Here is a 57,671-nt window from a genome sequence, read left to right as displayed (position 1 = left end):
CAATTACACGCATATCTTTCAATCCTTCCTCGCCTGGTGTACGAGTGGGCTTATTGGTAAGAATACACTGCGCAAAATCATCCATCTGAGCTGCCTGATGATTGAGTTGTGGCAGATTCATATCTCCTTTACTGGTTCGTCCTTTAATAGCTCCATATCCATAACATGGCCCCATTTCAAACCAACCATCTTCACAGGTAGCAAACAAGCGTTCCAGGCCTGCAGCATAACTACATGACGAGTTGGCAACAGCACCACCTGGAAACTTCAACTGCCATAAGATTGTCTCATCTACTTCTTTAAACTTCACTGAATCTGTTTTGAATTCCTGCGCCCATACAGAGACAGGCTCTTCTCCAACTGTATAGCGACTTCCTTGTAAGGCATAAATACCAATATCCATCATGGCACCTCCACCTGCCAGTGCTTTTTTCAAACGCCACTGATTGGGATCGCCAATCTTAAATCCATCACTGGTTTCTACAATCTTAACTTTTCCAAATGTTTTTTCACGTCCATATTTCATCACCTCCTGGTGATGAGGAGTATAATGTAATCTATATCCTATAGAAAGCTGGCGATTGGCTTTTTTAGCAGCATCTATCATCTGCTGGCATTCTTTCACAGATACTGCCATCGGTTTTTCACAAATCACATGCTTGCCTGCCTGCAAAGCCCGAATTGTATATTCGGCATGCATGGAATTAGGTAATACGATGTATACTATATCTATATCCTTATTATCGGCAATACGGTCTATTGTCTTGTAGTCATAGATATTCTTTTTAGGAATTGTATATTTTTTCTCCCATTCTGTTGCTTTGGAAGGAGTGCCAGTTACAATTCCTGTAAGTTTGCAAAATTTGGTTTGTTGCAAGGCAGGAGCCAGTTGGTGGGCACTATAGTATCCTAATCCCACTAAAGCTATACCTAGTGGTTTATTATCTTGCAGCAGATTTTCTGCCTGAGAAGATTCCGCCAGCCATGGTAAAAAAGAAGCACCCAAAGCCATAGTACCAGCACTTTGAAGAAAGGAACGGCGGGAAGCTTTGTGGGTAATAGAGAATATATCTGTATTTTTCATAAGTTATAAGGTATTTGTGATTTTAGTATATTGTATATCTGTAATCAGGTGAGAAAGCGCTTCTGTCTCACAAGGTATAACAAGCTGATATACAATTAAAAAATTATTATAAGGTAGAAAGATTATCACAAATGTATCTGTCTGCAAATGGAATTTCTTGTACAAATTCACTATTTTTTAGTATTTTGATTTTTATGCAACGTTTTAATCAATATGAACCATTCAATGTATTCCGTTTCGAAGTAACAGAATGGCCATACCCATTGCACAATCACAGTTATTTTGAGATTATTTTTATTGAAAAGGGTCAAGGTATTCATTGCCTGAATGAGCACCAGTTTACCTATCAGGAAGGGGATGTTTTTTTACTACGCCCTCAGGATTATCATATCTTTGCAATAGCCTCTTCAACACAGTTCTGTTACCTGCGATTTACAGAGTCTTTCTTCCAAAACAATCAGGAGCCTCACTGGCAACAGACCATTGATTATCTGTTTAATACTCCTTATCACATACATGGCAGCTTGGTCAAAATGGAAGAAGAGAAAAAGCGTTTGCACGGACTACTGGCAGTATTAATTCATGAGTATGAACATCGGCAGAAACCATTTGCAGAGAATATCCTTACTTACATCATGCGATCTGTACTAAGTTTATTGGCAAGAAATATATTTGAGCAATCTTTTTTGACAGAAAAAGAGACACCCAAACGATCACATTTACTAGACTCAATATTAGTATATGTCAGACAACATATTTATTCACCCGAAAAACTCCGGATGGAACAGTTAGCAGATCATCTGCATTATTCTGCCAATTATCTGAGTATCTTTTTCAAGCGACAAATGGGAGAATCTCTCCAACAGTATATTCTTCGTTACAAACTCAAGCTGGTAGAGAGTCGTTTGGTATACAGTGACTGGAGTATATCTCAGATTGCTTTTGAATTGGGATTCTCAGATGAGAGCCATCTCAACAAATTATTCAAAAAATATTACCAATATACCCCAGGAGATTTCCGAAAACGGATGATTGAGTCAAAAACAACAGCGGCACTAAAAGATTTTGCATAAATACCTTTCATTTGTGTATCTTTTTTCAAGTACTTACGTATCTTTGCATACAAATCACTTACTATACTTCTTTGGCTAAGCATTGTCAGAGTTTTCCTTCCTAAATTTGATCGAAACTGTTTGTAGTTACCATATAGATTAGTCCCTGACAAGACTGAATACGATAACTTTATGCAATTTCTCGAAAAAACCACATACTATTTTCCGAATCATATTGCTGAAACAAAATAGATAATCTAACTGCCTGAAGTTCCTATGTTTTTTCTTGATACCCTAACCAAAAGACTTCTTGTGTTACCCACCTGGGCAATGACTAATGTAGTAAATCAAATCCTCGACTGGGCAGATATTGATCATCCCACACGAGGAAAATACCAATCTTTACGCCAATGGGCTCAAACCAGCAGCAAACTTATTGAAGAAGTCTCATTTATATTCTGGATTGCCTGGATTTATGTTGCAATCATTATCCAATTTATGTAGAAGATTTTCGATACTGAAATAAGTAAAATTTCTAGTATACTACCCTAAGACACTGCCTTTTAGAAGATGGCACCTTATCTTCTAAAAGGTAGTGTCTTATACGCTTCTATTGGTAGCAACTCGTTGTTCTTCTCAATTTACTTAGTGTAAACTATTACTTTACCATAACTGTCAGAGTATTTTTCCTAAAAAATCCACGTTTCTTTATATTTGTACTTGATCAGGCTATTTTCCTGACATCTACAAATCATGAAGAACCACTTAGTTGTTTGCTTTCTTATATTGATTCCTCTATATGGCACTTTTGCCCAAAAACCATATGACAAGACATTGGTAGAACTGGACAGTATCATACAGAAACGCTCTACCTTTACTGTAGAAAAGCAACAACATATCCAGTACCTCAAAAATCTGCTTACAGAAGAAGACATAGAAGGAAAAACCAGGGTCTACCAAAAATTATACAGTGAATACAAATCATTTATCTATGATTCTGCTTTCGTATATGCCCAGCTACTGTTACAAACAGCTTGTTTACAACAGCATCCTGCTCAAATCAATGAGTCAAAACTAAAATTGAGCTTTCTTTTACTATCATCAGGTTTGCTACATGAATGTCTGGATACCTTGCAATCCATTCGTATAGAAGAACTTCCTGATAGCCTTCAGAAAGAATACTATAGTCAAATTGCCCGTGCCTATTATGATTTGTCTGATTATAGCCAGGATAAATATTTTTCACCTGCTTATCATAATCTGGGTAATCAATATTTAAAAAAAGCGGTTTTGCTATGTAAACCCAATACCTGGGAATATTATTACTTCCAGGGATGGTATGCCATGCGCGTACATAATATCCAAGCCGCAATAGACTATTATGAGTATTTGCTCAAAAGCTATAAATTATCATTGAACCAGTATGCTATTGCAGCATCCAGCCTTAGTACGGCTTATAAGAATCTTCACCAATCAGACAACGCTATTAAATGGATGGCACAGGCCACAATAGCAGACATCAAGGCATCTAACCATGAAACGGTAGCAGCACGTGTGCTGGCAGAATTGATATATCAGCAGGGAGAGAGTCTGAGAGCATATCAATATGTAAAGATAGCTCTCGAAGATGCTGGAGTATATGGAGCCCGACACCGGAAATTACAGATCTCTGATATATTACCTATCATTGAAGGCAATCAACTTGTCCAAACAGAAACCCAGAACAAAGCGTTGCAACAATATTCCATTGTGCTTACCGTTCTTGCAGTACTGGTAGTTTTATTTGCATTCATCATTTTTAAACAGAATAGAAGCCTTCGTCAGGCCAAATCCAGTCTGGCAGCATCTAATGAATACTTAACCGAAGCTAATTACAGAATGCAGGAGGCCAACAAAATAAAAGAAGAATACATCGGACATTTTTTTACAACCTTCTCTGAGTATATTGATAAGATTGATGCTTTTAAAAAAGCAATCACACGAAAGATAACCTCACGACGTATAGAAGAAATAGGAGATATAGTTCAAAAGATTAATCTTAAAACTGAACGGGAGAATTTGTTTTATAGCTTTGATACTACCTTCCTGCGAATATTCCCAAACTTCATAGTTGATTTTAATACCCTCTTCAAAGAAGAAGATCACTATAGCCTACATGAGAAACAAGAACTCCCTGTTGAATTACGAATATTTGCACTGATTCGGCTAGGTATTAAAGACAATGAAAAGATTGCCAAAATACTGGATTACTCTATCAATACAATCTATACATATAAGACCAAAGTCAAGAATAAATCTATAATACCTAATGAACATTTTGAAGATGAGCTACTGAAAATAAAAACAGGATAAAGAGCTTCTCATAATTTTGCAGTAAAGATTAAGCTCAAAGCAATGTATTTACGGCTCATATTCCATTAATATTTCCTAATAGCCTTTGCACACCCACCCACCTGTTTATCAGCACATTACCCATCAAACACCCCTCTATTTATCTATATTTTCATAGTATAAATTGTACATCCGCATTCTTTATAGTTGTTTTGATAGCAACACGCTTCTGTATACTGGATGATAAGCCGGAATCACTCTTGCCTGGTTGTATTCAGATAGAAGCACATTTCTTTTTTACTAATGTCAATATAGTACTTACTTCAATTTTTTATACTCAACAAAAAGGCTATCGCTCTTGGGATAGCTTTTTTATTACAGAAATTGTTATATAAATGTGTAAGACTACAAAGCTAAACTTTATTAAAGTTTTGTACGAATTGTATTGACTGCGCATGCACCTCTCTTTCGCCCCATAGCAGCTGACTATACTCCTCAAAAAAGGATCAACTCCAAAATATAGCCTTCTCTTTTAGAATGTCAGAGGCACTATAAATTGAAATTTTACCCACAAAGCATTATCTTTTTTGCTACGATTTCCCCACTGTGATATATTATCCAGATAATCTGTTTGTGTGTTAAGCCATCCTCCCTGTATTCCAGCACCATATCCATTAGGCAATAGATATATTACTCCAGCCTGTGTAGGTAAAATAGCAGAGATACTTCCATATGTTTCATTGGCAGCACGTGTATTCAGTTGGTTCTGAAAATCATTTCCATACTCATCTTTAGGATTATAACGCATAAATCCGATACCCTGACTCACATATACAATCCAGCGCGGTGTTTTTACAAGATTAATCTGTAGATCATAATTCAATGAGAAAAATGTTGTCTTAAAATACAGATTCGGCGTAGGGGTTGTTTCTGACTCACCAGTAAATACATAACTTGGATTTTGTCCTGTTATAGAGCCTATCGCCAGATTTAAATGGCCATTGACCCGATGTTTACGATTAAATTTGACTCCTACATAAAAAGCTGATGACCATTTCCGATACTGGCTTGCCAGATCTCCTTTATAGGCAGTTGGTCCTACACCAATTTCCAATAAACGTGTCGGAGAATGTTTATTGGAGGGTGATTTATCAGGTTCTTTGGTTTGAGCACCTTGTACAGATGACTGAGCTTGTATTCTCTCAAAAACTCCAAAAGTACCAGTAAATAACACCAAAAAATAAAGTAGTATTTTTTGCATATAAATAGGACGAATATATCTTTTAATTACTGGCTCTATTAGTCAAATACCAGTTCTGCTTATTTGCAACAAGCTTATATACTATATAATCCGCGATTTTACAGATTCTTTACCTAATTTCTTGTTTATTCATCTACAGGTCGTTACAAAAGTAACTTTTTCTTATAAAGCACAAAAAAAGCTGGAGTAAGTAACTCCAGCTTTAGGTCTATCAAAAATCAACTTACATCCATTTAATCAGGAATGTATTGAATTCATTTTTAAACCCATCGTAAATCTCAACAAACCGTTTCATACGCTCTCTTTCTTTTGAATGATCTTCAAATAAGCGATGTTCATAAGCAATTGGATTGGCATTAATAATTTTCTTTAATTCTTTCTCTGCTAATTTAAAATCATGTAGATGAATATCGGATTGTTCATTCTGAATAATAATCTGGTTTTGCAGATGACTAAGTGATTTTCTAAATTCCTCTAAATTGTTACGATTAGCCACTTCTATCAAACGCTTCTGAAAAATTGCAAGCTCCTGTTTATAAAAACCTAACTCATTGAGCCAAAGTGTATGCTCAAAATGCAGATCTTCGGCATGTACTTTCTGAGATTTGGCAAGTATTGTCATAACCTTTTTTATTAATTAGTTTTGACATAAAAGTAAAATACGATATAACCTGAGTAGATGATTCAACTCAGTAAAGACTGTCATACACTTACCTATATCTTTAATGATAACCAGGCAGATATCTACTTTAGAAACACATATATAAATAACAGAATATCTGGCAATTGATCAAGGAACAAATCTTATTTTCTTATAAATCAGCTTACTACAAATTGTATTTATTTCTGTATAGCTTTAAACCTGAATTGGGTTAAAAAGATGGCATTCCAGTTATTTTGTATGTGCATCAGTACTAACTTCAATAGAATATCTCCTATCCATCTTAATTTTCATTCTATCAATACCTCACTAAGACTTTTGTATAACAAAAGTTCAAATAAACTTTTTGAGTTTTTCCAGGATTTCATGCTAACATCCTGATAGCTATATTGGCTTATACAGATAAAAACATCTGATTTTATAAGGTTTTTTACAATCTTACATGTAACTTCCCCTTTCCCATCTACAACTATTTCATTTTTACTCTATTATGAAACACACAACACCCATCTCTCTGGCAATTGCCGGGGTACTGCTTGCTATCAATAGCTTTGCACAGGCTCCCAGCAAGACAACATCCAAAACCACAACCAAACCAACATCAGGTACAACGGCTAAGGTTTCAGCTCCTGTTAAGGTCACTTCTGTCGAAGGAATTACAGAATATGCATTGTCCAATGGCATGAAGGTTCTATTGTTTCCAGATCAGTCCAAACAAACTATTACTGTTAACATTACATATCTGGTAGGCTCACGAAACGAAAATTATGGAGAAACAGGTATGGCTCACTTATTGGAACATCTTGTGTTTAAAGGCTCAACTAAGCATCCCAACGTAGCTCAGGAGCTCACCGCACACGGATGTAATCCCAATGGTACGACCTGGCTTGATAGAACAAATTATTTTGAAGTATTCCAGGCAACAGATGAGAATCTCAACTGGGCTCTCGATATGGAATCAGATAGGATGGTCAATAGCTTTATTGCTAAAAAAGATCTGGAAAGCGAAATGACCGTAGTTCGAAATGAATTTGAGATGGGAGAAAACTACCCATCCAACATACTGATGCAAAGAACTGTTTCATCAGCCTATTTATGGCATAACTATGGTAACTCAACCATTGGTGCACGGGCTGACATTGAAAAAGTACCTATTGACAGATTAAAAGCTTTTTATCGCAATTATTACCAGCCAGATAATGCGATCTTACTTGTTGCCGGTAAATTTGATGAAGCAAAAACACTAAAGCTTGTAAACGAAAAATTTGGTGTAATCCCTAAACCAACCCGTAAATTACAAACTACTTATACAGACGAACCCACTCAGGATGGAGAACGGCTTGTTTCTCTTCAACGTACAGGAGACGTTCAGGCACTGTGCGCAGTTTATCACATCCCAGCAGGTGCACATGCTGATTTTCCAGCATGTGAAGTAATGACAGAATTACTCACAGATGAACCATCAGGAAAGCTCTATAAGTCATTGGTTGAAACGAAGAAGGCCAGCTATGTATATGGATACAATTTTGCCTTGCGTGAACCTGGAGTAGCTGTATACAATGCAGGTATACGTCTGGAATCTTCCCTGGATAGTGCTAAAAATATTTTTGTAAAAACCCTTAATGATTTTGCAAAGTATACTCCTTCTCAGGAAGAGGTTGATCGTATTAAAAATAAAATGTCAAAGAATGCTGAACTCACTCTCAACTCTCCCGAGGATTTTGGTATAAATTTAAGTGAATATATTGCGCAGGGAGACTGGCGGTTATTTTTCTATACACGGGACCAGATTCAGAAAGTGACTCCGGAAGATGTGCACAGAGTAGCCCAGAATTATCTGAAACCATCCAATCGGACACTTGGTGAATTTATACCTACTAAAAATCCGGATCGTGCAGAGATACCAGTTGCTCCAGATATTGCTTCTTTATTGAAAGACTATAAAGGAGGTGAAGCAATTGCTCAAGGAGAAGTATTTGATCCATCGCCTTCCAATATTGAAAGTCGGACCAAACGGGAAACAGTTGGTGGAGTAAAAATGGCATTGCTTTCAAAGAAAACAAGAGGCAACTCTGTAAATGCTCAGTTAGTACTTAAATTTGGAGATATAAATAGTCTGCAAAACAAAGGTATTGTAGGATCTCAGGTAGTTTCTATGTTAATGAGAGGAACAGAGAAGCACACACGCCAACAGATCCAGGATGAACTAGACAAATTGAAAGCACGAGTATATGTCTATGGAGGGGCAGATAAATGTGTAGTAAATATTGAAACACTACGGGAAAACCTGCCTGCTGTGCTGAAATTAGTTTCTGAGTTTATCCAAACACCTAACTTCCCTGTCGAAGAGTGGGAAAAACTGAAGCAGGAAAAGCTGGCTCAGATTGAAGAACAAAAGTCTGATCCACAGAGTATAGCCTATACAGAGCTTAACAGATATATAAACCCCTTTCCTAAAAGTGATCCACGATATAATTTCACCTTTGATGAACAAATAGCTGAACTTAACGCACTCACTATAGACCAGATTAAACAATTCCATAAAGATTTTTATGGAGCATCTAATGCAAATCTGGCTATTTCAGGAGATTTTGACGAGAAAGAGATAAAAGATCTTGTAACACAATCTCTGGCAAACTGGAAGAGTCCCAAACCTTATAGTCGTTTAACCAGAACCTACCAGGATATTGCAGCCATCAATAAATCCTTTGAAACACCTGATAAAGCGAATGCTATGTTTTTTGCTCAGGTAAAACTTCCTATCAATGATAATGATCCTGATTATCCAGCACTTTTATTAGGCAACGAAATTCTTGGAGGTGGCTTTCTTAACTCACGTCTGGCAACCAGAATCCGTCAAAAAGATGGAATCAGTTATGGTGTAGGTTCTTATGCTTTTGCAGATCAATCCGAAGATAAAATTGGAGGCTGGGGAGCATATGCAATCTATGCGCCAGAAAATGCAGGTAAGCTGGAAGTAGCCTTTCAGGAAGAAATAAAGAAAGTACTGACAGAAGGATTTACCAAACAGGAAATAGAAGAAGCAAAAAAAGGCTGGTTACAAAATAATCAGGTATCCAGAGCTCAGGATGGTTACATAGCAGGCAAACTGGAAGATAACCTCACCTACAACAGAACCTTTAAATGGGACGAAGAATTTGAGAATAAAGTCAAAGCACTTACTCCAGAACAAATCAATGCGATAATGAAGAAGTATATAGATCCTTCCAAGATCAGTATTGTAAAAGCTGGAGACTTTGAGAAAGCAAAGAAAAAGATGGGAATGCCACAGGAAGAAAAACCAGCACAGGCAGCAGGGAATAAGAAGCCGTAGCACTTCTATCGTAATTTGCTCTTATAATCTAAACTAAAAGAGGCTACTTAAAGTAGCCTCTTTTTTATAAGATCTAGTCTTTTGTTAAACTGTAGTACCAATCACCTCCATCAAAATGCAACTTTATAATTATCTCTCCTGTACAGCTTTTATAAACACCAGATGAAGCTGTTATATCTTCTCCACCAGTAGTCTGATTAGGAAATTTAACAGTGCCTGTTGTTGGATCAAAATCTATATATGCAGTTAGTTCACTATCATAAAAATTATCCAAAACAAATCGATTAGGAACGCTAGGATCTGCCGTAAGAGTTACAGGATATGCATTTCCACCATCTTCTGAAGCAGAGTAAGTACCTGCCCAATCTGAAGCACTATAAGGACAAGCATCTGAAACCTTTAGAAGTACACTATTGTTTTTACCTGCAACAAACTCAGCAACACCGCTATCACCAGTACCTACAGGTTTAGGATCAGACCCAGACCAATCAAAGGTATAATGATCATCAGTGGTAAGATCTGCACCAGCAGAAAACCAATCAGACCCGGAATTATGCACTTTTACCTGGTACTTTTGTCCTGGTTTAATAAGAGGGTAGTCAACAAAAGTCTGCCCACCATCAACCGAAAACAATAAATTCATATTGTATTTATCAAACTGTAGCGAGCTATTCGTTACCTCAACCAATGAAGAATATGTCTTTATTTTATCATCATCATCATCCTTGCAGGAAGATAATGCTAATAGAGCACCAATGACAAGTGGAACGTAATTATATATTCGTTTAAACATAATTGCTATTTATTAAAATTAAAGTCACCTTAAATTCTATACTACCTGTTATCATTTCTTCACAAGCGTTTCACTAAATCTTCTGTAATTACCTGCTGTATTTAAATATTCATAGTAAAGATGAAATGTTTTTGTAGCAGGATCATATGTTGAAGTTTTACTACTTGGAGTTATTTGTACAGCAGCTTCTGGATCACTTTCAATAGTAACAGTATTATCTTCGTTTACATAGAATAGGAATGTAATACCAGTATTATTACTAAACGGCTGCTTACCAGCTTGTTGCTTCAATACTTCCTTATCTTGTGCAACCAAAACCTTAGGATCTTCAACATAGTTAGCAGAAGCAGACTCTGCTCTTTCTAGGGTATAAGTAGATTTGTAAGCACCAGCATATGGATTACCAACAACATGGAAGTATACAAATCCATGATTTGAACTAGTAGGAAGCCCTGCATCATTTACAGCAGTAACAGGAAGCATATAATCTTTAGTAAAATCAATTTTGTCCAGATGGAATTTTACTTGAAACTCCGCATAAGTCTCACCTGATTTAATAGTAGCAGTAGTATTAACAAACTCATAAGCAGAATCAGGCATCATCTGATAATTGATCTTATCTGTAGCAATATAATCATCTAAAGCCTCTTCTGGGGTATCAATAGTAAATGCTACATCTTTGTTAACCTTACCCTGAATAGTCACTGCATATGTCGCGGTAAAAGTAGGATGCGCAGGATCATTAAGCAAAGCAGAGTTAGCAAAGTATTGAAGACCAGAGTTAACAGTAGTACCGCCATCAGGATTATAAGTCATCATCACAATTGGTGATGTTCCATCTGGAGGCATATTCATAGGGTCACCATCAAGACAAGAGGTTGCTACTACAGGAAATGCCAACAAGCACAGATATTTTAATATATTGAATCTCATATAGTCTGTTTAATAAGTTATTTAGCCCAAAAGATTAGAGAGTTAAAGGAATCAGCAGTTTCAACATTGCTTGGATTATATTGTATCTCTGATGCTGGATATAGAATTCGGGAAGGTAATCTATCAGGACGGGTACTTTGAGATACAGTTGAGGCAAATGTTGTTGTGGCAGCAGTTCCAGATACAACAGGATAACCTGTTCTTCTGTACTCATTCCATCCTTCATGGCTGTTTACCATATTAAGTGCAATATATTTTTGGGTAACGATAGCCTCCCTCTTTTGCTCTGTGGTAGTTGCCAGATTAAAATTCACAAGTCTGGAAGTAGAATTACTAGCAATATAACTTGCAGCATCAGCATCTGGAGTACCAGAGTATGATCCATTAGGGAGCATATATACATATTCAAATGAAGCAGTAATGCCAGATTCAAACAAAGCTTTTGCATCACCGGTAAGAATATTGTCAAGAGCCCCTTCTGCTTGCAGAAAATAACTTTCAGCAGCTGTAAAAAGAGGGTATCCGGCATCTGGCCCTTTCAATGCACCTGTAGATCCACCGGCTACGGTTCCTGTTCTTTCTGTACCTGGATACCAGAAGCTGCCATCAGGACTTTTAGGGATACCAGTACTTTCAAAACCAAGTTGGTTTGTTCCAGTAGACGGAAATTGATAATACATTTTAGCTCCTCTACCTGGATCTTTTAGCTTTGTACCATCATAGAATGCCAGGATGAAAGTGGAAGGAATCCATGCTTTATTACCAGCAGAACCATTATAGGCAAATCCCCAAGTATTCCATAAAGGATTTTGCTTGTTATTATCACGAGTATAACCTGGATTTATCAGGGCATCTGTAGTCAGAAAACCCGCTGGATCAAAACTAGTATTACTAAAAGTAACCTTGCCATTAGCTCGGACCATAAGCCGTAACTTGATTGTATTAGCAAGTTGAATCCAGCTAGTCATATCTCCGCCAAATAAAACATCATAATTGTCAATAGCAGCTGGAGCCACAGATGCAGCCTGTCCGGTTTTAATAGCAGCGATAGCATCATCCAGTTCTTTAGCAAGGCCTACATAAATATCTTCGCCCTTATCATAAGTTGGAGTTAACATATCAGCACCTTTCAATGCATCTGTATAAGGTACATTATTATATGTATCTACTAACAATTGAAAATCGTATACACGCATTATTCTTGCAGCAGCATTGAAATAGATATCTGCATCAACATCGGCAGTTTGGTTGATTATATATTGATAATCTTCAAGATTATCATATGTAACAGCCCATAATCCACTGTAGTTGTTGGGAGTAAATGCATACGATACGTTTTCATTAAAACCACCATATCCGCCAGCGTTGGCAGCATAACCACCCAATTGACTCCCATATGTATTATAGTTATTCAACACAAGGGCAGTAGCAGTAAGAGCCTGTGGTAATACCAGTTCTGGTGTTACTGCAGTTGGTGCGTTAGGGTTCTTATTTACATCGAGATAGTTGTTGCAGGATGACAATACTGCAGCAAACAAACAAATTACTATCGATAATTTTCTCATTTTTAATTCTTTCAAATTAATGTCTAAAATCAATTTCTTCCTGAAACATTGACAAGCTTCTTCTCAACCAATTACAGTCTCAAAGTCAATGTTGCCCCATAATAACGGGTAGGAGGTGTTTGTCCCAAGTCGTTCAAACCAGACCCATTGCCTGTCACACCTGCTGAACTATATTCAGGATCAGTATAGTAATTGTCTTTTGCCATCCACAGGAACAAGTTTCTTCCTTGTACACTAATGTTAGCGCCTTTCAGCACTTTACCAGTAAACTTGCCAGGCAGATCATAAGACAATGAAATTTCTCTTAGTTTCAGGAAGTTACCAGATGAAATATAATTTGAGGTAACGTTTCTGTTGATACCATCAGACCAGAAACCATTATTTCCATTTCCGTTTGCAATGGTCACATTTGTATTTTCAACATAGATAGGAGAACCATCTGTGTTTGTTCCGTCCTGATAAACTGAATTAGGGAATACAAAACTTTCACGTCCATATAAAGCGGTTCTGTAACCAGTTCCAGACCAGTCTAACTCAGTACCAATCCCATTGAATACTTTGTATCCACTACGGTATTCAAATAAGATAGAGAAACGGAAGTTTTTATAATTTACAACTGCATCCATGCCTAAACGATTTTTAGGAGTAGCATTTCCTAAAATCACATTGGAAGTTGTGGCAGAAGGAAGTCCTGTTGTTTTGTTCACAATGACACGTCCTTGTGGATCACGTTGATAATCCAGACCCATAATTACAGGGAACGACTGACCTGCAACAGCAGAAGAATTAGCATTTCCAGAAGTAGCTAAAGATAAAGAAGGTAATAACGCAGAAATTGAATTTACCTGGTTATTTAGGTATGAATAGTTACCACCAACCGTTACAGTCCAGTTTGGAGTTTTAATTGGAGTTACATGTAATTGAAATTCAACCCCTTCTGATGTTGTTTCACCTACGTTTGTAGTTAAAGCATTATATCCTGTACTATTTGAAACACTTGTAGTAACAGTTTGATTATCTGTACGGCTATGGAAGTAAGTTACAGCAGATGTAATTTTATCATTCCACAGATTGAAATCTAAACCAACTTCATACGTATGGGTAAACTCAGGTTTCAGATCAGTACTTACTAAAGAGTTATTTACAGAATATCCAGCTAGGCTACCATAAGGAAAACCATTGTTGGTGCCATAACTCACATTACTACTAAAAGTAGGCAGAGTATAATAAGCTCCAAAATTGGAGAAGTTTCCTGGAAATCCAGTCAAACCACCTAAGTTAACCTGACCTGTTTTTGCAATACCTCCTCTCAATTTAACATAGTTAATCAATCCACTTGCTTTCATTTCAGGGAAGATATCACTCAGAATAGCAGAAGCTTCTAAAGAGGGATAGAAGAATGAACGATTTTCCTTATTCAATCTTGAATCCCAGTCATTACGGCCACTAGCAGTTAAGAACAAATAATCTTTATAACCTAAAGTCAGTTTTCCATATACACCAACTAAACGAGTTTTGTATTCAGCTTCTGCATAGGCTGGAGTACCAGTACCATTGCTCAAGTTATATAGATCATCTACAATCAATCCACCAATTCCTGTTGTCAGATATCTACCTGTATTTTCAATCAACTGAGTACCAGCAACTAAATTAGCATTAATTACACCAAAGTGCTTATCATATTGCCCAAGTAAGTCAGTAACCAACTGAGTAGAATTGTTAGCAGTTTCTGTTACACTCGCTGGAATATCTGTTTTTGAACTTTGATCGGTATTTTTTGCGTAATCGCTATACTTGTAAGCCCCATTGAATTGCTTTTGTGTAAAAAAACGAGAAGAAATACCTTGACGGGCAATCAGATCAAGACCTCTTATAGGAGTAAATTTTATTTCCAGATTTCCAGTCAGATACTTATTTCTCTCATCTCTTCTATAATTATCTGCCATAAAATATGGGTTCTGATACCATGGGTTATAAAAACCATTTGGAGATGAGAACTTGTTATTTCTCCAATCTTTAAATTGAGTAATATCCACATTTGAAGGCATATTTAACATGTTAGAATAAATGTTAGATGTTGCCGACGAAACGTCATAATGGTCAGGAGCATAAGAAGTGGAATAAGTTACCATTACAGTATTTCCTACTTTTCTGGTACCATTCACCCGAATATTACCACGAGTATATTTATCACCAGGTGTTGTACCTTTTGAACTCACATATTGACCAGAAATGTAAAAGCTTGATTTCTCATCACCAGACGAAAGAGAAAAATCTGTCTGATTAATTAAACCAGTCTGCCAGAAATCATCATGACCAGGTTTAAAGTCATATGTAGAATATAACTGAGAACCATCTTCTAGTTTTGGCCCAAGTGGTCTCAAAGTCCCATCAAAGTGTGGACCATAGGATTGATTTTCCAGGTAATTGAAAACAGGTTTTCCATCAGGACCTATTCCATAAGCAGAACCGCCTGGCCCATAACCTTCCTGAATTTTTGGAAGGAAAGCAACTTGAGACCACTGCACATTTTGAGAAACAGTAATATCAACCTTTCCATCTTTTCCTTTTTTTGTTGTAATGATCACAGCACCATTGGAAGCCTGAGATCCATAAATAGCAGCAGCACCCGCACCTTGAAGAATGTTAACAGACTCTACATCGTTCATATTAAGTGTACCCAATACAGAACTAGGAACGATAACATTATCAATAACAACTAATGCCTGGTTATTACCGGTAAGAGAACGTTGTCCACGAAGTACAATACGAAAATCAGGATTAACACCACTACTTGTTGCATTAATTTGAGCACCAGCCACTTTACCCTGAAGACCACCAGCAAGGTTCACAGCTCTACCACCTGTAATATCTTGTGACTTTAAAATAGTTTGAGAAGTTCCCAGTTCTCTAACTCTTGCCTGAAGACCACCCGCAGTTGTTACAACTACTTCACTTAGTTCAGTAGCATCCTGTGCTAGCTTAATATCTACAGAAGAACGATTTCCAATCTCTACCTCCTGCGCTTTAAATCCAATGAAGGAAAAAACCAATACTTTATCTCCATCTCCAACAGTTAGAGAATAAGTACCTGTTGAACTTGAAGTAGTCCCTTTGGTAGTTCCTTTTACACTAACACTTACTCCAGGCAGAGGTGTCCCGTCTGTTGCATCTGTCACCTTTCCGGTTATCGTTCTGTCTTGAGCCAAGGCAAGCCCAACACATAGCAGGTATGTAAAACCTACTAGTAAAAGTTTTCTCATAAATTAAGGTTTAAAGTTTGATTAGTTTGAAGTATATGATTTAATCAATAGCTGGTCATCACTTTTCTGTTCATTGGTAGAAGATCTTAAAATATTACAATTTATACTTCGAGGCTTTAGTAACAATCATTAACTTTTATGCTGCTTTTCATATGTCTGTAGATATTATTCTGTTATAAGGTATTTACTGGGGTACACAAATGTGTAAACCACACCTTATGAGCATTAGAAAAAAAAACTACAGATAACGAATAATCAATAAATTAATACAGCAATATTGATCATTAACTAAAATTATTTCGCTAAATAAATAAAAAACCAAATTATCAACAAACAATACATAGAAATAAATTTCACTATCTTGGTAATTCTCACTTTAATTGATCGACTAACTATTACTCATGTTTGCCATCATATAGATTCTCAACTAATATTATGTACTAAATAAAATAGATAAAATACAAATACATCTATTTGTGTTTCTGCTTCAAAAGACCTGAAAACTACCCTACTAACTCCTATCCCCTATGTATATATAAGCCTCTATAAACCACATTACCCACTCACTATTTACTAAAATTTCGACCTTATCTTCTAAGATTTCCGGTCATAGCCTTACACTATTTTGATATACTTTTTATCAGCATTTTATTTTGCAAACATCTACTAGCTTTTATAAAACTTCTAGCCAAAGGCATAAACACAAAATGAAATCGTTTTAAATTGTAAAATGCGGATTATAGTAAAAACTAAAAGTTCTCAGATAACAGAGGTCATCATTTAGAGTAAATTAGTAGACAATACATTAGATGATAATACTAAATCAGAAGGGTATGATTAATTCTAAAGAGAGGAAGTCAGGTGATGGGTTACAGGAAGTAGAGATGAGTTAAACTCAAAACCAATAGATATGACAGTATATATATCCAGAAAAAATACTAAAAAGAATGACAAGAAAAGTATTAAACTGTAATCCTTCAGGATTAAATAAAACACTATAGAGTGAATAATAGAAAATAGTACAGAAAGCAAAAAAGCGGGACAAATATAAATTTGTCCCGCTTTTTAAATAAAACACTTGTAAGATTATTCCTTCTATAATTCACATACTTTTATTTTACCAAATTTTAAAAGCAAAGAAGAAGGATTCGAAATCATACAGCTCTATTTCTTTACTATAGTTTCATTTATAATCCGATCGCCATTACCTCCTACATATCTATAATTCAATGTAAATGTTTTGGTTTCCGGATCATATTTGTTAGTACCAGTTTGTTGAAAACTACTTACAGTAGCTGCAGTTTCTTTAGGGGTAATAGTGACAGTATTATCTGCATTTACTTTCAACCACATCTTATAATTTCCTGCTAAATCAGCAAACTCGGTTTCACTTGTAAATTTGTCAATAGAACTCAAATGCTTGTCCCTATTTATATCTCTGGGTAATGTTGGATGCTGAAAAAATCCAGTAGAATGGTAATCACCTTCATATGCATTAGGCAAACCAGTAATAGCAATAACTGTATATCCTACATTACTCGCGATTGTTGCACCAGAAGCATCAGTAATTGCCAATGCTAACGCATAATCTTTGCTGAAATCCAAGGTAGATGGTACAGTAACAACTACGTTAAAAGAGGCATCCTTTTCGCCTTTCTTTACAACAATCGGCCCTTCAATTGTGTATGCCTCAACAGGTAACAATGTATATGCTTCATCTCCATTAGGTATACGATAAATGCTATTATACTTATCCAAAGCAGCTTGATTCCCGCTAACGGTTACAGCATATTCTTTGTCAGGAGCAAATTGACCAGCTACAGTTACTGTTAATTCTACTTCCTTAGCAGAATCAACTACAAATTTTTCGACTAAAAGATTACCTCCTTGAGAGCCATAAAAGCTTGCAATCATTTGTGCATTCTTCGACTCTACAATATCTGTATATCCAATATCTTCAAGACACGAACTAAGACCAAAGACAAGGAAACAAAAAGCTATAATAACGTGAATATGTCTTTTCATAATTATTCATCAATACATTTGAATAGTTAATTTATTTAATCCAGAATATCTTACTTGTAAATTGGCTGATTGTCCCTTGTCCTTTTACATTAGCCGCATTGGTACTATATTCAGAAGCAGGATACAAAATTCTTACTGGCTGTTGAATACCTATAGCACGTGTAGAAAGAGGAACATCTGGTACACCTGTTCTCCTGTATTCACACCAAGCTTCAAAACCATTATAACTTGTCAAAGCCACCCACTTTTGATAAACAATTGCCTCGATCTTATCACTAGAAGAATTCCAACTAACATTAGAAATACTTTGATTGTAATAATCTGAGGCAGCAGTAGAAGCATCAGCAACACCTAAAAGCTTAAAAGATTCTGTTATACCTGATTCAAACAAAGTTTTAGCATCGCCAGATAAATATCCTCTCTGTACAGCTTCAGCTTGCAGAAAAAAGCTTTCTGCAGCAGTCATTACTACCATAGCTCTTGCATATCCATTATCATTTGTACCATCAAGTGCCTTGGGAGGATCAGCAATAGCAGGTCCAAATAAAGAAACTTTTGTAGCCAGATAGTCATCATTTCCTTCTCCAAATTCAGGTCCTCTGTATTGTCCAGTATAAGGAGCAGCTGTAGCTGTAGTTGCTAAACGAGCCAAACGAGCCATATCATTTGTACTCTTCATATTATCAACAAAGAACTTAGAATAGCAATAGAAATCTCTGTTTCCTGCTTTTTTATCTGCGGCAGTAAATCCATAAGATTCGTAGAACTGATTCATCTTGCCAGAAGATTTGGTATAGCCAGGATTAGATAATACATTCTCATCTGCACCTAAAAAACCAGAACCTTCTGCAGCAATTTTGGCAATCTGTTCCTTAATGTAATTTTCTTTTCCAGCAACATTAATCTGACGGAGAAGTATTCGCAGCTTTAAAGTGTTAGCAAATTTGCGCCATTTTGTTATGTTGCCACCAAAATAAATATCAGCAGAACCAGCAGAAGGATTATCTCCAGAAACAGGAACTGTCAAATCTACGATTGCATCATCCAACACCGTGATTAAGTTATCATAAATCACTTGTCCTTCATCATATTGTGGCCGTATAGATGCGGTTCCCTTCAAAGCATCTGAATAAGGAACATTATTATACATATCAACTAATAACTGATAGTTGTATGCTTTCATAACTTTGGCTATACCACTTAAACTTTTTCTATTGGCAGCATTTTGCTCTACATATAGATAATCTTGCAGGTTGTCATATATACCTATCCAAGTTCCATTCAGAAAGTTAGTTGTGATATCATAGGTTTTCTGTTCATTAAAACCAGAAACACTACCGGTAGGAGACCATTGTCCAACCCAGAAAGCACCTATTTCATGGTGAGCAAGGCGAGCAGCTGTATTATTTAAAGCTGCAGCAATTACTAAGTCTGGTGTTGATGAAACAGCTTGATTAGGATTATCATTTACATCAAGAAAACCTTCACAGCTACTCAATCCAATCAGCGAAATAGCCAATGCAATTGTATAAATATATTTCTTCATTGAGTTTCTTACGTTAAGGGTTGTTATTATAATACTACTTATTAAAGACCAACAGACACAGAAAAACCATAGGTACGTGTTGGAGGAGTAATGTATGTGGCATTAACTCCAACAGCATTAGTAGTAGTATTATTAAACTCGGGATCGGTATACACATTAGCCTTAGGAAGTAAAGTCAACAAGTTTCTACCTACAAGGCTAATTTTAGCAGTTTTTAATACTTTTGTCTTAGACAATAAAGCTGTAGGCAGGTCATAGCTTAATGAAACCTCTCTTAATTTCCAGAAGGCTCCACTAGTCACAAAATTCTCTCCTATATTTCTTAAATTACTGTCCCATGCACCTAAACCACCATCTTTCAATGCAACATCTTTGTTCTCAACATAGACAGGTGTTCCATCTGCATTTGATCCGGATTGGTAAACAGAGTTAGGGAAGATAAAGCGCTCACGACCATAATTTGTCGTTGGTCCAGCCAGACCTGTAAACCACATAGTTTCAGCTAAACCATGAGCTACGACATTGCCACCTCTATACTCAGCCAATGCGCTCAATGCTAGCCCTTTGTACTTAACCGTAGTAGATAACCCCAATCTGTGCTTCGGATTAGTTTGCCCCATAGACTTCAGATTAGGATCCTTAACAGGATATCCTGTGTTTGCATCTACAATAACACGTCCCTGAGGGTCTCTCTTGTAGGCAACTACTTTCATAATAGGATATTGTTCTCCTACACGGGCAAATACCTGATAAAGACTTGAGTTAACAACTCCATAATAGGAACTTAGGTTGATTTCATCCAGACCTTCATATAGAGATAAAATTTTATTATCTATATAGCTATAATTCAAATTCACATCCCACTTTAAACCATAACTTGTATTTACAGGAGTTCCTTTAAGCGTAACCTCGTATCCCCGGTTAAGCATTGCCCCGGTATTGATAGTAGCTCTTGAAAAGCCTGTTGTACCAGAGATATCAATACTTACAGTCTGATTAGTAGTCTTTTGACTATAATATGCCAACTCTAGATTCACTCTGTTATTAAACAAGCCCAATTCTCCACCTACTTCATAAGATGTCGTAAACTCTGGCTTTAATAAAGGATCTTTTATTGTGTTCCCATATGTAAATCCTGGCAGACTACCATAGGGAAATCCACCACTTGTGTTAAACACAGTCTGTAATTCATATGGACCAACATTAACGCCACCCACTTTTGTAGCTGCAGCTGTTAGCTTTGCATAAGTGATTGTGTTGCTGTTTTTAATTGCTGGAATCATATCAGAAAGAACCAACGAAACATCAACACCAGGATAAAAATAACTGCGATTTTCTGGTGCCAGAACAGAGGTCACATCCTCACGGGCGGATGCATGCACAAACAAGAAGTCTCTATATCCTAAGGTAAAATCACCATAAAAGCCCAGTAAGCGAGAAGTAAAGTTGCTTTCACCAGCAGTAGGCTGTCCTGTTAGGTTATTAAGATTGTATAATCCAGATATAACCAAAGAAGAAATACCTGCATTAACATATTTAGAGGTTTTCTGGCGAATATTATTACCCAAAATCAATGTACCAGAAAATACTCCTATATTCTTTTTCATAGTGATTAAGAAATCAGTATTAATCTGACTTTCATAAGCACTGTAATCACCAGCACTACCAGCAAGGTCTTTTGCATTGTATTTACCAGAAGCTTTAGCAAAATCGGTGTAAGTAAATTTTTCAGACCAGTTTTTTCCACTGTATGTGTTATATGTAAGACCTGCACGATAAGCAAAAGAAAGCCAACTTGTTGCCTGATAGGAAAGATCAAATCCTCCAGTCAAATATCCTACCCGATTTGAATTCCGGTTGATATCTTTACTAAAATAAGGATTATCAAAATAATCATTGTAATAGTTATTTGGGTTAGCGTAATTCAAAGAACCATCCGCATTCTTATAATCACGCCAGTTTCTATATGTTGAAATAGGAATATAAGATGGAGTGTTTAATATATTGTTATAAAAATTAGAGTTAGTAGTATTGGTAGCTACCTGAGAATAGGCCAGATTAAATCCGGCTTTTAAACCTTTATAGGTACGATCCGCATTAAAACGTCCACCAGTTCTTCTATATTCATCACCAGGCAAAACACCTTTTGTAACAACATCCTGTAAGGAAAAGAAAAAACCTCCTGACTTATCACCTACTTGGATTGAAAAGTCATTTTGAGTAGTACGTCCAACATCAAATGCTTTCCGTCTTTCATCTTTTAATGGCAAATAGGGTATTTTTTGACGAGTACCATCTTCCAACTCTCGCCCTACAGGAATTAATGTTCCTTCAACAGCTCCATCAACAGAAGACTCTACTGGCCCTGTAGTGTATTCCGGACCATAGGATTGATTTTCAAATGGAACAAAAATACGGCTATAATTCTCAGTTCCACCACCAAATCTATCATTGAACTTTGGCATAAAACTTATACTTTCCAAACTTGACGTGTTTGTAAAAGTAATTCGTGGCTCTGGAGTTGCTCCTCTTTTTGTCGTAATAATCAAGGCTCCATTTGAAGCAGAAGACCCATATAAGGCAGCAGCATTTGCTCCCTTAAGAACATTTATACTTTCTATATCATTTGGATTCAGATAATTGATAGCATCCTGAGGAACCTGTACACCATCTATTACAACCAAGGCCTGATTATCTCCAACCAAAGAACGATTACCTCTTAATACAATACGCGTTGAAGGATTAACACCATTGTTTATAGTATTTACCTGAAGTCCTGCTACTTTTCCGGAAAGTGCAGTTGCTGCATTCAATGCTTTTGCCTGATTAAGCTCATCTGACTTTACTTTGCCGACAGAATAGCCCAATTCTTTCGATTGACGTTGAATTCCTAATGCTCCAATAACCACCTCTTGCAATGAGTGAACATCACTGTCCAATGCAACATCAATTGCAGAATTATTACCAATAGAGACCTCTTTGGTAACAAAGCCAATAAAGGAAAACACTAATGTCTGAGTCTCATTAGGTACTGACAACTGGAACTTTCCATTAGAATCTGTACTTGTTCCCCTGTTCGTTCCCTTAATAAGGATATTTACTCCAGGAAGTGGGGTATGATCACCAGAATCTGTAACCTTTCCGGTAATTACCCTATCCTGTGCAAATAAATACCCAGCACAAAGCAGAAATTTTAAACAAACCAGTAGAATTTTTTTCATAAATCAAGGTTTAAAGTTTGGTTTTTGAAGAGAAACTTAATTAATCCATAGCCTATCTATACATATAAAAAAAATCACATATTTGTAAATTTCAACCAAAGCTCTTTAATCACTATTTTGTATAACATGTAATATATCTCCATCATTATTTATATATTCAGAAAGCATCTACACAGCAAATAATAATCCACGTAAAGAAGAAAAAAAACTAAAATATCATTTTGAAACCTAAAATTATTCTGCCAAATAACTAAAAAACAAAATAAACAGCAATATTATCATCGAAATAAATTTTATGTTCACCATAAATAGAAATACAACTTTATCAAACGTCTATAAAATTTATACAAATAGCATGGTGTATTGTTTAAACCATATTTTCATCAAACATGAGGCAGGCATCAAAAAGGTATATACACTGTATAAATAAAATACAATTTTTATTTACCTATATTTTTTTTAAATCCGTTTCGCGTTATTACAAGTATAGAGTTCCGATAATGTCAATCTCTTATTCACTATTGATTTATGGATATACAACAAGAACTAGAATCTAACGAACACCTTTCCTCTGTCCCTAAAGATCAAATCCAATGGTTAACAGATCATAGTGAACTCCTAACCCTAGAAATAGGAGACTATGCATTCCGAAAAGGAGATCTGGTGGATAAACTTTTTATTGTACTGAAAGGTCGCCTGCGCATTTTTTTCATGCAGGGAAATCAACAGATAGAGTTTGGGTATAATGAAAAAGGTCATATAGGAGGAAGTCTGCCCTACTCTCGTCTCCAAAAGGCCAATGGAAACGGAGTAGCAGTAGACCCTACCCTATTACTGGCTTTACATACAGATTATTTTCCAGAGATGATTCAAACACAATATGAGTTAACAGAAATGCTAGTTCATCTGATGATTGATCGGGTTAGAGACTTTACAAAGTTTCAGCAACAGAATGAAAAAATGATTTCTTTGGGAAAGCTTTCAGCCGGACTTGCTCATGAACTTAATAACCCAGCATCTGCTGTTATTAGAAGTTCAGATGCACTAAAAAAACACCTAAACTCTGTTCCTTTAAAGCTCAAAAAAGTAGTTTCCATGCAACTAACAGCAGAGCAAGTAGATCAGGTCAATGAAGTATTATTTTCTAAGATCAAAGCTGGTCCCAGAATCAATATTTCACTCATGGAAAGAACTTCTCTGGAAGATGAATTAACGGATTGGCTTGAAGAACATGGACTAAACAATGCATACGAATTAGCAGAGTGTTTTGTCGATTATGATCTGACAGCGAATGATTTAGATTTTATCAATCAGAAGGTCTCAACAAGCCATCTTTCCTCTGTGTTGGATTGGTTATGCAATGTACTTACCACAGAAAAAATGGTAAATGAAATTGCAGAAGCTTCAACAAGAATTTCAAAACTAGTCAAAGCCATTAAAGAATATTCTCATATGGATGGAGGAACGGATAAACAAAAAGTAAATTTAAGAGAAGGCATACAAAGCACCTTAACCATCCTGCAACACAAACTAAAAACAAAAAATATTGAAGTAAAACTTGATATTCCAAACGATTTACCTCAGATTAATATTAATATAGGAGAAATGAACCAGGTCTGGACTAATTTGATAGATAATGCTATTGATGCCATGGAAGATCATGGACAGCTTCATATTAAGTCCTTTAAAGATAGAAATTTTATCATAACTAAAATTGTCGATAATGGGATAGGTATTCCTGAAGAAATCATAGGAATGATATTTGATCCGTTTTTTACAACAAAGCCTGTTGGCAAAGGAACAGGACTTGGGCTTGAGATTGTACAAAGTATTATCAAACAGCACAATGGAAAGATAAAAGTTAACTCTAAACCAGGGCAAACAGAATTCAACGTTTGTCTGCCTATTGATTAATTGGTGTAACTTTACTTTTTGCGATAGTTTTAGGAAATAATTCTCAGAGAACCATACATCACACATTTACCCACTTGATTGTTTAACCGCATAGAAATGAAACAACCTATTATTATTGCTGTCGATGATGACCCTCAGGTGTTGCGGGCTCTTTCGCGGGATTTACGAAATACTTATCGAAAAGATTATAAAATTCTTAGTACAGAATCTGCTAGTGAAGCACTTAATGCACTTAAAGAATTAAAAAAGAAAAATGAAACAGTAGCCATGCTAATCTCAGATCAACGCATGCCAGAAATGCTGGGAGTTGACTATCTGAGTAAAGCCAAAAAAGAATTTCCCGAAGCCAAGAGAGTCCTTCTGACTGCCTATTCAGATACAGATGCTGCTATTAAGGCGATCAATGATGTACAACTGGATTACTATCTGATGAAGCCATGGGACCCGCCTGAAGAAAAAATGTTTCCAGTATTAAATGATTTACTGGAAGCCTGGCAAAACAACTATACTCCTGATTATGAAGGATTACGAGTTATTGGATTCCAGTTTTCCCCAAAATCTCATGAAATAAAAGATTTTCTTTCAGGTAATTTATTCCCCTATCAATGGATGGATGTTGAAACCAGTGACAAAGCTAAAGAGTTGCTGGCAACCTATTTCATTGATATGAAAGAACTTCCGGTTGTTTTGCTTGAAGATGGTACTTACTTAAAAGATCCTTCCGTGACGGAAATAGCAGAAAGACTGGGCTTAAAACCTCATGCTTCAGCCGAATTATACGATGTTGTTATTATTGGAGCTGGGCCTGCCGGACTATCTGCGGCTGTATATGGAGGGTCTGAAGGGCTCAAAACATTGCTTATCGAAAAACGGGCACCTGGTGGTCAGGCAGGTACAAGTTCACGCATTGAAAATTACCTTGGATTTCCTTCAGGTCTCAGCGGTTCAGACCTCTCAAGAAGAGCAATAACCCAGGCAACACGCTTTGGTGTAGAATTTCTGTCGCCAGCAGAAGTAGTCGATATTGAGTTACAGGATAATTACAAAATACTAACTCTTTCAACTGGAGCAAAAATCAATACCAGAAGTCTGATTATCGCTACAGGAGTAGATTATCGTAAACTTGATACCAAAGGTGTTTCTGATTTTACCGGAGCGGGTGTATACTATGGCGCAGCAACTACAGAAGCCAATGGATGTAGAGATCGGGAGGTTTTTGTTGTAGGTGGCGGCAACTCTGCCGGACAAGGAGCTATGTACTTGTCTCAATATGCAAAAACTGTCTATATTGTCATTCGTCGTCCTGATTTAACTGAGACTATGTCTCATTATCTGATTGATCAAATTAAGGATACACCCAATATCCGGCTACTACCTTGTTCTGAAATTGTGGAAGCACGAGGCAACGGGCATCTTCAGGAACTGGATATAAAAGAGCTGAACTCAGGCGATGTACAAACTTTACATGCCGATTCTTTATTTATCTTTATTGGAGCAAAGCCTTTTACAGACTGGATGCCTATCAATCTGTTTAAAGATCCTCGTGGATTTATAGAGACAGGCCGCAATTTATTTCTTTATCCCAATTTTAAGAAATCATGGAAACTGGAACGGGAGCCATATCCTCTGGAAACATGTGTTCCAGGTATCTTTGCTTCAGGTGATGTACGGGCAACAGCTATGAACAGAGTCGCCTCAGCTGTGGGAGAAGGGGCTATGGCGATCAGCTTTGTACACAAGTACCTGGCAGAAATATAACTATTATCCCATTTTATTTGATCTCTAAGCTTTTTACTGTATGTCTATCGAACCAATCGCCTGTCAACATATTCTGGATATTAAAGAACTAAAAATCGCCAAAGAGTATGTATGTGAAGAATGTATCCAGTCAGGCAGTCCATGGCTGCATCTACGTACTTGTCAAACCTGTGGCGTTACTTTATGTTGTGATTCGTCACCTAATAAACATGCAACCAAACATTTTCATCGAACAGGTCATCCTGTAGTTATCTCTGCTGAACCCGGAGAACAATGGTTTTGGTGTTATACAGACTCCAGCTTTGCGGAATATTAGGAAGGGAGAGTTTGTTTTCAGAAAAGAGATTAAAAATTTTTATTACTCAGAATACAAAAGTTTTGATTGATAGTATTACCAAATAGCCTTTACTTTGGAACATTTACTGAAACAAAACTATAATACCATTTACAGCCAATGACCAAGTTATCTGTTAATATTAATAAAATTGCCACACTGCGCAATTCTCGTGGGGGAAATAACCCCAATGTAATTCGGGTTGCACAGGATTGTGAACGATTTGGAGCAGAAGGAATAACGGTACATCCACGTCCAGATGAACGTCATATACGATATCGTGACGTTATTGAATTAAAGGAAATAGTTACAACAGAATTTAATATCGAAGGTTACCCGGATGCCAGATATATGGAGTTGGTTAAACGAGTACAACCTACTCAAGCTACTTTAGTCCCAGATCCTCCAGAGGCAATAACGTCCAGTTTTGGCTGGGATACTATCCAGCATAGAAGTATGCTTCAGGATATTATAGCAGAATTAAAAAGCTATGGTATTCGTACCTCTATTTTTGTAGATCCCATAGAAAAAATGGTAGAAGGAGCTTCACACACAGGCACAGATCGAATCGAACTCTATACTGAAAGTTACGCGACCCATTACCAGCTCAATCGTGAAGAAGCAGTATTACCATTTGCACACGCTGCCCGGGTTGCATCAGAAGTTGGTTTGGGATTAAATGCAGGTCATGATCTGGATCTCAATAATTTACATTATCTGAAAGAACATCTTCCTAATTTACAGGAAGTTTCAATTGGTCACGCCCTTGTTTGTGATGCATTATATTTTGGTTTGGAAAATACCATTCAAATGTATCTCAAAGAATTACGCTAAACATAAATCAGTCCAAATTTCGGGCATAACTTCATTTTAGCTGAAAAGCTAACAAGAACAGCTTCTATGTTTTTTATAAAAAGCGTAGAAGCTGTTTTGCTTATAAGAACTCTCATCAGCGAATAGTCTGATTAGTATTCGGATATTTTTCATGAGTGACCATACTTCCGGTCAAAGATAAAAGTGAACAGAATTCGAATATTTCAGAAAAGCAACCATAGTTCCGGTCATTTTGTAAAGTGATTTGAAGCATGGTCATGTCCTATGCTAAACAGTTTTCCAATCATTTAGCCTTCAATTGCCACTTTGACCATAGTCTAACTAGTTATCATCATAACCAGAGTTTCAGTTGCGGAACAAGATCAGTTACAACTCTGATCACTTTCATGGCTAACAAGGTCAGCTAATACAGTTGAAGTGACACTTAAAATCCCATATAGATAGAACTTTCATTTAGATCAAAGACAAACATTTAGTTTTTCGACGAAAAATTTTAAAAGGCTGTTGGAAATTAATTTCCATTCACATTACTTTGCACTACAAAGTACTTTTATATGAATCAACCCAAAGATCATCTAGACACACTACACGAAATCCGGGACCTGATGGAAAAGTCATCCCGATTTATCTCATTAAGCGGCTTATCAGGGGTATCTGCAGGTATTTTTGCGTTGTTTGGTGCAGCCGCAGCCTTTGTTATCCTACAGTCCGATTCTTTTTTCTATACCGATTATCGAGCGGCTCTGGATCATACACAGGTATTATGGCTACTTGTGCTGGATGCGGTGATAACCTTGTTTTTGTCTTTTGTTGTAGCGATGATTTTCACAGTCCGCCAAGCTAGAAAGAAAGGTCAGGCAATTTGGAGTAAAACAGCTCAGCGACTGACTATTAACATGATGATTCCTTTAGTGACAGGAGGAGTATTTTGTCTGGCGTTTCTTTATCAGGGTTATATTGGTATCATCGCTCCCAGCATGCTGGTTTTCTATGGTCTGGCTTTAATAAATGGGAGCAAATACACACTTCATGATATACGCTATCTTGGAATCTGTGAAATTATTCTTGGTTTGATTGCCACGTTTTTTATTGGGTATGGTCTTCTTTTCTGGGCAATTGGTTTTGGAATCTTACACATCATCTATGGCATAGTCATGTATCGAAAATATGAAAAGTAGTGACTTTCTCATTTCCCATCATGTATATATATATGACATATGAAAGTCAAATTTATTCTTCTGGTTATACACAGATTATAGATGCTGCACTTGCAGAAATTGATAGACTTCCGGTTAAACATCTTTACTTTCTGAATAACCATCTATTGAGAAACATAAAATTTACAGAGGGTTTGTTTGAAGGTAGGAAAGGAATGAACAGAGTTTTTCAGAGAGCTTCTACCATACTGTAATTCTAAAAGGTAGTCTGAATGAAAAAGCAGCAAAAGCTGGACTAAGAAGCTTATTTATAGGTTTTAAATCGCCTTATTAAGCAATTTAAAACCTATAAATAAGACCTGAGAAAAAAGTACCAGAAAGCAATCAAACGGCGTCATGATCTAGACATAATGATTAATAGAAGTTGTATTTGGCATGGATGAAAATACCTGTGATGTATTCAAACATACAGTTGACTGGGTGGTAGAGAATGCGATTACAACTGCTACTTTCCATGTTCTTACTCCATATTCAGGAACACAATTATATGCACATATGGAAAAGGCCGATCGGATCATAAATAAGAACTGGGATATGTATGATACCCGCCATGTTGTTACAAAACTACTAACTTAACAATAGAAGAACTGAAAGCAGAGTATGTTTGGTTTTACAGCTGGACTAATATAGTCAAAGCCAGTTGGCAACATGAAAAGCTGGAACATAAAATCAAACATCTCACGTATGCAGGTGGCTGGAAAAAGTTTGAACCTTTATAGAACTTTATCATTAAAACACAGGAATTACACAACATGCTTCCACCTCTGGAATCAATAGTATCAAAAGTAAAAAATAATTGGTCTGGACACACGAAATTAGAAACCGAAAGTATACCAGCTTCTGTTCTTGCTTATGAAAAGCTATAAAAATTGCATTTTTAACAATACTTTTACAGTGGCAGGAGCAGATCACGATAAATTCAAAGCAAAGTGAAAGAATTACTTGAAAATCTAAATAAAGCATTTGAGAGCAAAGCCCGGTTAGGGATTATGTCGGTATTGATGGTAAATGATCAAATGGATTTTAATAGTCTGAAAGAGCTATTGAATCTGACAGATGGTAATCTTGCCAGTCACTTGCGGGCTCTGGAAGAACAAAGTTACATTGCTGTCCAGAAACAATTTGTAGGTCGGAAACCTAACACAACATATCAAGCAACTGAAGAAGGGAAAAAAGCTTTCAATGAACATTTAAAAGCTTTGGAAACGCTGATTAAAAGCAACTTATAATTTTTTTACCCATCCACTTTGAAATTCAAAGTACTTTAACAACAACAATGTTTAGTATTTACCGAAGGTTCAGATCATGGCTACTAGTAAGCATTATCGAATACGCAAAACCTTTTGTCTGGCGATTTTCAGAACCATTAAAATGGGATATTGGCCTGGAAGCTATGCGAGTATATCCTCCTGAAAGTTTTGGATATAAAATAGCACAGGTGCTGGATACATATAATTTCACATTAATACCACATTATGAATCCCATGATGCAAAACATATTCTCCTTGATTATGAAATGACAGCAGAAGGAGAAGTTCAACTACAATGTTTTATGCTGGGCAATGGTCATGCAATATTTTCCGTAGTATTTGCAGTGTGCCTTGGTTTTATTCTAATGCCTGATCAATGGTGTGTATTCTATAAAGATATTTTACGAGGCTATCAAACTTCCACCAATATAAGTGCCATTGATTTCTGCCAATTACTCCCTAATGACTTAAAATCTGTACAAAAAGAACTTTTATACTCAACTCAAACAAAATAATCTGTCTATGAGAATTTCAGCAAAACATATTCTCTGGCTCACTGCTTTTAGCATTGCAATGGGCTTTTTGGAAACAGCAGTAGTAGTTTATCTTCGGGTCATATATTATCCGGAGGGATTTAAGTTCCCCTTAGCTCCTATTCACCCAAATGTTGCCCTAACAGAATTCTTACGGGAAGCAGCCACTATGATTATGTTATGGGGAATAGGTTGGCTCACAGGCAAAACTCCAGTACAGCGGTTTGCCTTCTTCCTGTATAGCTTTGCAGTTTGGGACATCTTCTACTATGTATTTCTTTATCTGCTCTTGGGGTGGCCAGAATCTCTTTTTACCTGGGATGTACTGTTTCTGATTCCGGTAACATGGGTAGGCCCTGTATTAGCCCCTTGCCTGGTAGCCATGACAATGATCTTATTTACAGGGGTAGTTGTCTGGTTAAGTAATAACCAATTTAGTATTCGTATACCACGACAAACTGTTCGGCTTTGGCTGGCAGGTTGTGTAATCGTAATTGGTAGCTTTGTCTATGATTATCTGGTTTTTGTCCAACAACACCATGGATTATCTGCGTTATGGTCGCCGGGCAAACAAGCTGCTTTGTTCGCAGAAATAGCAGTGTATGTACCAACATATTATCCATGGTGGGTCTTCTGTATTGGAGAAGCACTTTTTCTATGGGGTATCGCTAAATTTTACTTATTCAATACCCAGGCTCAGACCTCAAAACCCTATCCTAAATACTATCCATTTAACACTAAGAGAGTATCCTCAGTTTCTGAAACATTTGCAGATGAATGGGAAGGTCTTTGAGACCATCCTGCCATCTAGGCTCATCTGCATCGATGCAATACACCAACATAACTATAGCATAACTATGAAACCATCTTCTTTTAAACTTACCATTCTGTGTCTGCTAACATTAGTTTACAACTATGTTTTCTGGCAAGAAAAGTTGGGAATTAATCTATTATTATTTTCTACACTTCTGATTGCATCTCTATTTTATTTCTATCCACAAAGTTGGAAAGCTACAAATGTCAGAATCTCTACCTTATTTACCATTCTATCTCTTATCATGGTAGTCTGGCATAATTCCCTGACAAGTAAACTAGCCCATATTACCTCATTCCTGATTATGGCAGGCTTTATTCATGTCAGAGAATACAGAACTGTCTACAATGCACTGGCAAGTTATGTATTCAATTTCTTTGCTGTAATCCCTAACTTTATCAGTGAGTGGAAATATTGGTCTGAACAATCGAAGTTAAGTTCTACGAAAACAGGCAAATCGTTGTATCAATTGCGCTTCTCGCTTATCCCTCTGGTATTTTTCAGCATCTTCTTTTCAATATTCAAAATCGCCAATCCTGTTTTCAGTGACCTGAGTGATAGTTTCTTTAATTCTATTGCAACATTCTTTGACCAATTATTTGCCAATATCTCATTTGTTCGCATTCTATTTATTGTAAGTGGATTATACCTGATAGGATCTTTTTTATACTACATGTACTATCCACAACTTCTTGCAAGTGAGCAAAAACATACAAACATAATTACACGACAAAGACGATTTGTAAAAAGTCAACACATTAATTTTAGCCTTGTAGGTTTAAAAAACGAATACACTACTGCACTTATCTTAATCATATCTGTCAATGTCTTATTGCTAATTGTAAATATTATCGACATTCGTTGGCTGTGGTTTAACTTTGATTATAGCACAGCAGGGAATCTTGCCAAGCTAGTTCATGAAGGCACCTATATGCTGATTCTAAGTATTCTGCTTTCTATGGGTATTCTTCTCTTCTATTTTCGTCGTAGTCTTAACTTCTACAAAAATAACAAGCTGCTCCTCCAAAGCTCCTATCTATGGATTATTCAGAACTGTATTCTGGGGTTCTCAGTCCTGTTGCGTTGTTATCATTACATTCATGAGTATGGCTTGGCTTACAAACGTATTGGTGTTGTAGTCTTTCTAATACTTACCTATGTAGGCTTGTTCACATTGTATCAGAAAATCAGTCAGAAAAAGTCCTTCTTTTATCTGTTACGAATCAATAGCTGGGCAGCATACGGAATGTTTATTCTATTGACATTGGTTAACTGGGACGTTTTTATTGTGTCCTATAATCTGCAACATCCCAATGTTAAAATGGGTATTGACCTGGAATTTTTGCTAAGCAGATCGGATAAAACGCTTCCCTTATTGGATCAATATAAGAATCGCATAAGCAAGGAACTAGAAAGTCAGCGTATGGATGACAAATCCTATCGATTTGATAATTCTACCAAGAAGCAATACCTGGAAGATCGTATTCAGCATTTTATCACTGAATATCCTACTTACTCATGGTTATCATGGAATTATACTGACTATCAAGCTTATCAGTATTTTAAGACTACGCAGAAGTAAACAAAATGTACTCGCCAATAAAAGAAAAATTAATAGTCCATCGTGCTGACATTTTGTTTGATCAGATTCTCTGAAACTTAGATTATAGAATACCATTTCCTACACTATGAAAACTATTTTAGTAAAAGGCTTATGTTTTATAACACTAGGTTTACTCTTCAATATCTTTTTCTGGAATGAAAAGCTGGGAATAAACCTGTTGTTATTTTCCATACTGTTGATTTCAATCTTGCTGTACTCCTACCAGGAAAGTTTGAAGATTACTTCAGTAAGAATCTCAATTGCTTTTACCTTATTATCAGCAATTATGGTAGTGTGGCACAATACGCTTATTAGCAAACTAGTCTTTACCACTTCATTTATGATTATGACCGGACTGCTACATGAATATCGTTATCGAACTATTTACAATCCATTAGCAGCCTATATAGTCAATTTCTCTCAAGTGATGCCTAACTATTTCAATGGTGTACAAGCCTGGATAATCCAGTCAAAGGTAAAACATACTCAAGTAGGACGTTCACTGGCTCAATTTCGATTTTCATTTGTCCCACTGCTATTTTTTGGGATCTTCTTTGCTATTTTTAAGACAGCTAACCCCATTTTCAGTGATTTAACTGATACACTATTTCATTCTTTCTATACTCTTCTGGAGTCATTATTCACCAATTTTTCAATACCCTGGTTTACGTTTTTTCTCTCCGGCTTTTATTTGCTAGGTTCAATTCTATACTATAAGCCTTTTGATACTTTACTACAACATGAAAGCTTACAAAACAACTGGCTTGCCCGTCAGCGAAGAATGACCAAAAATAAACTACATCATAGAGTAAAAAATCTCGCACTAAAAAATGAATACACAGGAGCTTTGATTCTGGTCATCTCTGTTAACATTTTAATATTCGCAGAGAACTGTGCGGATATATACTGGTTATGGATCAACTTTGATTACAAAGAAATTACCGATTTCTCCATTCTTCTCCATGAAGGAGCAAACATGTTACTTCTGAGTATCCTTCTATCAATGGGAATATTACTATTCTACTTTCGTAAAAACATTAATTTTTACACAAAAAACACACTATTAAAACAGGCTGCCTATCTATGGATCATTCAGAATGGAATATTAGGGCTTTCTGTTCTCTTACGATGTTATTATTACTTTCATGAACATGGGCTCGCTTATAAACGTGTAGGTGTTGTCATTTTTCTAATACTTACCTATATAGGCTTGTTCACATTGTATCAGAAAATCAGTCAGAAAAAGTCCTTCTTTTATCTGTTACGAATCAATAGCTGGGCAGCATACGGAATGTTTATTCTATTGACATTGGTTAACTGGGACGTTTTTATTGTGTCCTATAATCTGCAACATCCAAAGCTTAACTCAAAGATCGATCTGGAATATCAACTAACGCGTTCGGATAAAGCATTACCAATCCTTGTTAAGAATCGAACAAAAATTCAGGATATACTTAGTACAGGAAAAATACATGATAGCAAGAGGAATCAAATTTCAATGAACGAATACCTCTACTACCGAATCGAAAAATTTCAGAAAGAATATCAGGAATACACATGGTTATCGTGGAATTATGCTGACTATCAAGCCTATCAGTATTTTAACTCAAGGAATCAATAGGATATTTTTATTTTATCTGCAGAAACATGAAATCATATTCATTGACCAACCCTGATAAAAACCATATCTATACATTTTCACTTATATACATACTCATCTCATTTGTTCACTGGTGCATTGTTATTGCATATTTCATATCAGATCAGATTAGTACGTTCATTGACATCTGGCTTCAAAAGTTCTTGTTACCGACTACCAAATTACATATAGGTGTACTTGGGTTAATAAGTATGCTATGGCATTTTCCATTAGAAGTGGTCTTATTAGTGATTAGCCTTAACCACACAATAAGGCAGGCACGTACATACAACGATTTAACATTCTTGTCCCTATGTACATTTTATTGTTTTTACATATGTACACTTATTACGCAACTCCCTGTTTTTTATTTGTATGGCTAAGTTTAGGAAACTTTTTTCCTTTAAATATCTGGTAAACCTATCTCAATATGAAAACTGAACTTACTACACCCTCTCAGATTACACCTGCATCGGAAAAGCTTGGGCAGGAAAAAATCACTCGCCTGTCTTTTCAGGAAAAGCTATCACTGCCTCTGAAAGATACATATATCGGAGCTGGACTTATATTTGTTATTCTCTCTGCTATTCTATTTGTCGGCTTTGAATGGTTAGCAACTAACAAACAGGAAGCTTTCACCCTTTTCTTTATTCATTATGTAATAGCTTTTGTATATGGATTTTCTCTATTGATAAAATGGGGATGGAAGTTCATCTCCGGACGATCCAAACAAGAGGATTTTACAGCACAGGTATTGCTCTGGCTAGTATTGAGTTTAATCAGTTGTTATGCTCTTAATAGAGAAATGTCTGTTTTTGATTCTGCTACATCCTGGTTATGTTTTTACATTGTAACCAGTGGTATAGCCTGCATAGCATTTGTCTGGAAAGATCACATGTCTTCCGTATTGCAATCAGGTCTTTATGTTATTCTTGCAGCTGCCTTACTACTATTTGTGTATCTGGCCATTTATCTGGTACCTATTTATCCTATTGGAGCAATATGTATGATTGGCATTGGTATAGGTGGACACGTATTTATCCCATTGATATTCTCTTTCATTCTATTTCGTATAGTACGTGAATCTTTTTTCCACTTCAAAAAGCCTATCCTGATCGGTCTGGCATTGCCACTGGCATTTATAACCTATTTTGCATGGCACTGGCATGCAAACTTAGATAAAATTCAAAGTATAGAAAGCCAGGTTCTTTCCCATACTAAGTCCTTGCCTAAATGGGTACAGATTTCACAAAAACTTCGTAATGACTGGGTTACTGAACGAATCTTAAAAACAGATCTGGTTTATACACCTATGCTCTGGGAAAATGGTTTTGATATATTTCCAAGCCGATCTTTTAGTGAAGTACAGGAGCATGATCCACTGGTAGTGATTGCATCAACTCTTTGGGGTCGTCCAGATTTCTCCAGAAATGAAAAAATTCAGATACTGGAATCTTTACATGATGCCAGACACGAAGCACAGAGACGTCTCTGGTCTGGTGATGATCTTGCAACCCGCCATATTGAGAGCAAAGTTAAAGTATATCCTGATTATCGTTTAGCCTATACAGAGAAGATAATCACTATTCACAATCATAGTAGCTGGAGTTGGAGAGATCAGGAAGCTATTTACACATTTCATTTGCCTGAGGGATCTGTTGTTACTTCTTTATCACTATGGATCAATGGTATTGAAGAAGAAGCACGCCTCACAACCAAAGCCAAGGCAGATTCAGCTTATACAACCATTGTAGGAGTTGAAAGACGGGACCCCTCTGTCGTACACTGGCAGGAAGGTAATACAGTCACGGTACGAGTCTTTCCTTGCCCTGCTAATGGTGATAGGCAGTTCAAAATTGGAATCACCTCACCACTTCGGGCAGAAGGAAACAGACTGTTTTATGACAATATTTATTTTCAGGGACCGACTAATTCCCGTACCAAAGAGAATACAAGTGTAGATTTTGTCTCAGCACCACTGGATGTTCTGGGATTGGAAGACTTTTCGTCTGAAGCCAATAGCATATTTTATACAAAAGGGTCTTACCAGCCCGACTTTTCATTTTCGTTCCGTACTCCAACACTCTCTAAACAATCCTTTGTCTTTCAGGGAAAAAGTTATTCTGTACTTCCTTATCAAAAGCAGTACGAACACTTTGCACTCCAATCAGTATATATTGATCTGAATAATGCCTGGACCTTACGGGAATTTGAAGAGGTATACGATATGGCTAAATCTTCGAAAGTATGGGTATGGGATGAACAATGGATACAGCTTACGAATACCAATCTATTGTCTATGTATGAGAAGCTATGGAAAAACCAATTTAGCTTGCTTCCTATTCATAAAATTGATAACCCTGAACAATCACTGATTATTTCCAAAAGTGATCATCCTTCTCCAAATCTGAATGATCTGAAAGATACACCGTTTGCGAAAGAGCTGGAATCAAAAGCGACTCTAAATCTCAAAGTCAAACTATTTTCATTAAGTTCAGAATTATCACCTTATATGAAAACCCTTGCTGAGTTACGAGTAATCCAGTATGATAGAGGAAGCACCAGCTATCTGAAGCAATTGTTCACAGAGAAGCGATTTGTAAAAAATCTGGAGGATGAACAGACTGTTACACTTCCACAGGCAGAGATACAGTTGAAGGAAGAAACAACTCAGTCCATAAACGCAAATGTAGCTCCTGATCATCTGCTCCGGTTATTTACCTATAATCACCTGATGCATGAAATAGGCCATCGATATTTTGCAAAAGACTATCTATCCGATAATCTGATTGCCGAAGCACAACGAGCTTATGTAGTTTCTCCTATTTCCAGTCTGGTAGTATTAGAAACACAAAAGGACTATGAACGATTTGGAATCAAAGAAGCAAAAAATAGCTTAAAAAATGCATCTCTCAATGGTGCAGGATCTGTACCGGAGCCACACGAATGGCTACTGATTCTTACTGCAGTTAGCATAGCAGGTTATCTATTTTGGAGACAACGAATATAATATCTGGCATATGGAATCAACTAAATCTATTTCTGAGATGTGGGATCGATGCTTGTATATTGTCTGCAACCTCATTCTTCTTTGTATGAGTCTGATCCCTGTCAACTCCCTGATTATACTTATCACCTGGAAGGATACGTTCGGAATACGAAAAATGGAATATTGGTTACTGAATATTTTCAGGGAATACAATTTACAGGAGAAATATGGATTTCTCCTGTATTTCTCTCTTTCACTTGTTCTTTTTATCTACATCATAGATTATGATGCAAAATATCAGAACTGGAATACATATAAAGGGATAGCTTTCATAGTATATGCCATCGCAATATTGAGTCAGATACCAACTCTATTACTGTATTTGTTTAGTCTGGTAACAGGTGATTTTTCTATTATTGGCAGTAGTGGCTAACTTCATCACTCAATCACTTTTTTAACCACACTATTCACTCTATGATTGGATTTTTCATTTTTCTAAGCTTACCTAGCCTTCTTTTAATAATTGATTTTATATGGTATCTGACAAAGAAGAAAAGGCTTCTGGGAACATTACTCGTCCGGATACTGGAGATTGTATCTATGCTAGGACTACCTTTATTATACATTGCAGTACTGGACTTTGACTTGAAAAATGATTGCTGTGGAGATAGTGCAACTTTTTCACCAGAACACAGGCTATCGATCTATCTTTTGATTGTATTATGTACAATAGCTTATTTCTATGCCAGTTATCGTACTCATATTGCACCTCCTATACTGGAAGTTACAGTCAATATTTTATTACTGATAGCCATTATACTAAATATTCTCATGTTATTTCATCTTAATGAAGCTTGGCTGGGACCTATAGGAAACTTACCAGTGATTCTTTTGTGTATGCACATGCTCATTAAAAATCACCAGTTATTTTTAGACTATGCTCAAACCATGAAGAATAATTCAAAACATGGCATCGAGAAAATAGCCTGGATGATTCTCTCTATGCCTCTACTCTCCAAAGTACCTGTTTTACTTGTCTTATCACTACCATTACTGGTCATTCTTTCTGCGATTCTGTTACTGTTCGGACAGAAACAGGATTCGTTTATTCGAGCTTTCACAGATACCTATAAACATGGTTTTTCTCAATTGGATTATATGTGTGAGAATGTGACTTGTGGAGGGCATTTTCTGTGTTCGGTTGCAGCAAAAGGGCATCCTGAACTAGTAAAACCTCAGCGATTGGGAGTCAGACAGAATGCCCCAATCTTATGCAATAGACAACTGCTCGTTGCTAATGCCTTTGAAGAATTAATTCAGGAGAAAATGCCAGCTACGCACAGACTAATAAGGCACGGGTACAATAAGGTGGGTGATGTAGTTCATAAATACTACAGTATCTTTAATAACCGCTATGTCGCTGATACAATCTACATTCTTATGAAACCACTGGAATGGCTCTTCGTGACAGTACTATACACTTTTGATCTCAAACCTGAAAACCGCATTGCTCAGCGATACCTTAGCCAGGAGCATAGAAAACAGCTCAATCAGCATTGAATTTTAACGAGTAATAACATGAATCCCAAAGTAGCCATCGCATTCCTAAAATATGCTATCCAATCTAATGACTTTAGCATTGGAAAGTGGATTCGTTCAGATTATCGGAGAAGCACAGGCATTGCCTTAGTCACATTGTATATATTGTTTTTCGGATATCTGGTTTCACAAACCTATTTTACACTGGATGCTCTCTCCTGGTTAGGAATTGTATTGTTTCCATATATTTTGATTATTCGTCAGAGCGGGATTTATAGTTCACGATATGGCTGGTTGCTTATGGCAATACTGAGTTGTATGATATGGTTGCCAGCCCGAACGCTACCCTTTGGTTTATTAACTATTGGAATACTCTTTATCATTGAGTTTACCCTAGGAAAAACTACACTTCTTCCTCTCCTCCTGATTGGGGTATTATCTCCTTTTTTCAGGTATACCAGTATCATCTTCAGTTTTCCTATCCGGTTACAATTGAGTAAATGGGCAGGAGCAATCTTGTCTGCCGGAGGTTTTGAGAATACGATTTCTGGTAATGCTATTCAGGTTGAGGGAACAGAGTTTCTAGTAGATGTAGCGTGTATGGGTCTGCAAATGACAGAGACATCCTTGCTGATGACAATTTTTCTAATCGCATATAACGAACGTACTCAACAACGCTATATAACGAACTCATGGGTTATTGGATTAGGCATAGTGACACTATTTCTCAATAGCCTAAGCAACCTGTTTCGCATTCTTATATTGATTGTATTTCATATATTACCATCCAATCCTATGCATGATGTAGTTGGACTGGTTTGTTTGGTGGCATATGTCATTCTCCCAATGGTATTCATTACCCAGTGGATATATAAAAAACGGAGCAAGCTCATGCACAATCATGTGCAAACCACAACAGCAACTACACATCGACCTATCTTCATTTCTACAGGCTTTGCCCTAATTGTGTTAGTCGTATTGGGTATACAACTATTTTTTAATAACCCTAAACCTGTTACTACATTTACACATATTACTACTCATCTGGCAGGTTTTACCAAACAACAATCTGCTGACGATATCACACAATTTACCAGCTCATCCATGTTGGTATACATAAAGCCGATTCCAACATTTTATGTGGCAGAACATAGCCCATTAATCTGCTGGCAGGGAAGTGGCTATACATTTAAACGTGTCGAAATGAAAACCATCGATAATGCTCTTGTATATACAGGCATACTGCAAAAAGGACAAGATCGCATTTATACAGCCTGGTGGTTTGATAATGGTTCACATCGTACAACAGATCAGATGGACTGGCGCTGGCGTATGGCGCAGGGAGAACCTGCATTCTGTCTGGTAAACGTCAATGTAAATAAACAAGAAGAGCTAGCCAATGCAGTCAGACAAATATTTAAACAAAAACTATTCAGATGAGAGATAGGCATCTTACAAAAGTGCCGGGTGAAGGATTCGAACCGTACATTAGTGCCTCTATCCACTAAACCTTCATCCACCCCTGTGGATGAGTGCCTTTACCAGTTTGGCAAACCCGGCATATTGAGGAAAATCAAAAGATAGGCACTAAGTTCTATTTCCTTTCCTTAGTGCCTTTTATGCAAAAACAGTTTTCAGGTTTATGATGCTTACTGAACAAAGTGCTCTGCCCCTGAGCTACTCTCACTGATAATATACATCCGGATAGAGTGAGAGGTTGGATTTGAACCAACGACCCTTTGTTTTAATTCACCTGACTGTTTCTGCCGATAAACTTAAGCCTGAAGCTACCAACACAACACTAAACGATAGAGGGCTATAACGCTCATGTTCAGGCTGATGCTAAGGCTAAGTTGGTATTTTTATGCCTTAAGAGACTTTTCCTTTGTGAAGATAGGAGAAGATTTTATCTGCTGTAAGCTGACTTTTCTGTACTTCTACCTCATTACACACCTTAAGAGCTTCAATCACGGCAGTCAACAATACACTACGACGACGAAGCAGTTCGGCACGCTGACGATGCGACCATTCACCAGAAAATTTCTGGAAAGTAAACTCTCCCAATCGGGTAGGTTTATCACGGGTAGCAGTTACAGGAGTGTAGTTTTTCAGATCCAGGTTTTTACTCAGATTCGGATCTTCCAGAATATATGTTTCCTTTACAGTAGTCATACGGTCACCTTTTAGCAGAGCGCTTTCAAAGATATCCCGACCAATATACATTTCTTCTGTTGTATTTTCCCAGATCTCATCATCATTCCGAACCGGAATGTTTTCATACAATTCCTTTAAGGTACCGTTTTCCAGAAAAGATTTCAAACGTAGCAATTCCAGTGAAGTAAACTCACCCCACTCCTGCCCTTCCACTACCAGTGTTGCTTTGGCAATCCCATAAGCATTGGTTAGCTCTTGACTAAACAATGCATCCAGGTATTCTTTAGAATTATCTACCAGCCAATCCAACTTCTCAGTCACAGTTGTCACTACCAGTTCGTTCTTACGTTCGTTAGGTAAATCTACCGTATCTGGCAATGCCTGATACGTTTTACGTTCTCCTCTAAATTCGCCTTGCTTGGTCTTAAAAAATTTCACATAATCTTCGATCAACTTTCTGAAAATAGATTGCAGATGATCTGTTTTAGCTAATAAAACATTCAGCTTAGTTGTCGATTTGTCTTTTGAACTCATAGTCTTACAAATAAAAAATAAATATAACGTTTCAAAGTTACAAAAAGATTGATTTTAGCCCAGCATCATTCTCAGGAATTTATTACACTTAAATAGAGTTGTATAGGTAATTCTCATTGCAACTTATTTTTTATAAAATCACGCAATGAGATTACGCCTATGAAAACAATAGATAAACTGTCACAAAAATCATTAGCTCTCCGCTATAAACTTGTACAACTGGATTTACAAATTAATCGCCTTCAAGGTCGTGTAAAAGAATTGGAAGACGAAGAACATTTCTGCCTGGCAGATCTGGACTTTCTGAAAATATACATTAAACAGTTAGAACAACTCATTATAGAAAATCCGGACCCGCAACATATTTATGACCAGCCTATACATAAACAAATTGCACAGGCTCGCAATAAATGGAATCGCACCAAAACAAAACTGGCAGAAATCCACAAACGTCAGCAAAACATGTCAAGCATAAAATTGCTTGCTAAGCTCTTTCTAAGAGATCAAGCACAAACACAGTTAGACCAGATACAGGCACTAATCCGGCAAATGGAGAAGAAAAAACGCTCTTTATAGCTTTCTGATATAACCAGTTACACTGAGATTCTAAAAAAACAGGGAAGCAGTTATATCCTGCATCCCTGTTACTTTGCTTTCATATATTAATATCCTACCAGACATTTCAACTTTCACGTCTGGCATATCATCTGAAAACTTAATCCTGCTTATTAGGCAATACAGGCTCATTTCCTATACGATACCACGCGTATCCATATCCAGGCATATCGAATTGATACAGACCTTTTTCATTTGCTTCATTCTGTCTTTTACTGATTAGATCGAAAAGCATATCTCCCCCCGCATCTTTTGCCTCTATCTCTACTTTTTGTGCATCTTCATCAAGATTATGGATTAGTATAAGTCCACTTCCATTCCATTGATACTGCATAACCAATACATTAGGAGAGCCAGAATCCAGAATCTTCCAATCTCCCTGTCCAATATGTGGATTTGATTTCCGAAGATGTATTAATTGTCGGACCCAGTTCAGCATAGAGGATGGATCTTTTTCCTGCGATTTGACATTGACATGAGAGTACCCATATTCTCCCTGGGAAATTACAGGCCGTACCGTTTTGGATGCAGTTGAAAAACCTGCATTGGGTGCATTAATCCATTGCATAGGAGTTCGTACAGACTCCCTTTCCTTCAATGTCAGATCATCTCCCATACCAATCTCTTCACCATAACGTATTACAGGTGTGCTGGGAAGAGAAAATAGAAGGCTGTATGCCAAAGCTAATCGTTTTTGATTATGAAGCATAGGCGCTATACGTCTACGAATACCCCTGTCATACAATTGCATATTCTTATCAGGCCCAAATTCTTTATACACCTTTTCCCGTTGACTGTTACTCAAACGAGCCAGATCCACCTCATCATGATTACGCAGAAACTGTGCCCACTGCACCGGTTGTGGAATATCCTTTGTAGCCTCCAGTGCCTTTGTAAGTGATTTTATTTCTCCGCTAGCCAATGCATAAAACAGATGTTGATTGACATAAAAATTAAACATCATATTCATAGCCTGTCCTTTATCTCCAAAGTAGTTCATATTCTCTTTTGGCTCTATATTCGCTTCTCCCAATATGACACCATCCGGACGTACTTCCTTCACCCAATTTCGCATCTGAACCAGTTTGTTGTACTCATGCTCAAAATTTTCACCTTTTGTCTGAGGAACTTCAATATAAAATGGAACAGCATCTAACCGGAACCCTGCAATACCTTTTTTGAGCCAATATTTTATAATTTTTTCTACTTCTGCCACTACTTCAGGATTCTGAGCATTGAGATCTGGTTCAAAATCATAGAATCGATGCAGATAATATTCGTTTGTGAGAGAATCCAGTGTCCATATTTCTTTTTGTACACCAGGAAATACCATTCCCTTATTTTGATTGGCAGGTCGTTTTGACTTCCAGACATACCAGTCACGATAAGGAGAATCTTTGCTTTTACGGGAGGCCTTAAACCAGGAATACTCATCAGATGTATGATTAATGACCAGATCCATCAGTATCCGTATGTCCTGCTTTTTAGCTTCTGAAATAAATTCTGAAAAATCATTGAATGTACCGAACCGTTTGTCAATGCCATAGAAATCAGAAATATCGTATCCATCATCCTTATTGGGAGTAGGCTGAAAGGGGGCCAGCCAGATAGCGTCAACATCCAGTGATTTCAGATAATCTAACTTTTGTGTCAGGCCTTTAAAATCACCTACTCCATCACCATCTGAATCATAAAATACTTCGACATCAAGTGTATAAATCACACTGTTCTTATACCATGTTTTTGTACTGGAGCCTGCACGGCTCAGACTAGAATCTTTATGTAAAACAGATGTTGGCATGACCAGCTTAAATGAGGAAGCAGGTGTCTGAGACCCTGAAAAAAATAGTTGCAGTAAAATCAAAGGCAGAACCAGCCAGCCAAGGCGAAAAGGAATGTTTTGCATGGCTAAAGTAAAATAATGAATATAGGAACGAAGTATAGTTTAAATAGCCTGTCTGTATATAAAAGACAAGAAGTAATCCGTTTCCGGATTACTTCTTATTCCCTACTGGGTCCATCACATGGTTTACATTAATTTTCACCTTATTGCCTGTTTCAGCAGCTTCAAAGATAGATTGCACAATACCGACATCACGCATCCCCATTTCACCTGGTACACGGGTGGGCTTATTGCTGATAATACAGTTGGCAAAGTCATCCATCTGAAGGGTTTGCTGAGGCACATTTGGCAAGTCCATTTTGCCACTACTTGTTTTTCCTTCAATCCCCTTATACTCATAGGCAGGATCAAGTTCTAACCATCCTTTAGTACCTTCTGCCCTTAGCTTATTAAACTTTTCATTAAAGCTCACTTTGCAATCAGCTGTACTGCCATCTGCAAACTGAAACTGGAAATTCATTCCTTCTTCAATCAGTTTAAACTTCTCTACATCTGTTTTAGGATGATACTTGGCAGTTACAGATACAGGAATTTCTCCTTTGGTATAAATAGCTGCCTGAGTACAATATACACCCAGATCCCGCACTGGCCCACCGCCTCCTACTCCACGGCCTAACCGCCATGGACTTTCTTCACTCTGAACCTGACCATCATCACAGATAATCTTTTTGATATCACCTATTAGCTTGTTTTGTCCAATCTGCATGACATTCTGATGGTGTGGCTCAAAGTGCAGACGATACCCGATCGATAGTTTCCTGTCAGCTTTTTTGCAGGCATCAATCATTGCCTGGCATTCCTGTACAGTCATAGCCATAGGCTTTTCACAAATCACATGCTTACCTGCTTTTGCGGCTCTGATCACATATTCCTCATGCATAGGATTAGGCAAAACTATGTAGACGATATCTATATCTGGATTATCTGCAATCCGGTCAAAAGTCTGATAGTTATATACATTTTTGTCCGGTATATTATATTTCTTTTTCCATTTTTCAGCCTTTTCCGGAGTACCTGTAACAATTCCAGCCAGTTTGCAGAGTTTTGTTTTCTCCAAAGCTGGCCCCAACTCACCTTCACTATACTTACCCAATCCTACCAGAGCAACACCTAATTTTTTACCTGATTGTAAGGCTTCTGTTATGGCATCTGCCGGACCTGGAATTGCACCTGTATCAAATGAATCAGACCCACCTGCCATAGCTGAAAAATAAGGTAGTATCAGAGCGCCAGACCAGAAACCAAAAGAAAGATTTTTCAAGAACCTCCGACGATTGTACATAGACATTTCATCCTGAAGAGATAGCTGATTGAGATTTTTCATACCGAAAAAATTTAGACTTGTATTGTTGAAAAAATAAAGAATGATGGCCTCAGAACATGCTTCTGATTGTCAGACAAACTTGCTTAGTATAGAGGAAAAACGTACTAAATACACTTAATGCTTTCGTTTGTATTTGAGTGAAACAAATAAAAAATCATTCCTAACAAGCTTTTGATAGGATCTATAAAAATTTATAGATACAACATTGCCGATGATGTAGAAATCAAGGCTTTGTCTGTAGAGAAGACAGGACAAAAGAATGTTTCAGAGGAATTTCACACAGTGTATCATATTTATTTTGACCGCATATGCCAGTCTGCATTTTACAGAAAACCACAAATCTCACCCGCATCAGAGGTATAATTCTTTAGTGGATATGTCTTTTATTCATTTAAACATCCTTACCACTATGCAATTACAAACCATTGCCCAACTGGACCAACTGATTGGAGAAACCTATCAGGAATGTATTGAGGCTTGTTCTACCTGTGCCCTAGCATGTGATGCCTGTAGCAGTGCATGTCTTAGAGAGCAAAATCTGGAAATGCTACGTGAATGCATTGAACTGAATCAGGACTGCTCCCGTATCTGTTCTCTTGCAGCAGATTATATGACCCGAAATCGTCCATGGACTGATCAGGTCTGCCTGCTTTGTGCTGATATTTGTCGGGCATGTGCTGAAGAATGTGAAAAACATGCATCCATGCACGAACATTGCAGACAATGTGCCCAGGCTTGTCGCCAATGTGAAGAAGTCTGCCGACAGATGTTTACTGCTTAAAAACAACAATTTACAAGACAGAGGTCTTTGGAGACTGCTAGTCTTTGAAAGACTTCTGTCGTATATAGTCACAAATATATCTTTCTCCATTTTTACCAGTTGATTTTTCTATTTCTTTGATCTCTCCTACAGATCATGTACATTCCATTGCATAATCACAAACCATTTCATACAAACAACTTATCATGAACAAATATACCTATCTTATTATAGGTGGCGGTATGACCGCTGATTCAGCCGTTCAGGGAATCAGAGAACTTGATACTACAGGGAGTATAGGTATACTCACAATAGAGACTCACCCTCCTTATGATAGGCCTCCATTAACCAAAGCCCTATGGAAAGGAGAGGATGAGAAAAAAATATGGCGACATACAGAAAATTATCAGGTATCTATCCATTATTCAGTTCAGGCAACAAAGATTGATCGTACGAACCGGATTGTTACAGACCAGCTAGGCACACAGTATAGTTATGAAAAACTACTGTTTGCTACAGGTGGTACGCCACGCCATCTGTCAGGAGGATCAGATGAAATACTATACTATCGCAATTATAATGATTATCATACCTTAAAATCACTGGCAGAATCAAAAACAAACTTCATCGTCATTGGAGGAGGATTTATAGCCTGGGAAATTACTGCGGCCCTCGCTTTAAATAACAAAAAAGTCACCATGCTCTTTCCTTCCGCAGGTATTGGTGCTAATCTTTATCCAGCCAACCTCTCACAATTTCTGAATACCTACTATACCCAAAAAGGAGTTACTGTTCTTCCCCATGAATCGGTCACTTCAGTTGCCAAAGAAGGAGACACTTTGGTAGTTCAGACTCAGAAAGGACAAAAGCTGACAGCAGATATTGTCATAGCCGGTCTGGGTATTGAACCCAATACATCTCTGGCTCAGGAAGCAGGACTTACTGTCAACAACGGAATCGCTGTAGACCCTAACCTTCGTACAGAAGATGAGTCTATCTATGCAGCAGGTGATGTAGCTAATTTCTATAGCCCTGCCTTGAAAAGAAATGTACGCTTTGAACATGAAGACAATGCCAATGCCACAGGTAAACTGGCAGGCAGAAATATGGCTGGAGCAAGTGAAACGTATAACTATCTGCCATTTTTCTATTCTGATCTGTTTGATCTTGGCTATGAAGCGATTGGTGATGTCAACAGTTCATTGGACATTGTGGAAGACTGGGTAGAAGAATTTCAGCAGGGAGTAATTTATTATCTGAAAGAGGATATAGTAAAAGGAGTTTTATTGTGGAATGTATGGGGTCAGGTAGATGCAGCTCGTGAATTAGTTGTATCTCAACAAAAGATAGATCCCATTACCCTACGAGGAAAGATTCGCTAAAACTCACATCTATAATCAGCATTCATGTTAAGCTATTCGTTTATCAGATTTCCGATATTTTTCTTTCCCTATCAGAAATCTGATAATTCGTACAGCCTATCAAAATTCTGATAGTTGGAAATTCTGATAAAACTCTATACACGTCTACACATGTGATGCTATAAATATCACTCTGTAATTAATCAGAACTCCGATTAGTTACAGGGACCCTACTTTCTTCCCGGATACAGTAAGAACGATTCTATAGAGAGGCAGATAGATTCCACTCTATATGCAACTTATTTACCTGTTTCTATTGTTGATGGCAATATAAAACGCGCAAACAACCCTAAAATAAGTCAGTAGCATTCTCATGGCTGAAATAAAAGAAGAAAGGCGGCTCGGGCTTCTCCAGGCGACTGCTATCAATATGACCGATATGGTAGGCATAGGACCATTCATTACATTACCTATGGTAATCCATATCCTGAATGGCCCCTACTTTTTATATGCATGGCTGGCAGGAGCTGCGCTATCCATGGTAGATGCAATGATCTGGAGTGAATTGGGAACAGCTTTTCCCAAAGCAGGAGGCTCCTATAACTTCCTGAAAGAGACATATGGAAAAAATGGGATGGGCCGGTTAATGAGCTTCCTGTTTGTTTGGCAAACCATGATTCAAGCGCCACTGGTAATCGCCTCTGCCGCCATCGGCTTTGCTGGTTACTTTTCCTATCTGGTTCCTTTAACATTGCTGGAATCCAAACTGATTAGTGGAAGTGTAGTCATATGCATTGTCATCCTACTCTTTCGCAAAATTGAAGCAATCGGCAAAATAAGTGTTTTGCTTTGGGGAGCCGTACTCTTTACCATGCTCTGGATTATCGGAGGCGGAATCACACATGGGAACTTTCTGGCACCAGTTAAACATATCAACGATGGCCTTACTCTGGATATGACGTTTGTAGCAGCCTTGGGCTTTGCCTCTGTCAAAAGTGTATATAGTTATCTGGGTTACTATAACATCTGTCATCTTGGAGGAGAAATTATTAATCCATCCAGAAACATTCCCAGAAGTATGTTTCTCTCTATTACTGGTATTGCGTTGTTATACCTGTTAATGAATATTAGTGTAGCTAGTGTAATTCCCTGGCAAGTAGCCAAAGACAGTGAATTTGTCATCAGTTTGTTTATGCAACAGCTGGCAGGTCCCAAAGCAGCTACAGTAATTACCTGCCTTATTTTGCTGGTATCATTTGCCTCTGTTTTCTCAGCTACATTAGGTTATAGTCGTATTCCATATGCTGCGGCAGCTGATGGAGCATTCTTTAAAGTTTTTGCCCGGTTACATCCTACAGGACATTTTCCATATGTATCATTACTGGTATTAGGAACTATTGCATTTGTATTCAGCCTGCTTTTTAAACTAAGTGATGTAATCAGCGCCATTCTGTCTATGCGTATACTTATACAATTTATAGGTCAGGCGGTGGGATTATATCTGCTTAGAAAACAAAAACAGACAACATTCCCATACAAGATGCCTTTCTTCCCTATCCCTATAGTACTGGCTATTATTATGTGGGCAGGAATTCTGATTTCTACAGGATTTAAAATGGTTGCAGGAGGCCTTACAGCTATAGTGATTGGTACAATAGTATATTTTATCAAGGCACGCCTTAATCAGGAATGGCCGTTCGTTCCCTCTTCCATACCAGCACCTCTCATAAGCAAGATTTCTTCGGAACAATAAATAGAAGTGTATTTATTGGATAAACTATCAATTTTACAGTGCGCATAGTTAGGTTCATGTTGTTAGTTTGATCTAAACTATATGCATCAACTTTTTACAGTTTATTCTGCTTAAAAGAAATTCTTGAGGTTAAGTCAACACATCAACGATTTTGTAGTGAACTCTAGGCGAAACAATTTTGATCCAGACAAATTATAAACCAACTCTCTTAACCACATATGCATGGTTTAGTTCAAGCAACCTTTGTAGAGCAAAACTATATGCATGATCCTTTCATACTAACGTTTCAGCCTAAAAATCGGACGTCTTATAATCCAAAAACAAACGAAAATCATATTCCCAAAAATAGCCTATGGCATACTAAGAGATATCCTTTCTTTTTACAAAAGACTTTTTGGATTCTTCCTTCTCTTACCTATTTTTAATCACCGGATTTCATTCAATTCTTTCTTCTTATGATCCAAAAAATAACTCACCTGAGTGTATTTCTTCTTCTGAGTCTCTCGGGTATAGCTCAAGATGTTTCGAACTCTGTCTGGCATGTACAGGCAAAGAACATAGACCCTAATAATTATTATGGTGTTACAGTTGCCAATGGTATGATTGGTATTGTGTCTTCTGCGGAACCACTTAAAGTAAAAGACATTGTATTGAATGGTGCCTTTGATACATATGGACGAGGTCGGGTATCAAATATTATGAAGACTTTTGATTTTGCCAATATGGACATGGATGTAGATGGGCAGCGTCTGGATCGGAAACGCATTCAAAATTATGCTCAGACATTGGATATGCAACATGCATCACTGACCACAACATTTGACCACACCGATAAAATTTCTGTTAAACAGACTATCTCTGCCTTGAGGCATCTGCCTCATACAGCTTTGATGGAAGTGGAAATCACAGCCAAAAAGGATGTATCAGTAACCCCTCATAGCGTTTTATCTGCACCAGATATGCTTCGGGATGTCAAAAACTTCTACCACCTTATTGATCGTCCACATTCTCTGATTCCATTGATTACCTCTGTAGCAAAAAGTCCTACAGGTAAAAATACAGTAGCTGCATCTAACAGTTTTATCTTTGAAGAGGAACGGGGCAAAGAGCCAGCACTTATCCATGAAGAATGGGATTACGGATTACATCGACTTAAGTTTACCATTCAGCTAAAAGCAGGGCAAACCTATCGCTTTGCAGTAGTTGGATCTACTACATCCAGTGAACATGTAGCAGATCCACACAATGAAGCCGAACGACTCACAATCTTTGCAGCTCTGGAACGTACCGAACGTCTTAAAAAACGACACACAGAGGCATGGAACAAACTTTGGGAAAGTGATATAGTGATTGAAGGAGACGCATATGTACAACGGGATGTACATTTTGCTTTATATCACCTTTATTCTTTTGCTCGTGAAGGTACAGCCTATAGCCTCTCCCCTATGGGTTTATCCGGACTAGGCTACAATGGACACGTATTCTGGGATACCGAACTTTGGATGTATCCACCTCTGCTGGTACTACATCCCGAAATTGCCAAATCTCTTTTGGAATACCGTTTCCAACGACTTGAAGAAGCGAAAAACAATGCCTTCAGCCACGGTTACGAAGGAGCTATGTTTCCTTGGGAATCGGATAATGAAGGACAGGAATCTACTCCCGTATGGGCACTTACTGGCCCCTTCCAGCACCATATCACAGGAGACATAGGATTTGCATTCTGGAAATACTATCAGGTTACCAAAGACAAGATATGGCTAAGAGATCGTGGATATCCTTTATTAAAAGAAGTAGCAGACTTCTGGGCAAGCCGTGCAGAGAAAGGGAATGATGGGAAGTATCACATCATTAATGTAGTCTGTGCAGATGAATACGCAGAGAATGTAGATGACAATGCATTCACCAACGGTATGGCGAAAGAAGTGCTGGGGTATGCAGCAGAGGCTGCCAGAGAACTAGGTGTGACACCTAATCCCAAATGGGTAGAAGTAGCAACAGGCCTGGTTATTCTAAAACTGGACAATGGAGTAACTCGTGAACATGCAACCTATAATGGTGAAATAATCAAACAGGCTGATGTAAACTTACTGGCCTACCCTCTTAAAGTGGTTACCGATATAACTCAACTCAAAAAAGATCTGGATTATTATGAGGCTCGTATGGATAAAAATGGTCCGGCAATGAGCTTTGCTATTTTATGTCTGCTCAATGCGCGCTTGGGAAATACAGAAAAAGCATATCAATTGTTTAGCCAAACTTATAAACCTAATGAAGTACCTCCCTTTGGAGTAATTGCCGAGACTGCTGGCGGCACCAATCCTTATTTTGCCACAGGTGCAGGAGGATTCCTTCAGACACTTCTTAATGGATTTGGAGGACTTGATATCACCAAAGCGGGTATTGTGCAGTTAAAAACCAAGATTCCTGCCCAATGGAAATCACTAACCCTAAAAGGGATTGGAGTGGACAAAAAAACATTTGTTGTAAGATAATAAGGTATGTATCAAAAGGATGTTGTGAGCAATTACAACATCCTTTTGATAACCCTTAGTTAAAACCCATTAACAAGCGTTTAATCCTAACAGATAATGGATCATAAGTAAAAACCAAACCATATACTGTTTCACCAGGTTTTATCTCACGATTGATCAGACTATATTTACCTAACTCTTCCACAAACCGCTTATTAACATTACCTGCAACCATCATATTACGAATCACAAGACCTGGACCAACTACATAACCAATAGGAAAGCTATTAGTGACAGTGGTATGACCATATGAATCAGTAGAATAGAAATACGGTCGAAGAAGTGTCAAAGGTGCATACAACAGATAGATAGCACTCTTTTGTTTGAGTTGTTTGTAGGCAAAAAGAGGGTCTAAAGTCTTAATTTCCTGATCTCCAGCATATAGCTTAAGATTCTTATTAAAAGTAACAGATTAATCCGAACGGTTGTTTTTTTTATAACAACGACCTCTACTCCCTTTTTATCTTCTTTCCTGGCATATTTACCGTTCCCAGCTATACGTAAAGCCCTGTATTGATATGAGAAAGTAATAGTACTATCCTCAACTGTTTTAATATAACTTACTGAAGGAGGTTTTATGGGCTTATACGATGAGGCGCAACTGGTAAACAAAATACCTACAACTGCAATTAAAGCATAGTGTAGATTTTTTTTCATCTACAGACGGCTTTGTGAAAACTACTGCAAAAAACTACTTCATTTCCATATTCACAAATAACTGAGTAACATCCTCTTTATTTACTTATTTATTTTTCCTATACCTAATCTAGCTATCAAAAAGAATGCTTCTGTTAACTGTACAGTTATTACAGTTCATACAATACAATATTAGGCATACTGTAGTCGTCTACCTGCATTATCTTAACCACATTAAATTTTCACTTCATCTCCTATGCGAATCATCAGAAGAATACTCAGGGTTCTCTTTCTTCTGTTTGCTATTTTAGGTATTACAGTATTTCTATTTATGCGACAAAAAACATTTGGCAGAAATCCGGAAGGAAAGAGACTTGAAAAAATCAACCAATCGTCCAATTACAAAGATGGAATCTTTCAGAATCTATCGCCGACAGAGGTTACACTCAAAAATGCATCCATGACAAAGATGCTGAAGGACTATTTCAACAAGCCCAAAGACACAGCTCCTTCTGCTTTGATTCCTTCAGTCAAAACAGATCTACACACACTATCCGATGACAAACCTACGATTGTCTGGTTTGGACACTCTTCTTATCTGATTCAATATCGGGGCACTCGTATTTTGGTAGATCCGGTATTTAGTGGGTATGCATCTCCGGTGTCATATTTCGGAAAATCATTTCCAGGATCAGATATTTATACTGTCTCTGACTTTGGAAACATTGATATGTTAATTATCACCCATGATCACTATGATCACATGGATTATAAAACCATAACTCAGTTTGCGCCAAAAGTAAAATCATTTTATACAGCACTGGGTGTAGGCTCTCATCTGGAATTCTGGGGAATTCCTGTCAGCAGAATCGTTGAGTTCGACTGGTGGGACCACCAGAACATTGCGGATAGCATTCATCTTATAGCTACCCCAGCCCGGCATTTCTCTGGACGAGGGCTGGTTCGAAATAAAACCTTGTGGACATCTTTTGTATTGCAGCTTTATGACAAAACCATTTATATAGGTGGTGACTCAGGATATGATACCCACTTCAAATCCATTGGCGATAAGTATGGTCCGTTTGATATTGTTATGCTGGAGTCAGGCCAATATGGATCGGACTGGCCCTACATACATATGTTTCCGGAAGAAACTGTGAAAGCAGCCCAAGATCTGAAAGCCAAAACGCTACTACCTGTACATTGGGGAAAATTTGTACTCGCCAATCACGCGTGGAATGAACCTATCCAACGAGTAGTACAAAAAGCAAAAGAAGAAAATATGCCACTGACTACTCCTAAAATTGGTGAGCCTATTTATTTGGGAGAAGCGTATCCAAATCAAATGTGGTGGAAATTTTAATGTACTAAAAGGCAAAGCAATAGCAACATGAAGGATGCTACAGGAATATAGAAGCCTTTTGCTAAAGAATTTCGATAAAAGAGACTAAAAAATTATATCTTTCCTTTTTCAATGTATAACTGCGTCATCTGATTGCATGAATTTTCTGGCACACTTGTATCTATCTGGTACTTTCGATGAGGCAATGATAGGCAACCTAATGGCCGATTTCATTACAGGCCGAATCAGAGAAGATATACCTCAGAAAATACGGGAAGGTATAGTATTACACAGAGAGATCGACTCTTTCACAGATTCTCATCCTGTAGTCAGGAAAGCTAAACATCAGCTTTTTCCTGTTTACAGACATTATGCCAGTGTAATTACAGATGTGTTTTATGATCATTTCCTGGCTACTCATTGGCAACAATACCATCCTGAACCCTTAGAACAGTTTGCAGCCAAGATCTATCAGTTTCTGACCGAAAAAGAAGAATTACTCCCGATAGATATGCTTCCAGTAGTACATGCGATGAAACGGCAAAACTGGTTGGTCAATTATGGAACACTGGAAGGTATAAACCGCACACTTACCAACACAGCAAAACGCACAAAATTTGCTTCAGGAATGGAACACGCAGTAGATGACCTTCAAAAGGACTATGATTTTTATCAGGAAAATTTTCGTGAATTTTTTCCTGATCTGGTACAACATGTTGATCGTGTGAAAGCAGCCTAACTGAGGCCATATACTCATTGAATAGTTGTACAAAGAAAAATGGTTATATCTTTGCGACCTAGCAATGATAAATTAATCCATAATGGAAAATCCCTGGAAAACGCTTTCTACAAAAGAAATTTATACCAATCCCTGGATACAGGTAACAGAAAGCCAGGTTGTAAACCCTGGTGGCGGCAATGGAATCTATGGTGTAGTACACTTTAAAAACAAAGCTATCGGTATTGTACCAGTAGATGAAGAAGGTTGTACCTGGCTGGTAGGTCAGTATCGTTATCCACTCAATGAATATTCTTGGGAGATTCCGGAAGGCGGAGGTCCGCTAAGTGAAGATCCGCTCGAATCCGCAAAGAGAGAACTGAAAGAAGAAACAGGGTTTACCGCCTCACAATGGACATTAATCAGCCGTATCCATACTTCTAACTCTGTCTGTAATGAAGAAGGATTCATTTATCTGGCACAACAGCTAACAGCAGGTGAAAGTCAGCCAGAAGAGACAGAAGAATTGATTTTACGCAGAGTGCATTTGAAGGAAGCCATTGAGATGGTTATGCAGAATCAGATCACAGATTCTCTAAGCATAGCGGGACTTTTGAAAGCCTCACGTATTCTCAATATCCATTAAGATATAGTACAATAAGAAAGCAGAATCTTTTCAGACTCTGCTTTCAATTGGTTTCGCTATAAAAAATGGAATTTTATTCTTTCGTTGTTGAAAAACGGATGGGTAAAGATACCTCTGTTGCAATGGCTTTTCCATGATACTTGGCGGGTAACCATTCCGGAGAACTTTGTACCAGACGAATAGCTTCTTCATCACAGCCACTACCAATACCACGAATTACCTTTATATCTTCAATTGAACCATTGGCTAATACTACAAACTGTACAAATACTCGTCCCTGTACCCCCGCAGACAATGCCGCTTCCGGATATTTCAGATTTTCACGTACATGTTTGTAAAAAGCATCTAGTCCATTCTTTGGGTGTGCCTCCTCATCTACAAAGATGAGATCTGCCTTAGGAGCCGAAGCCGTCTGTGCGTTTGCAGGCAATGCCATACCTAATCCGGCCAGACACATAGTGCCATAAATCTTTGCCCAGGCATTAAACTGAAAATCAGCTTTCATAGTTGTAGTAAATAATAATACAATACAAATATCCGAAATAGAAAATCAGCTTGCTTTTACATTTACTGCAATACATTATCTATGTAGTAAATGTCATAATAAATGAAATCCGGAGACTGTCAGACTTCGTACATTTTTAAGCATAAAACCTTAGTATCACCTCATTATACCATATAAACAAGATATTATGAGAATCCACCTATCTATTCTATTCTTCCTAGTTGTTTGTAGTTTTATAAGCATTCTGCTAACAAATTGCCAATCTGCTAATAGTCAGCAGGAAGGTAGTGATATTTCTTACGTCGATACACTTTTGCTCCAGCCTGGAAAAGATGGGAAAGTGCGGTTATCCGATGAACAATGGGAGAAAATACTAAAGCCAGGAGCCTACGCTGTTTTACGGGAGAAAAAGACAGAATTTGCATTTAGTGGTTCTTTGCTCAAAAATAAAAAAGAGGGTACTTACCTGTGTGCTGGTTGCCATCAACCCTTATTTTCTTCAGCAACCAAGTTTGAATCAGGTACCGGATGGCCTAGTTTTTATGATATAATTGCACAGACCAATGTCAAAGAAATAAAAGATGAGAGTTATGGTATGAATCGGATTGAGGTAGTTTGTAGCCGATGTGATGGACATCTTGGTCATGTATTTGAAGACGGACCTGTTCCAACAGGTCTTCGTTATTGTATAAACTCAGCTGCTCTCCTCTTTGACGAGAAATAAACAATATATCTAGCATGACTTCCAATACCTGTTCTCTATAATAGAACAGGTATTTTTTATACTTTTTTGAGCTGGCACAATAAATGTATTCAAAATCAAAAACACATGTATATTTATAGTACCAGAACAAATACCTAACAGCCTATGTCATCAGTAAAAAATGCCTTTTTTAATTTGCTTGGAGCAATAGAAGAAGGTTTTGATGCAGTGCGCAATCGCTTTCGAAAACCTTTACAGAAAATAAAAGGAATCCGGATTGTACCCTACACAGGTTTCAGCAATGGAACTTCTCTGTTTTTAAAAGGTCGAGTAATACGTAATCCATTTACATTCACGCCTCGTGACAGAGCATCCAGATGGCATAATCTGAGAGATACATATAGACGATTTAGCACCCATGAAATGGCAGGTGTCCAGGTAGAATTACGATGGAATGAAAGCCTTCATATCGCCACAACAGATGAAGAAGGATATTTTACATTTCAGCTCGAAGATCTTCCCCAATCCAACTCCTCTGTCATGATATGGGGAAAACTGGACTTACGCCTGGTCACACAAACAGCAGATGAACCTGCTATAACAGCTGCAGATATTCTGATACCTCCAACATCAGCACAATTTGGCGTAATCTCAGACATTGATGATACAGTATTGGTATCCAATGCCACT

At 37.4% G+C, this 57,671-nt stretch carries 44 protein-coding genes and 1 tRNA gene (2 of these 45 only partly in view); 29 read left to right on the top strand and 16 right to left on the bottom strand.

Translation table 11 applies throughout. The features are described from left to right. A protein-coding gene (locus QNI22_RS14650) for a Gfo/Idh/MocA family protein (RefSeq protein WP_314511643.1) crosses the window boundary here: on the bottom strand, positions 1–1,084 show its 5' portion. It extends 50 nt beyond the left edge of the window; the window shows 1,084 of its 1,134 coding nt (coding positions 1–1,084); its start codon is at positions 1,082–1,084; its stop codon lies beyond the left edge, outside the window. Positions 1,085–1,278: 194 nt separating this feature from the next. Here QNI22_RS14650 and QNI22_RS14645 point away from each other — a divergent pair, with 194 nt between their 5' ends. The 3 genes from QNI22_RS14645 (at position 1,279) to QNI22_RS14635 (ending at position 4,488) form a co-directional block, all read left to right on the top strand. Further along, complete coding sequence (locus QNI22_RS14645) at positions 1,279–2,157, top strand: helix-turn-helix transcriptional regulator (RefSeq protein WP_314511642.1); 879 nt, start codon at positions 1,279–1,281, stop codon at positions 2,155–2,157. A 255-nt stretch (positions 2,158–2,412) separates the two neighbouring features. Then, complete coding sequence (locus tag QNI22_RS14640) at positions 2,413–2,640, top strand: hypothetical protein (protein WP_314511640.1); 228 nt, start codon at positions 2,413–2,415, stop codon at positions 2,638–2,640. 249 nt (positions 2,641–2,889) lie between these two features. Further along, on the top strand, positions 2,890–4,488 hold the full coding sequence (locus QNI22_RS14635; protein WP_314511639.1) for a DUF6377 domain-containing protein: 1,599 nt from the start codon (positions 2,890–2,892) through the stop codon (positions 4,486–4,488). A 511-nt stretch (positions 4,489–4,999) separates the two neighbouring features. On the opposite strand, the gene QNI22_RS14630 is transcribed toward QNI22_RS14635, so the two are convergent. After that, a complete protein-coding gene (locus tag QNI22_RS14630; protein WP_314511638.1) occupies positions 5,000–5,728 on the bottom strand; it encodes a hypothetical protein in 729 nt (242 codons plus the stop codon). A 223-nt stretch (positions 5,729–5,951) separates the two neighbouring features. Continuing rightward, positions 5,952–6,350 (bottom strand): hypothetical protein, encoded by a 399-nt coding sequence (locus QNI22_RS14625; protein ID WP_314511637.1) that lies wholly within the window; start codon positions 6,348–6,350, stop codon positions 5,952–5,954. Between the two features lie 529 nt (positions 6,351–6,879). On the opposite strand from QNI22_RS14625, the gene QNI22_RS14620 reads away from it, so the two are divergent. Further along, positions 6,880–9,723: a M16 family metallopeptidase gene (locus QNI22_RS14620; protein ID WP_314511636.1), complete on the top strand. Its 2,844-nt coding sequence runs from the start codon at positions 6,880–6,882 to the stop codon at positions 9,721–9,723. A 73-nt stretch (positions 9,724–9,796) separates the two neighbouring features. On the opposite strand, the gene QNI22_RS14615 is transcribed toward QNI22_RS14620, so the two are convergent. The 7 genes from QNI22_RS14615 to QNI22_RS14585 all read right to left on the bottom strand — a co-directional run bounded on the left by QNI22_RS14615 (position 9,797) and on the right by QNI22_RS14585 (position 23,069). Beyond that, a complete protein-coding gene (locus QNI22_RS14615) occupies positions 9,797–10,516 on the bottom strand; it encodes a hypothetical protein (RefSeq protein ID WP_314511635.1) in 720 nt (239 codons plus the stop codon). Between the two features lie 51 nt (positions 10,517–10,567). Further along, on the bottom strand, positions 10,568–11,449 hold the full coding sequence (locus QNI22_RS14610; protein ID WP_314511633.1) for a BT_3987 domain-containing protein: 882 nt from the start codon (positions 11,447–11,449) through the stop codon (positions 10,568–10,570). Positions 11,450–11,466: 17 nt separating this feature from the next. Further along, positions 11,467–13,014, bottom strand: a complete 1,548-nt coding sequence (locus QNI22_RS14605) for a SusD/RagB family nutrient-binding outer membrane lipoprotein (RefSeq protein WP_314511632.1) — start codon at positions 13,012–13,014, stop codon at positions 11,467–11,469. 71 nt (positions 13,015–13,085) lie between these two features. Next, a complete protein-coding gene (locus QNI22_RS14600) occupies positions 13,086–16,277 on the bottom strand; it encodes a SusC/RagA family TonB-linked outer membrane protein (protein ID WP_314511630.1) in 3,192 nt (1,063 codons plus the stop codon). Between the two features lie 1,164 nt (positions 16,278–17,441). After that, positions 17,442–18,302 (bottom strand): BT_3987 domain-containing protein, encoded by an 861-nt coding sequence (locus QNI22_RS14595; RefSeq protein ID WP_314511628.1) that lies wholly within the window; start codon positions 18,300–18,302, stop codon positions 17,442–17,444. Positions 18,303–18,333: 31 nt separating this feature from the next. Continuing rightward, positions 18,334–19,848 carry a SusD/RagB family nutrient-binding outer membrane lipoprotein gene (locus QNI22_RS14590; RefSeq protein ID WP_314511626.1) on the bottom strand — a complete coding sequence of 505 codons (1,515 nt, stop codon included), beginning with the start codon at positions 19,846–19,848 and terminating at the stop codon, positions 18,334–18,336. Between the two features lie 41 nt (positions 19,849–19,889). Continuing rightward, on the bottom strand, positions 19,890–23,069 hold the full coding sequence (locus QNI22_RS14585) for a SusC/RagA family TonB-linked outer membrane protein (protein ID WP_314511624.1): 3,180 nt from the start codon (positions 23,067–23,069) through the stop codon (positions 19,890–19,892). 528 nt (positions 23,070–23,597) lie between these two features. Between QNI22_RS14585 and QNI22_RS14580 the strand changes: the two genes are divergently transcribed. The 15 genes from QNI22_RS14580 to xrtN all read left to right on the top strand — a co-directional run bounded on the left by QNI22_RS14580 (position 23,598) and on the right by xrtN (position 40,933). Continuing rightward, positions 23,598–24,983, top strand: coding sequence for an ATP-binding protein (locus tag QNI22_RS14580; protein ID WP_314511622.1), 1,386 nt, complete (start codon positions 23,598–23,600; stop codon positions 24,981–24,983). Between the two features lie 96 nt (positions 24,984–25,079). Next, positions 25,080–26,741 carry an FAD-dependent oxidoreductase gene (locus QNI22_RS14575; RefSeq protein ID WP_314511620.1) on the top strand — a complete coding sequence of 554 codons (1,662 nt, stop codon included), beginning with the start codon at positions 25,080–25,082 and terminating at the stop codon, positions 26,739–26,741. Positions 26,742–26,781: 40 nt separating this feature from the next. Further along, complete coding sequence (locus QNI22_RS14570) at positions 26,782–27,057, top strand: UBP-type zinc finger domain-containing protein (protein ID WP_314511618.1); 276 nt, start codon at positions 26,782–26,784, stop codon at positions 27,055–27,057. Positions 27,058–27,195: 138 nt separating this feature from the next. Beyond that, positions 27,196–27,909: a pyridoxine 5'-phosphate synthase gene (locus QNI22_RS14565; protein WP_314511615.1), complete on the top strand. Its 714-nt coding sequence runs from the start codon at positions 27,196–27,198 to the stop codon at positions 27,907–27,909. A 554-nt stretch (positions 27,910–28,463) separates the two neighbouring features. Then, complete coding sequence (locus QNI22_RS14560) at positions 28,464–29,087, top strand: hypothetical protein (protein ID WP_314511613.1); 624 nt, start codon at positions 28,464–28,466, stop codon at positions 29,085–29,087. Between the two features lie 414 nt (positions 29,088–29,501). Further along, on the top strand, positions 29,502–29,702 hold the full coding sequence (locus QNI22_RS14555) for a hypothetical protein (protein WP_314511611.1): 201 nt from the start codon (positions 29,502–29,504) through the stop codon (positions 29,700–29,702). Positions 29,703–30,115: 413 nt separating this feature from the next. Next, on the top strand, positions 30,116–30,355 hold the full coding sequence (locus QNI22_RS14550; RefSeq protein ID WP_336620945.1) for a winged helix-turn-helix domain-containing protein: 240 nt from the start codon (positions 30,116–30,118) through the stop codon (positions 30,353–30,355). A gap of 47 nt (positions 30,356–30,402) precedes the next feature. After that, the gene (locus QNI22_RS14545; protein WP_313976627.1) at positions 30,403–30,891 is read left to right on the top strand and encodes a hypothetical protein; all 489 of its coding nucleotides are present in this window, start codon (positions 30,403–30,405) and stop codon (positions 30,889–30,891) included. Between the two features lie 7 nt (positions 30,892–30,898). After that, a complete protein-coding gene (locus tag QNI22_RS14540; protein ID WP_314511610.1) occupies positions 30,899–31,702 on the top strand; it encodes a hypothetical protein in 804 nt (267 codons plus the stop codon). Between the two features lie 64 nt (positions 31,703–31,766). Next, a complete protein-coding gene (locus QNI22_RS14535; RefSeq protein WP_314511608.1) occupies positions 31,767–33,305 on the top strand; it encodes a DUF4153 domain-containing protein in 1,539 nt (512 codons plus the stop codon). Between the two features lie 106 nt (positions 33,306–33,411). Then, the gene (locus QNI22_RS14530; RefSeq protein WP_314511605.1) at positions 33,412–34,947 is read left to right on the top strand and encodes a DUF4153 domain-containing protein; all 1,536 of its coding nucleotides are present in this window, start codon (positions 33,412–33,414) and stop codon (positions 34,945–34,947) included. Between the two features lie 448 nt (positions 34,948–35,395). Then, on the top strand, positions 35,396–37,975 hold the full coding sequence (locus QNI22_RS14525; RefSeq protein WP_314511603.1) for an XrtN system VIT domain-containing protein: 2,580 nt from the start codon (positions 35,396–35,398) through the stop codon (positions 37,973–37,975). An 85-nt stretch (positions 37,976–38,060) separates the two neighbouring features. Continuing rightward, positions 38,061–38,387 (top strand): hypothetical protein, encoded by a 327-nt coding sequence (locus QNI22_RS14520; RefSeq protein ID WP_314511601.1) that lies wholly within the window; start codon positions 38,061–38,063, stop codon positions 38,385–38,387. Between the two features lie 41 nt (positions 38,388–38,428). Then, the gene (locus QNI22_RS14515) at positions 38,429–39,514 is read left to right on the top strand and encodes a DUF6688 domain-containing protein (RefSeq protein WP_314511600.1); all 1,086 of its coding nucleotides are present in this window, start codon (positions 38,429–38,431) and stop codon (positions 39,512–39,514) included. Between the two features lie 18 nt (positions 39,515–39,532). Further along, positions 39,533–40,933 carry an exosortase N gene (xrtN, locus tag QNI22_RS14510; protein ID WP_314511597.1) on the top strand — a complete coding sequence of 467 codons (1,401 nt, stop codon included), beginning with the start codon at positions 39,533–39,535 and terminating at the stop codon, positions 40,931–40,933. A 21-nt stretch (positions 40,934–40,954) separates the two neighbouring features. On the opposite strand, the gene QNI22_RS14505 is transcribed toward xrtN, so the two are convergent. Both QNI22_RS14505 and QNI22_RS14500 read right to left on the bottom strand, forming a co-directional pair. After that, positions 40,955–41,053, bottom strand: a tRNA-OTHER gene (locus QNI22_RS14505). 309 nt (positions 41,054–41,362) lie between these two features. Next, entirely contained in the window at positions 41,363–42,181 is an 819-nt protein-coding gene (locus QNI22_RS14500) for a DUF7873 family protein (protein WP_314511595.1), read from the bottom strand. Between the two features lie 159 nt (positions 42,182–42,340). On the opposite strand from QNI22_RS14500, the gene QNI22_RS14495 reads away from it, so the two are divergent. After that, positions 42,341–42,757 carry a hypothetical protein gene (locus QNI22_RS14495; protein ID WP_314511591.1) on the top strand — a complete coding sequence of 139 codons (417 nt, stop codon included), beginning with the start codon at positions 42,341–42,343 and terminating at the stop codon, positions 42,755–42,757. 139 nt (positions 42,758–42,896) lie between these two features. On the opposite strand, the gene QNI22_RS14490 is transcribed toward QNI22_RS14495, so the two are convergent. Both QNI22_RS14490 and QNI22_RS14485 read right to left on the bottom strand, forming a co-directional pair. Further along, positions 42,897–44,702 carry an alpha-amylase family protein gene (locus QNI22_RS14490; protein ID WP_314511588.1) on the bottom strand — a complete coding sequence of 602 codons (1,806 nt, stop codon included), beginning with the start codon at positions 44,700–44,702 and terminating at the stop codon, positions 42,897–42,899. Positions 44,703–44,790: 88 nt separating this feature from the next. Continuing rightward, positions 44,791–46,023 carry a Gfo/Idh/MocA family protein gene (locus QNI22_RS14485; RefSeq protein ID WP_314511586.1) on the bottom strand — a complete coding sequence of 411 codons (1,233 nt, stop codon included), beginning with the start codon at positions 46,021–46,023 and terminating at the stop codon, positions 44,791–44,793. Positions 46,024–46,432: 409 nt separating this feature from the next. Between QNI22_RS14485 and QNI22_RS14480 the strand changes: the two genes are divergently transcribed. The 4 genes from QNI22_RS14480 (at position 46,433) to QNI22_RS14465 (ending at position 52,392) form a co-directional block, all read left to right on the top strand. Next, complete coding sequence (locus tag QNI22_RS14480) at positions 46,433–46,804, top strand: four-helix bundle copper-binding protein (protein ID WP_314511584.1); 372 nt, start codon at positions 46,433–46,435, stop codon at positions 46,802–46,804. Positions 46,805–46,989: 185 nt separating this feature from the next. After that, positions 46,990–48,165 carry an NAD(P)/FAD-dependent oxidoreductase gene (locus tag QNI22_RS14475; protein ID WP_314511582.1) on the top strand — a complete coding sequence of 392 codons (1,176 nt, stop codon included), beginning with the start codon at positions 46,990–46,992 and terminating at the stop codon, positions 48,163–48,165. Between the two features lie 352 nt (positions 48,166–48,517). After that, on the top strand, positions 48,518–49,897 hold the full coding sequence (locus QNI22_RS14470; RefSeq protein WP_314511579.1) for an APC family permease: 1,380 nt from the start codon (positions 48,518–48,520) through the stop codon (positions 49,895–49,897). A gap of 455 nt (positions 49,898–50,352) precedes the next feature. After that, the gene (locus QNI22_RS14465) at positions 50,353–52,392 is read left to right on the top strand and encodes a kojibiose hydrolase (RefSeq protein WP_314511577.1); all 2,040 of its coding nucleotides are present in this window, start codon (positions 50,353–50,355) and stop codon (positions 52,390–52,392) included. 55 nt (positions 52,393–52,447) lie between these two features. On the opposite strand, the gene QNI22_RS14460 is transcribed toward QNI22_RS14465, so the two are convergent. Beyond that, positions 52,448–52,720, bottom strand: a complete 273-nt coding sequence (locus QNI22_RS14460) for a hypothetical protein (RefSeq protein WP_314511575.1) — start codon at positions 52,718–52,720, stop codon at positions 52,448–52,450. Positions 52,721–53,398: 678 nt separating this feature from the next. On the opposite strand from QNI22_RS14460, the gene QNI22_RS14455 reads away from it, so the two are divergent. The 3 genes from QNI22_RS14455 (at position 53,399) to QNI22_RS14445 (ending at position 55,773) form a co-directional block, all read left to right on the top strand. Then, positions 53,399–54,430, top strand: coding sequence for an MBL fold metallo-hydrolase (locus tag QNI22_RS14455; protein WP_314511572.1), 1,032 nt, complete (start codon positions 53,399–53,401; stop codon positions 54,428–54,430). Positions 54,431–54,566: 136 nt separating this feature from the next. After that, positions 54,567–55,148 carry an acyl carrier protein phosphodiesterase gene (locus QNI22_RS14450; RefSeq protein WP_314511568.1) on the top strand — a complete coding sequence of 194 codons (582 nt, stop codon included), beginning with the start codon at positions 54,567–54,569 and terminating at the stop codon, positions 55,146–55,148. A gap of 82 nt (positions 55,149–55,230) precedes the next feature. Next, positions 55,231–55,773 (top strand): NUDIX domain-containing protein, encoded by a 543-nt coding sequence (locus QNI22_RS14445; protein ID WP_314511567.1) that lies wholly within the window; start codon positions 55,231–55,233, stop codon positions 55,771–55,773. A 73-nt stretch (positions 55,774–55,846) separates the two neighbouring features. On the opposite strand, the gene QNI22_RS14440 is transcribed toward QNI22_RS14445, so the two are convergent. Then, the gene (locus QNI22_RS14440) at positions 55,847–56,278 is read right to left on the bottom strand and encodes an energy transducer TonB (protein ID WP_314511564.1); all 432 of its coding nucleotides are present in this window, start codon (positions 56,276–56,278) and stop codon (positions 55,847–55,849) included. A gap of 187 nt (positions 56,279–56,465) precedes the next feature. Here QNI22_RS14440 and msrB point away from each other — a divergent pair, with 187 nt between their 5' ends. Together msrB and QNI22_RS14430 are read left to right on the top strand one after the other, a co-directional pair. Beyond that, a complete protein-coding gene (gene msrB, locus QNI22_RS14435) occupies positions 56,466–57,002 on the top strand; it encodes a peptide-methionine (R)-S-oxide reductase MsrB (RefSeq protein ID WP_314511563.1) in 537 nt (178 codons plus the stop codon). Positions 57,003–57,146: 144 nt separating this feature from the next. Then, a protein-coding gene (locus QNI22_RS14430) for an App1 family protein (protein WP_314511562.1) crosses the window boundary here: on the top strand, positions 57,147–57,671 show its beginning. Its footprint extends 651 nt past the window's final position; 525 of the gene's 1,176 nt are visible here — the first part of the coding sequence; it begins with the start codon at positions 57,147–57,149; the stop codon falls past the right edge of the window.

This window comes from Xanthocytophaga agilis, assembly GCF_030068605.1.
In the GTDB taxonomy this organism is placed as follows: domain Bacteria; phylum Bacteroidota; class Bacteroidia; order Cytophagales; family 172606-1; genus Xanthocytophaga; species Xanthocytophaga agilis.
The sequence above is the reverse complement of the archived record's forward strand: the minus strand, read 5'-3'. Positions and strand labels throughout refer to the sequence as shown.

What these genes read in the sequence shown, in the direction of transcription:
- QNI22_RS14645 (WP_314511642.1), top strand. Translation starts at nt 1,279, where the DNA reads ATGCAACGTTTTAATCAATATGAACCATTCAATGTATTCCGTTTCGAA.
- QNI22_RS14640 (WP_314511640.1), top strand. Translation starts at nt 2,413, where the DNA reads ATGTTTTTTCTTGATACCCTAACCAAAAGACTTCTTGTGTTACCCACC.
- QNI22_RS14635 (WP_314511639.1), top strand. Translation starts at nt 2,890, where the DNA reads ATGAAGAACCACTTAGTTGTTTGCTTTCTTATATTGATTCCTCTATAT.
- QNI22_RS14630 (WP_314511638.1), bottom strand. Translation starts at nt 5,728, where the DNA reads ATGCAAAAAATACTACTTTATTTTTTGGTGTTATTTACTGGTACTTTT.
- QNI22_RS14625 (WP_314511637.1), bottom strand. Translation starts at nt 6,350, where the DNA reads ATGACAATACTTGCCAAATCTCAGAAAGTACATGCCGAAGATCTGCAT.
- QNI22_RS14620 (WP_314511636.1), top strand. Translation starts at nt 6,880, where the DNA reads ATGAAACACACAACACCCATCTCTCTGGCAATTGCCGGGGTACTGCTT.
- QNI22_RS14615 (WP_314511635.1), bottom strand. Translation starts at nt 10,516, where the DNA reads ATGTTTAAACGAATATATAATTACGTTCCACTTGTCATTGGTGCTCTA.
- QNI22_RS14610 (WP_314511633.1), bottom strand. Translation starts at nt 11,449, where the DNA reads ATGAGATTCAATATATTAAAATATCTGTGCTTGTTGGCATTTCCTGTA.
- QNI22_RS14605 (WP_314511632.1), bottom strand. Translation starts at nt 13,014, where the DNA reads ATGAGAAAATTATCGATAGTAATTTGTTTGTTTGCTGCAGTATTGTCA.
- QNI22_RS14600 (WP_314511630.1), bottom strand. Translation starts at nt 16,277, where the DNA reads ATGAGAAAACTTTTACTAGTAGGTTTTACATACCTGCTATGTGTTGGG.
- QNI22_RS14595 (WP_314511628.1), bottom strand. Translation starts at nt 18,302, where the DNA reads ATGAAAAGACATATTCACGTTATTATAGCTTTTTGTTTCCTTGTCTTT.
- QNI22_RS14590 (WP_314511626.1), bottom strand. Translation starts at nt 19,848, where the DNA reads ATGAAGAAATATATTTATACAATTGCATTGGCTATTTCGCTGATTGGA.
- QNI22_RS14585 (WP_314511624.1), bottom strand. Translation starts at nt 23,069, where the DNA reads ATGAAAAAAATTCTACTGGTTTGTTTAAAATTTCTGCTTTGTGCTGGG.
- QNI22_RS14580 (WP_314511622.1), top strand. Translation starts at nt 23,598, where the DNA reads ATGGATATACAACAAGAACTAGAATCTAACGAACACCTTTCCTCTGTC.
- QNI22_RS14575 (WP_314511620.1), top strand. Translation starts at nt 25,080, where the DNA reads ATGAAACAACCTATTATTATTGCTGTCGATGATGACCCTCAGGTGTTG.
- QNI22_RS14570 (WP_314511618.1), top strand. Translation starts at nt 26,782, where the DNA reads ATGTCTATCGAACCAATCGCCTGTCAACATATTCTGGATATTAAAGAA.
- QNI22_RS14565 (WP_314511615.1), top strand. Translation starts at nt 27,196, where the DNA reads ATGACCAAGTTATCTGTTAATATTAATAAAATTGCCACACTGCGCAAT.
- QNI22_RS14560 (WP_314511613.1), top strand. Translation starts at nt 28,464, where the DNA reads ATGAATCAACCCAAAGATCATCTAGACACACTACACGAAATCCGGGAC.
- QNI22_RS14555 (WP_314511611.1), top strand. Translation starts at nt 29,502, where the DNA reads ATGGATGAAAATACCTGTGATGTATTCAAACATACAGTTGACTGGGTG.
- QNI22_RS14550 (WP_336620945.1), top strand. Translation starts at nt 30,116, where the DNA reads ATGTCGGTATTGATGGTAAATGATCAAATGGATTTTAATAGTCTGAAA.
- QNI22_RS14545 (WP_313976627.1), top strand. Translation starts at nt 30,403, where the DNA reads ATGTTTAGTATTTACCGAAGGTTCAGATCATGGCTACTAGTAAGCATT.
- QNI22_RS14540 (WP_314511610.1), top strand. Translation starts at nt 30,899, where the DNA reads ATGAGAATTTCAGCAAAACATATTCTCTGGCTCACTGCTTTTAGCATT.
- QNI22_RS14535 (WP_314511608.1), top strand. Translation starts at nt 31,767, where the DNA reads ATGAAACCATCTTCTTTTAAACTTACCATTCTGTGTCTGCTAACATTA.
- QNI22_RS14530 (WP_314511605.1), top strand. Translation starts at nt 33,412, where the DNA reads ATGAAAACTATTTTAGTAAAAGGCTTATGTTTTATAACACTAGGTTTA.
- QNI22_RS14525 (WP_314511603.1), top strand. Translation starts at nt 35,396, where the DNA reads ATGAAAACTGAACTTACTACACCCTCTCAGATTACACCTGCATCGGAA.
- QNI22_RS14520 (WP_314511601.1), top strand. Translation starts at nt 38,061, where the DNA reads ATGAGTCTGATCCCTGTCAACTCCCTGATTATACTTATCACCTGGAAG.
- QNI22_RS14515 (WP_314511600.1), top strand. Translation starts at nt 38,429, where the DNA reads ATGATTGGATTTTTCATTTTTCTAAGCTTACCTAGCCTTCTTTTAATA.
- xrtN (WP_314511597.1), top strand. Translation starts at nt 39,533, where the DNA reads ATGAATCCCAAAGTAGCCATCGCATTCCTAAAATATGCTATCCAATCT.
- QNI22_RS14500 (WP_314511595.1), bottom strand. Translation starts at nt 42,181, where the DNA reads ATGAGTTCAAAAGACAAATCGACAACTAAGCTGAATGTTTTATTAGCT.
- QNI22_RS14495 (WP_314511591.1), top strand. Translation starts at nt 42,341, where the DNA reads ATGAAAACAATAGATAAACTGTCACAAAAATCATTAGCTCTCCGCTAT.
- QNI22_RS14490 (WP_314511588.1), bottom strand. Translation starts at nt 44,702, where the DNA reads ATGCAAAACATTCCTTTTCGCCTTGGCTGGCTGGTTCTGCCTTTGATT.
- QNI22_RS14485 (WP_314511586.1), bottom strand. Translation starts at nt 46,023, where the DNA reads ATGAAAAATCTCAATCAGCTATCTCTTCAGGATGAAATGTCTATGTAC.
- QNI22_RS14480 (WP_314511584.1), top strand. Translation starts at nt 46,433, where the DNA reads ATGCAATTACAAACCATTGCCCAACTGGACCAACTGATTGGAGAAACC.
- QNI22_RS14475 (WP_314511582.1), top strand. Translation starts at nt 46,990, where the DNA reads ATGAACAAATATACCTATCTTATTATAGGTGGCGGTATGACCGCTGAT.
- QNI22_RS14470 (WP_314511579.1), top strand. Translation starts at nt 48,518, where the DNA reads ATGGCTGAAATAAAAGAAGAAAGGCGGCTCGGGCTTCTCCAGGCGACT.
- QNI22_RS14465 (WP_314511577.1), top strand. Translation starts at nt 50,353, where the DNA reads ATGATCCAAAAAATAACTCACCTGAGTGTATTTCTTCTTCTGAGTCTC.
- QNI22_RS14455 (WP_314511572.1), top strand. Translation starts at nt 53,399, where the DNA reads ATGCGACAAAAAACATTTGGCAGAAATCCGGAAGGAAAGAGACTTGAA.
- QNI22_RS14450 (WP_314511568.1), top strand. Translation starts at nt 54,567, where the DNA reads ATGAATTTTCTGGCACACTTGTATCTATCTGGTACTTTCGATGAGGCA.
- QNI22_RS14445 (WP_314511567.1), top strand. Translation starts at nt 55,231, where the DNA reads ATGGAAAATCCCTGGAAAACGCTTTCTACAAAAGAAATTTATACCAAT.
- QNI22_RS14440 (WP_314511564.1), bottom strand. Translation starts at nt 56,278, where the DNA reads ATGAAAGCTGATTTTCAGTTTAATGCCTGGGCAAAGATTTATGGCACT.
- msrB (WP_314511563.1), top strand. Translation starts at nt 56,466, where the DNA reads ATGAGAATCCACCTATCTATTCTATTCTTCCTAGTTGTTTGTAGTTTT.